The organism is Providencia sp. PROV269 (assembly GCF_028477785.1).
Lineage (GTDB): Bacteria > Pseudomonadota > Gammaproteobacteria > Enterobacterales > Enterobacteriaceae > Providencia > Providencia rettgeri.
The window spans coordinates 230,687-287,740 of sequence record NZ_JAMPLV010000002.1 but is presented as its reverse complement, the minus strand read 5'-3'; the positions used below and the strand labels follow the sequence as shown (position 1 = coordinate 287,740).

The window sequence follows — 57,054 nt, the reverse complement described above, 5'->3', positions numbered from 1 at the left end:
TCGCATCACCGCAACCGACAACGGCTGGAATACCTAACTCACGAGCGATAATCGCAGCATGGCAGGTGCGTCCACCACGATTGGTAACAATCGCAGCCGCTTTTTTCATGATTGGCTCCCAATCAGGGTCGGTCATATCGGTAACGAGTACATCCCCCGCCTGAATTCTATCCATTTCACTCAAGTTATGAATAACTTTAACCGCCCCTGAGCCAATACGATGACCAATTGCACGCCCTTCAACTAAAACTTGTCCTTGTTGTTTTAATTGGTAACGCTCCATCACTTGTTGATTAGAACGAACGGTTTCTGGCCTTGCTTGAACAATATACAAACGCCCATTATGACCATCTTTTGCCCACTCGATATCCATTGGGCGACCGTAGTGTTTTTCAATCTGTAAAGCTTGACGTGCAAGTTCTTCAACTTCGTGATCAGCCAAAGAGAAACGATTGCGTAGAGCCTCTGGCACATCTTCGATTTGTACTTGTTTACCGTGCTCTTTACTATTGGCATACACCATTTGTAATTTTTTTGAGCCCAGTGTACGACGTACAATCGCAGGGCGGTTGCTGGTTAACGTTGGTTTATGGACATAATACTCGTCAGGGTTCACGGCGCCTTGTACCACCATTTCACCTAAACCATACGCAGAAGTGATAAATACAACTTGGTCGAAACCTGATTCAGTATCAATCGTAAACATGACACCCGACGAGGCTAAATCTGAACGTACCATGCGTTGAACACCCGCAGAAAGTGCTACACCGCGGTGGTCATAACCTTGGTGAACGCGATATGAAATCGCACGGTCATTAAATAATGAAGCAAAAACGTGTTTAATCGCAACTAAGACTGCGTCTATCCCTTGAACGTTAAGGAATGTTTCCTGTTGCCCTGCAAACGAAGCGTCAGGCATATCCTCAGCCGTTGCCGATGAACGGACAGCAAATGAGGCTTCCGCTTCACCTTCTGACAGTTGCGCGAATGCATCACGAATATCTTGTTCCAACTCCTTCGTCAGCGGTGTATCAATCACCCATTGACGGATCTGAGCACCTGCTACAGCCAGTTGGTTCACATCATCAATATCCGTTTCATCTAGCAGGTTATAAATGCGCTGATTTACACCGCTCTGCTCCAGAAAATCATTAAACGCCTGTGCGGTTGTCGCGAAACCGTTAGGTACGGATACTCCCAGATCAGATAAGTTAGTGATCATTTCACCGAGAGAAGCATTTTTGCCCCCAACACGGTCAACATCATTCATCCCTAATTGGTTATACCAAAGTACATTACACGGAGTGAGGCCATTTGTGGACATTGAAAGCGATCCTTTTATAGCAATTTAGTGACAGAGTACAAATCGTAAAAAATCTCGTTGGCGAAAATTCGCCTCGTGAAATAGACTAGCACAGACGCTAAGAGAAGATGGACTGGTGAATCGTTCCATCACTGAAGAAAACTTTTTTGTTCTAAAAATCGTTCAAAAAATGGCTATAGTTCCCCCTATAAACTAATTTTTAAACTTTAAACAAAGATAATATCTCCCAATATCCAGTGATAAATACAATAAGAGACAAATAATGATGACCGAATTAGGAGCAATGAATAATATGGCAAGCCAAGTTCAACGCACTGTTTTTTTTATTTCAGATGGAACAGCGATCACCGCTGAAACTTTGGGGCATGCCGTACTTTCTCAATTTCCGCTGTCATTTATTTCTTATACTCTGCCGTTTGTCACAAGCGAAGCTCGCGCGCAGGAAATTAAACAAAAAATTGATATTATCTTCCAAGAAACGCAATTGCGCCCTTTGGTGTTCTATTCGATTATCTCCCCCGAAGTAAAGCAAATCATCACTCAAAGTGCCGGGTTCTGCCAAGATATCGTTCAGAGCTTAGTCGCCCCGATTCAAAAAGAAGTCGGCCTAGAACCTGAACCCAAACTTAACCGAACCCATGGTTTATCTATGCAGAATATGAATCAATATGATGCACGTATCGCTGCCATTGAATATACACTGGCTCACGACGATGGGATTTCGTTACGAAACCTGGATCAAGCCCAAGTGATACTGATAGGGGTTTCACGTTGTGGCAAAACACCAACAAGTCTCTATTTAGCGATGCAATTTGGTATCCAAGCTGCAAACTACCCATTTACGGCTGACGATATGGATAACTTACAGTTACCAGCCGCATTACGCCCATATACGCATAAATTGTTCGGTTTAACTATTAGCCCTGAACGGTTAGCTGCCATCCGTGAAGAGCGCCGTGAAAATAGCCGCTATGCTTCCATAAGGCAATGTCGTATTGAGATAGCTGAAGTTGAAGCTTTATTTAGACAAAATAAAATCAATTACTTAAATACAACTAACTACTCTGTTGAAGAAATTTCCGCAAAAGTGATTGATACCATGGGCTTACAAAGACGAATCTTTTAATGAATACAAATAAAAAAAATATTCATTCCAGCTAAGTTGGAGGTTGAAATTACGCCACATTCGTTTATTGTGATCTTAATCACTTATAGGGCATACGCCTATTAAAGTTCTTTGAGAAAGAAAATGCACAAAACTGATGAATTACGTACTGCGAGAGTGGATAGCTTAATTACCCCACAAACTCTCGCTGATGAGTTTCCTATTTCCCAAAAAGTCGCTGAAAACGTGACAGCGTCACGCAAACGCATAGAACAAATATTATCCGGTCAAGACCCGCGTTTACTGGTTATTGTTGGCCCTTGTTCGATTCATGACATCGATGCGGCTATTGAATACGCTAAAAAATTAAACGCATTAAGAGAGCATCATCAAGACCGTTTAGAAATCGTCATGCGAACTTACTTTGAGAAACCACGTACTGTCGTGGGTTGGAAAGGGTTAATTTCTGACCCAAACCTTGATAATTCTTGCCAAGTTAATACCGGTATCCGGTTAGCTCGTAAATTATTAATTGAAGTTAACCAATTAGGGTTAGCCACGGCAACCGAATTCCTTGATATGGTCACCGGGCAATATATTGCAGATCTGATTAGTTGGGGAGCAATAGGTGCTCGCACAACAGAAAGCCAAATTCACCGTGAAATGGCATCCGCATTATCTTGTCCTGTTGGTTTCAAAAATGGCACAGACGGTAATATTAATATTGCCATTGATGCAATAAGAGCTGCAAAGGCACAGCATATGTTTTTATCACCAGATAAAAATGGGCAAATGACCATTTACCAAACTAGTGGTAATCCACATGGTCATATCATTATGCGTGGGGGTAAACAACCTAATTACACTGCCGGTGACTTAGCCGCAGCTTGTGACAAACTACGTAAATTTGAATTACCAGAGCATTTAGTGGTCGATTTCAGCCATGGTAATTGCCAAAAAATTCACCGTCGACAACTCGAAGTTGCTCGGGATATCGCTGAACAAATAAAAGATGGTTCTACCGCTATCAGTGGTGTAATGGCAGAAAGCTTCTTGGTTGAAGGCACGCAAAAAGTGGTTTCTGACCAACCTTTGGTTTATGGTCAATCAATTACCGACCCATGCCTTGGCTGGGAAGACACCGAGCAACTTATTGAAATTCTTGCTCAAGCTGTTGAATCACGCTTTAAATAAACCCAATAATTCCAAAATTCTTCTATTACAAGCCCTTTAGTTTCGTTCACTAAAGGGCTTCTTTATATTTAAATCAGAAATAATTATTATTTAAATATAACCAAAACGATATAATACTCCAATTAATCAAATAAAATAGAATTTTAATCCAAAAAAGTCTTGACCCACCCCACGCTAACGATAATAATTCTCACTACGAACTAATTTATGCGTTCGGTTTCCTGTAGCCCAGCCCGACTATCCGCTACAACATTACAGTGCTAAATAGTTCTAACAAATAAATACGCTACGCGAACACTTATTGCATGCCACCCAGAGATTTTATCCAGGCAGCCAGCAAATTTTGAAACCAAAGGAAAGGATTTCCTATGCTGTTTAAATCGATGCCTACATCAACTCATCAAGAACATAAAATACCACTCTCCGCTATTGCAGCTACCATTATAATGACAGGGTTTAACAACACAGCCTTAGCTGAAAATTTATTACCCGCAAAAGCAGTATCAACAACGGATACCCGCGACATTATTCACGTTTCTACCTCACCTTATGACTTAGAAAAAATTGCTGTTGCAGAGAATGTTGAGGTTATTGATGCCCAAGCCCCCGAACAGCAAGCCGCCACATCCGCCCTTGATTTATTAAAAGGCCAACCTGGGGTGTTTGTCTCTGGTTCCAATAGTACTTATGGGCAAAGTATTCAAATGCGGGGCTATGATCCCCGAGGCGTAAAAGTAACCGTTGATAATATCACTCAGGACTTTAATTCTGGCCTATATGATGCAACATTTATTGACCCAACTTTAGTAAAAAAGGTGTATATCCATAAAGGTTCCTCTTCGATACACCATGGCGGTGGCGCTTTGGCGGGGGTAGTCTCTTTCAAAACATTAAATGCTACTGATATTTTGAAACCCAATCAAAATCTAGGTGGCCGTATTTTCAGCGGTATAGATCACAATGAACATAGTTACTATGCAGGAGGAACACTATTCGGGCGTCTCAACACTCTTGATACATTAATCAGCTACAGTCAACGCAAGAAAAATTTGATTGGCTCACCTGATTTTGCACACATCGATAATCATGAAAATATTCATAATTGGATGCTAAAAACCACATGGGCAGCGACTCCCTCTTACCTTTTAGCAATTCAGTTAAAAGATTATCGCAATGAAAGCTTAGGGGTGAAACAACCCAGTAAACCAACAACCAAAGAGCGTTATCCGAATACACCACATGAAAGAAACAGTCGCCAATTTGATGTCGCGATAAGCCAATACTTTACCCCTAAAAATAGCGTTAACTGGCAGGCTGAGTGGGATATTTACTATAGTGATTTATCTCTAGACCAAACTGACACGGTCAAGATCACCACAAAACCCAAAGAGTACGTTACAGAAAGGCGAAATCAATACACCTATGGAACTAAATTCGCCAATAGCTTCACCATTCCAATGTATCGCTGGGCAAATCATCATATCCAAAGTGGAGTTGAGTATTACGCACAACAACAAAAATCAAACCAATATGCGATTAGCTACCCGACAGCGTCATTAACTAATACTTCAGGTTGGCTAGTCAATGACATGACATTACAACACTTACCTATCACGTTCTCTGCGGGCACTCGTTTTACACGATATCAAACAGATAGCACGCGCATAGCTAAAAATGCTCATACTAATTGGTCGTCACGTTTTGCTGTCAGTGCCACCCCACAACACTGGGTAAATATTTTTTCTTCTTATTCGGAAAGTTACCGCACCCCACGCATGAGCGAGCTGTATAACAATTCAAATCATTTCACGATCCCTTTCATCGGAATGAAATCAGACTTCCGCCCTTCCCCGGAATTACTACCGGAAGTCAATAAAACTATAGAAGCAGGGGTAAAACTCAGTTTCGATGATCTGCTAATAGCGAGGGACTCTCTACATTTTGGTTCAACTTATTTCTATACAAAAGCCAAAGACCACATTGCTCTTGAAGGAGAATACGAAGAAATATTTAACATAAGAAAGTTTAGAACCGAACATTTTCCGAAAGAACTTTATTTTGTAAATATACCTTCTGCCACTATTCGTGGATTTGATAGTTTTATCCATTACAAAACACAATGGTTTGAGCTTAATCTCAGTCACAACCTAACCCAAGGTAATGAAGATGGCTCACATTATTCCCTTTCATCAATACGTCCTGAAACCCTAGTTGCTCGCTTCAATGCTCCCGTACTTGAGACAGGAGTCAATATCGGCTGGATCGGCGAATTTACGGGAAAAACTGCATTTGAAGGTAATGTAAAATACCAGTTATCACACCATAAATCGGATAAAGGCTTAGACCGCTACCACAAAGAGGTTATTCAACAGGCAGGTTATAGCCTGCATGATTTTTATCTCAACTATCAAGCCGACCAATTTATTAAAGGCCTCAGCTCAACACTAACGATGAAGAACGCATTCGATAAACAATATGTTTCTTCAATGGGTGTTCCTCAGGAAGGTCGAAATTTCCACATTAACGTAAATTACTCATGGTAACGCATTAAAAATCGCATGTTATCAACTGGTTTGGCTAGTATTTAAAATAAAACAAATCAGTTGATGACTTTCTCCCGGCAATCTTAATTTTTCAAGGAAAAATTTGTGAACTCAAACCTCTACAATGATTACCAACAAATTCAAAAATCACATTCTAACTTATGCCCTCACAAAATCGCTGCCTTACTTCAGGTTTCAGAAGCACAACTAGTTCATTGCCGTGTAGGAAATGAGAAAGTTCTTCGATTATCAGGAAAACCGGCAGATATCTTGCAAAATTTAGTCTCTATCGGCCAAGCGAAGGGAATAACACGCAATAACTATGCCATCAGTATTCAAACCGGTGAGTATAGTAACCCGCGGTTTAGTCACCATGGCGGGCTATTTTTAAATCCTAAAGCACTCGATTTACGCATGTTTTTTGCACAATGGGATTCCACTTTTGCTCTTGTTGAAGAAACCTCAACAGGGCTACGCCATAGTATGCAATTTTTTGATAAGCATGGGGACGCATTACATCAGGTTTATGCTACAGATAAAACGGATATGGCTGAGTGGCAGGCTATTGTTGAACGCTATGCTTCGCTGGATAACTTACCTATTGTACCAAAAGAAATTCTCCCACCTTCAACACAAGAAATTAGTCAAGAACTAGCCACTGAGCTAGAACAACAATGGCGAGATATGACTAATGTGCACCAGTTTTTTGGAATTTTACAAAAACATAATTTAAGTCGTCAGCAAGTTTTCCGTGCGGTTAGCCAAGAATTAGCATGGCAAGTTCCTACCACCGCCTTATCTGATCTGCTTTCTCTTGCATACCAAGCACAAAATGAGGTGATGCTTTTTGTCGGAAATCGTGGCTGTGTTCAGATTTTTACTGGCAAAATAAAAGAGTTAACAAAAAATAATTCGCTCAATATTTCTGGTCATAACTTTCAATTGCATTTCATTGAAAATGGTATCTCCGAATGCTGGGTGACTCGAAAACCGACTAAAGATGGGTTTGTAACTAGTTTAGAGGTCTTTGATAAGCAAGGTAATCAACTTATTCAAATGTATGGGCAACGTATAGAAGGTACGCCAGAACAAATAGAATGGAGTAAACAAATTCTTTCTATATCTCGCTTATAATAAAAAGTATTAAAAAATTGTTGGGCTTCTAATGGTAAATTTCCGAATACTTTTTAAGCAAATATTGTGATTAAGTTAGAGATGAAATTTACCATAGAACCCTTTGCTTCATTAATTCACGACAGCGACATAAGCCACTTTTTGATATGGAAAGAGAATAACCCTCCATTATCCGCATAAAGCGTTTTACTTGTAGTTTATATTAGTTATTAACCCTGCAAATATTGTCATTACAGAGATTTCCCACCATGACAATTACCTCGGAATTTCCTGTTTATTGTTATATAAAAACGATTACAAATGGAACAATAATTTTTCAATTATTTACTTGGTTAATAATTTCGAATGGATTGAACAATTTTTTTGAATATAACAAAAAAAACGCCTTCAACTCACCTAGTAAAACAACAAAAATAACATAATCATTTGAATTAAAACAATTTTAAACATACAATAATGAATGTTTAAAATGTTAATTTTATCAACATCTATTGTACTAATAGCTATTCTCATTTAAAAACCGCACGTTTGGCCTATCGATATATCGGAAAAACAGGAAGAATAGACCCTAATTTCGTGAGTTATTATTAGTTATTAATGAACAATAGCCTACTTGAGTAGGAGGTAAATATGTCAGAAAGTGTAGTCAACGATATTGTTAAATGGCTTGAAAGTCAGTTGCAACGCAATGAAGGCATCAAAATCGACACAATTGCCGATAAAAGCGGTTATTCAAAATGGCATTTACAGCGTGTTTTCAAAGAAATGAAAGGTTGCACGCTTGGCGAATACGTCCGTAAACGTCGTTTATTAGAAGCAGCTAAATCATTACGTGAAGGTAACTTACCTATTCTTGACATCGCATTGCAATATGGCTTTAGCTCACAGGCGACATTTACCCGTATCTTTAAAAAGCACTTTGATACAACGCCTGCAAAATTTCGCCAATCAGGTGAATTGCCTGAATGCAAAAATTTTATGACCTGTAGTTGTCATAACTAATTATTTTAGAACATCCCTTCCTATTAGTTATTTGTAATTTTGAAGTCTATGTCTGAGCCGACTATGTCGGCTCTTTTTTTAACTTAATTCATGGGCTAACCAGTTTTCCAAATCAGCCAACTGTTCCTGCAATTGCGGCCATTTCACAACCATCTCTTTGCTCAATGCACGTACTGTTTCTGCCTGATACGCTTTACCTGTCAATTGCTCACTCAGCCACTCTAAAGGGGATGGGTCTAAACTATCCGTAAAAAAATGACAGCGGTTTATCACACCTTTTTCGATATCAAAATGAAACTCAATTCCCCCCCAAGGAAAACGGGTATCTGAATAGTGAGAGAAAGCCGGGGCTTGCCCAAAATTCCATTCCCAACTACTTTGTTTTGCAAAGGTGTCTGTGAAATTTGGCAAATCAGGTAGTTTTTCAGGGGAAATATACTCAGCAGCGACCGTTTCACCGAAGTAATTAAAAAAGCTTTTAATTATTCCTTCGCAAACAATTTCATGAGAAATATTGGGGACAAGCTCAGATAAATTAGCCACACGAGAACGCACTGACGTAATTCCTTTTGCCTGTAATTTTTTCGGATCTGGATTCAGATAGTTTGCTAAGCGACTTAAATCTGCATTAATCAGCAAGGTTCCGTGGTGAAAACCTCTATCCTTCGTTTCTCGGTATGCAGAACCCGATATTTTTCGCGGACCACTTTCAGTCTCTAAAACTAAATCATTACGGCCAGAGATTTGTGCGTTAATACCGACAAGTGCCAATCCATCGACAATAATTTGTGTAGAAACTGTTTTGTCATATTCCGGTTTTCCTGCCATAAACGTAAAACAAGTATTACCTAAATCATGAAAAACAGCCCCACCACCGCTACTACGCCGTGCTAAACGAACATTATCTTCTTCCATCCTCCGAGTGTTACATTCTTTCCACGGGTTTTGTGCACGCCCTATAACCACCGTATCAGCATTTCGCCAAAGAAACATAACACGTTGGTCGGTTGGCATTTGTCGGAAAATGGTTTCTTCAACCGCAAGGTTAAACCAAGGATCGTAGGATTCAGAGATGAGTAAACGTACTGTTGACATTAGGCTATCCTTAAAACAAAACTTGCCCTTAAGATAGCATAATCACTAAAGAAAATAGCGAATTTAGATACGCCTTGCCTGCCAAAACACTTTTCGCCAATAAACGTTGTCCATTGATGAACGGATCACCCCTTTACTCGTTGATGCATGAATGAATGTATTATCGGTATCGTAAATACCCACATGCAATCCATTCTCTCCTGAACCTGTTTTAAAGAACACCAAATCCCCTGGCATCAAATCTGATTTATCAATCCGTGTGCCTAATTGAGTTTGATCTACCGTTGTACGAGGTAATTGAATGGCAAAGCGATCATTAAATGTGCGATAGACAAAACCGGAACAATCAACACCATTTTGATTCATGCCGCCATAATGATAAGGCGTACCATACCACTGCTCGAGTTGGTCTTTTAATTGCGCTATCGTCATAATTGGATCAGATAACTGTGTTTTTAGCGGCGGTGGTGGCGTTCTTTTAACGGATGTCGATGAACAACCAATTAAAACTAAACACAATAATAGTGGCAGGTGTTGTATTTTAATAACCATAAAGCACCTTATTTATCTATCTGATTACGATAACTTGCTTATATTATAGTGCGTGAAGACTATAATATAAGCAACTAAGAATTATTCTATTCTATCACTTGATGATTTATTAGGTCGGCTAATTAGCCATACCCCTAATAAAATAAAACAGATACCAATGGCCTTTAACCCTGTAGCAGGTTCATTAAACCAAGGTAAGAAAACTGCTAATAAATAAACGAAAACATAGCTTAAGCTAATAAGCGGATAAGCTTTATTCAATGCTATGTATTTTAATGCTAATAGCCAACATAACATCGATAACGCATAACAAACTAACCCTAAAAAAATAATTCCTAAACTAGTAATATTAGCGAGTAACCAATCCAATTGCAGCCAATGCCAGCCAAGTGCGAATGAGGGTAATTCAACTACCCCTGCTTTTAAGCTCAGTTGAGCGACTGTAACTAATAACGCACTGCCAATCACCCATAAATAACCCTTGTTCATGCGCTGATACTCATTAGCAAAATACCAAACATAATGGCAGCAACCCCTAACCAGTGGTTGAGCCCAGTTTGTTCTTTATAAACAAACTGGCCAATTAGCGTAATTAACACAAAATTAATACTTAGCATTGGATACGCGATACTTAGCGGCATGGTTTCCAATAATTTCAACCAAAACAACATGCCAAGCCCTAGCATGAAAACCGCCAGCACCAACCACCGAAGGGCTGATGCTGTTTTATTGGTTTTATTACTCTGCCAATTGACGACGGCTTGCTTTTGAGCCACTTGTCCAATACAGGTCAAAACGCTAACCAGCAATAACAGTAATAGTTGTGCAATCATTGTTGATGATAAACCACAATCGCCATACGAGAATTTTTAATAACTTCATCTGGCTTAGGAATATCTGGCAGACCTTCTTTACGGCCTAATAAAAAGACAACAGTTACCTGCCCTTCTTTACGTGCTTTTGTCAGCCATTGTGCAAACTGGTCCGGTTTTATTAAGCGATGTTGGCTATCTGGATATTCCAACCCATAACTTAACTCTCCACTACTATTGTATAAATAGATATTGGAATTTTGAGTTTCCCAAGCAAGACCGGCTGCGACCCCAACATTACTTGCCATCAGATATTTGCTATTCATCAGTAAATCATGATTTTGATGAATAAAGTTTTGAGGCAATTTAGAATCGATGGTGTTGTTCGGCAAAGCACTGCCAATACACAAACTCACGGCCAAAGAGCACGATGCGGCCCATAACCAATATTTCGCATTTAATACCGTACATAGGTAACCGATAATCGCCCAAATAGAAAAGGCAACGACACCTAACACCATTTTTGACCATTCATCAGGTTCGTATAACGGCTTTTTGATCACTGTGCTCACGACAATTACCGCTATAACCGCAGCGATCCCTAATACAACATTAATAATCCCATTGGCTTTCAATGCTTTCATTTTACCACTACGAACGCAGTCAACCCCATACTTTGCCATAAGCAATGCCAATGGCGCCATAAACGGCAACATATACGTTGGTAACTTACCGCGGGAAATACTGAAAAAGATGACGGGAACAACAAACCAGCACAGTAAGAAAAACATATCGGGGCTAGATTTACGTTCTTTCCAACCTTTCATGATAGCACCGGGTAACAGCCCTGCCCATGGAATAGCGCCAAGAATAATAATCGGAATATAATACCAAAACGGTGCGATATGCTGAGCATCATCTGCCGTGAACCGCTTAATGTGCTCAATCCAAAAGAAATAATGCCAATAATCAGGCTCTTGTTTTGCAACCGCCAAAGCCCATGGCAAGCTGATAATAACCGCAGAAATTATTGCAAGCGGCCCATATTTGAGTAGCTCAAGAAACCGCTTTTGATAGATTGTGACAGGCAGCATGACAATCACTGGAATAGCAAGGGCTAAAAAGCCTTTGGTCATAAATGCCATGCCACAAGCTAGCCCAAGACAAAGCCACGCCGCTAATTTGGACTTTACTTCCCTCGATTTCATTGCCCACAAGCAACAAAACATACTTGCCGCTATCCATAAAGACAACATTGGGTCGAGTACACTGTAGGTCCCGATGGAAAACACTAAGAACATCGAGATATAAATGAGGCTTGCAACATAGGCAACGTGGTTATTACGCCACATCATCTTTGCCATACGATAGACAAGTAATGCACTGAGAAGAATACAAAAAACCGAACCAAAGCGAACAGCAAAATTAGTTTCACCAAAGATCATTTGGCTAATATTGTTTATCCAGTAACCTGCCACTGGTTTTTCAAAATAGCGTACATCCAGCATGTAAGGAACAATCCAATCGCCACGCTGTAACATTTCACGGCTAATTTCTGCGTATCGCGTTTCATCTGGTTGCCAAAGTAAACGACTATTCAACGGCAACAAATAGGTTAGGATAAAAAAAAGAGCCAGCAGAGAGGCTCCTACTTTGCTCGCTCGGTTATTCAACATAGGTTGCTTATTCCTCTTCTTGGCAGCCTAGCCAGCCTTCACGTCCGGGGAATGGTGCCCTCACCACACGCCCTTTGGGCAATGAATTCAAATTGTCTGGCAGTAATTCACTCAATGTACAGAATTGGATTTCTTCTTGTGTAATTCGTTCCAATAATTGTGAAAATTGTTCCGATTTGGACATTCCTTCCACTTCTGTATGGATAGTATAAACTGGAACGCCTTGATCTTCTTTAATTGCTTGAAGAATAAAATCATTAAATGCATCATCACTCACGACTGTCCCTACGACTTCATCGTAAGTCGGCAGTGTGACAGGGATTTGAACCGTCCCGAGTGAGCCATCGGCTAAAATTGGCCTAAATGGGTATTTACCACGACAATCACTGTTGTAGTCAAAGTTAAACGCTTGTTTAACTTCCAACACACGCTCATCACCTCGCCAACCAGCAACGGCAGAACAAGTCACTCGGTGTCCAATGGCTTGCTCCAGCGCATCCACCCCTAACTTAACTTGCTCAGTTAGTTGCGGTTTGCTCCATTTGGCAACTTTAGCCTGCCAACCTTGATGGTCCCATGCATGTAAGCCAACTTCATGACCAGCATCCAAAGTTTGTTTCATCAAATAACCTAAATCTTTAGCAATTTTTTTACCCGGCCATGCTGTGCCCGCTAATAAGATATCTAACCCATAAAGGGATGCAGCGTTCGACCTAAGCATTTTCCACAGAAATTTAGGACGCAAAAGGCGCCATAAATGGCGCCCCATGTTATCGGGTCCTACACTGAAGAAAAAGCTGGCCTGGATATTATGCTCTTTGAGCACTTTGAGTAGCTGTGGAACCCCTTTCAAGGTACCTTGGTAGGTATCCACATCAATTCTCAAGCCAACTTTTTTCATTAGTCTTTATTACCTAACTCTTCAACTGCACCTTGTAAGAAGAAATCTAATGTTTCTTCGATGGTATCTTTCATATCGATAGTTGGGACCCAATCCAGTAAACGACGTGCATTTTCAACACTTGGTTTACGGTGTTCAACATCTTGATACCCTTGGCCATAATAGCTGCTGCTTTCGATTTCACGGAAGCCTGCAAATGGAGGAAATTTCCCACGTTGAGGGTGTTTTTCGAAGCTTTCCAACAACATTTCTGCTAATTCACGAATACTCGCTTCGTTAGTTGGGTTACCGATATTGATGATCTGACCATCACATTTGCCATCTTTGTTTTCGATAATACGGAATAACGCTTCGATACCGTCTTTAATGTCTGTAAAGCAACGTTTTTGTGCACCACCGTCAACCAGTTTAATTGGCGAACCTTCAACTAAGTTTAGAATTAACTGAGTAATCGCACGCGAACTACCAATACGTGCAGAATTCAAGCTATCTAAGCGAGGCCCCATCCAGTTGAATGGACGGAATAAGGTGAATTTTAAACCTTCTTTCGCACCGTATGCCCAAATCACTCGGTCAAGTAATTGTTTAGAAACTGAGTAAATCCAACGTTGTTTATTGATTGGGCCGACGATTAAGCGTGACTCGTCTTCATCAAACTCTTTATCATCACACATACCATAAACTTCAGACGTCGATGGGAAGATAATACGTTTGTTATATTTCACGCAGTAACGTACAACTTTCAAGTTTTCTTCAAAGTCTAATTCGAAAACGCGTAATGGATTACGGGTATATTCGATTGGCGTTGCAATCGCAACCAGAGGCAGAATAACGTCACATTTTTTGATGTGGTATTCAATCCATTCTGTATGGATGCTAACGTCACCTTCAATGAAGTGGAAGCGTGGGTTACCAATAAAACGCTCAATCGCAGAAGAACCGATATCCATACCATAAATATCGTAGTTACCGTCTTTTAATAGGCGCTCCGTTAAATGGTTACCAATAAACCCATTCACACCTAAAATAAGAACACGTGTGCGGCGTTTAACTTGTGCTGTTGGTTTTGCTCCAACACGGACATCAGTTACGATACCCATTTCGTTAGCAAGGCGGCTACCTTGCATATATAAACCAGTCTCGCTTTGGCCGCTAATCACTTCGATAGCGCCTTGCCCGCAAGCAATACGCAGTGGGTCACTCGAAAGTACCGTACCAGCTGCTTTACCTTGATTATCATCTAAAACGCGTGCGCGCCAGATAACCATTTTACGTGCGCCTAAATAAGTGAACGCACCTGGGTAAGGTTCAGTTACTGCACGAATTAAGCAGTTAACTTCTTTTGCGCTATTATTCCAATTAATCAAACCATCTTCAGCGGTACGACGACCAAAATATGTTGCTTGACTTTCATCTTGTGCAACTGATTTGTAGCTACCAGCTTCAATTAATGGCAGTGTTTTATTCAATAAAACTTCCGCCGCTTCACGTACTTTCGCATGTAAAGTCAGGCTAGTGTCTGTATCGGTAATCGCCACTTTTTCTTGAGCAATAATATCGCCAGCGTCAGCTTTAGCTACCATTTTATGTAAGGTCACACCAGTTTCGCTTTCACCTTTTAATAATGCCCAATTAATAGGTGCACGACCGCGGTATTTAGGTAGCAATGAGCCGTGTAAATTAAACGCACCTTTAGGCGCGATAGCTAACAGCTCTTCACTTAACATATCACGATAGTAGAAAGAGAAAATCACATCAGGTTTCATTTCACGAATACGTTCAATCCATAATGGATGATTAACGTTTTCAGGCGCAAAAACAGGAAGCTCCATGTCAGCACTTAAACGCGCAACTGAGGAGTAAAAGTGGTTTTCATTTGGGTCATCAGTGTGTGTAAACACTGCTTGGATATCAAAACCTGCTTTTTCAAGCGCTTTTAGCCCTACGCAGCCAATATCATGATAGGCAAAAACAATAGCTTTCATTAGTCTTCTTCCTGATTTTTGTCGGATTTCGCATCTGCTCCAACGACTTTTTGAATAAAATAACGAGGTCTTGCGCGCACATCATTGTAGATCCTACCGATGTATTCGCCCAGTAGCCCCATGGCAACAAATTGTGCACCAATAAACATAAAGAGTACTGCAAACAGAGTAAATACGCCATCTGCTGCCCACTCTGCGCCAAAAATTAAACGCAATGCAATTAACAATACCGCTAATAAAAAACCGCCAGCAGCGATAATACTTCCTACAACACTCAATAAACGTAGTGGCGCTGTAGTCAGGCATGTTAATAAGTCATACATTAAATTAATCAGCTTCATAAAGCTGTATTTAGAATCACCAAACTCGCGTTCTGCATGCGCTACATCAATTTCAATGGTTCTACGTGCAAATGTATTTGCCAAAATAGGAATAAATGTACTTCTTTCATGACATTGCAACATAGCTTGAATGATATGACGGCGGTATGCACGTAACATACAGCCGTAATCTCCCATTGAACGCCCTGTCGCTTTGGTGATCATCGCATTGATCATTTTAGAGGCTGTTTTGCGAAACCAAGAGTCTTGGCGATTCGCACGGCGCGTACCAACTACATCATAACCTTGCATAGCTGTTTGCACTAAACGTGGGATTTCCTCTGGTGGATTTTGTAAATCCGCATCCAAAGTAATCACTAAGTCGCCATCAGCTTGGTTAAAACCCGCCATAATAGCAGAATGCTGCCCATAGTTACGGTTTAAAATAATTGCAATAACGTGGTTATCTGGATTTTCTGCGGCTTCTGTAAGCATTTGTGCTGAACGATCGCTACTACCATCATCAACTAGAATTAATTCATAGGATTGAGTTAATTGTTTACATGACTTGATAGTACGTTCTAACAATTGCGGTAAACTCTGCTCTTCATTATAGACAGGGATAACCACTGAGACTTTTTTAATCTCATCAAATTCATCTGCGTGTGACACTATTTTGACTCCAAAAGAACTGCTTCTACAGCTTTAACGACCCGTTCAACATCTGCATCAGTCATATCGGGAAATAAAGGTAACGAACACAATGTGGCGCTATTCCATGTTGATTCAGGTAAAACTAACTTAGGGTATTTTTCGCGATAATATTTTTGTGTATGCGCGGCACGAAAGTGCAACCCTGTTCCAATATCATGCTCTTTCAATTTTTCCATGAATGTATCGCGATCAATACCGCATGCTGCTTTATCGACACGTACCATAAATAAATGATTTGCATGTAAATGTGAGTAACTAGGGACACTCAACATTTGTAAAGGAGAATTTTTCAGCAACTCACGATAACGAGCTGTAAGTTCCGCACGACGCTGATTTAATTGCTCAACTCGTGATAACTGCACCACTGCAATCGCGGCGTGAATGTCCGATAAATTATATTTAAAACCGGGCTCAACAACCTCGGCTTGCGGCTTACGGCCTTGCATTTGTCTATCAAACGCATCACCCCCTAGACCGTGAAACTTGAGTGTACGTACACGCTGAGCAAGTTCATCGTCATCTGTTGCGACTAATCCCCCTTCCGCACAGGTGACATTTTTGATGGCATGAAAAGAAAAAATAGACGTTCCCTTTTCGCCAATCCACTCATCTTTATAACGAGTACCCACGGCATGTGCCGCATCTTCGATTAATGCTACACCGGCTTTTTGAGCAATCAAACGCAATGCGTCAAGATCACAAGGAGCTCCCGCATAGTGTACTGGGATAATAGCCTTTGTTTTTTCTGTTAACGCTTTTTCTACGGCATCAGGTTGGATCATTAATGTATCACGATCAACATCAATCATGACCGGTGTTGCCCCAAGCAACTCAATCATATTGATTGTAGATACCCATGTTTGAGAAGGCGTGATGACTTCATCACCAGGACCAATACCCAATGCCATTAATACAACATGCATGCCTGCAGTAGCTGATGACAATGCAATTGCATGTTTACAGCCATAACGCTTACAAAAATCGTCTTCTAGCTGATGATTCTGTGGGCCTGTTGTTATCCAGCCTGAACGCAGAACGTTTTCTACTGCCTTGACCTCTTCATCACCAATTGCTGGTTTTGAAAATGGTAAGAAATTGCTCATATTGTTAATAGCCTAGTTTTCATTGTGAATAGAATATTCTAGTTAATTATACTTTAACCGAACCTCAACACCTGCAAACATTGCGGGATTATCATGTAAAAATGTGTGATAAAAACAACTTATTGCTTATCCGCTAAATTTATAACCTGCCACACTTGATGAGATGTACTGTGACTTAACTTAATTTCAGACATAAATATGTCAGATAAATTATTTTCTGTCATTATGCACTCTGGTTTCCCTATTGCGACTAACTGTCCTTGTTTCATCATCCAAATACAAGATGCATTTTTATATGAATGACTAAGGTCATGACCACTCATTATAACGGTTCCTAAGCAATCACAAAAATATTTAATCCATTTATCAAGCATCGATTGCTGAATAATATCTAAATTATTGGTCGGCTCATCCAATAATATGAATTTTCCCTTGCATTGCTGTTTATCCCAAACCTGCAAAAATGCGGCTGTAATTCGAACCCTCTGCCATTCTCCACCCGAGAGTTGGCTAATAGGTTTACTTAATAATGATGTCAGTTGAAAATCTGAACATAAGCGCTCAAAAATATCATTGGAAAACAAGGTGTCAGGTGAAAAAAGGCCAAAGTATTGAAAAACTTTGAGTATAGGAACGTAACTAACTAATTGTGAAAGATAAGCACGCTGTTGGCTTAATTGTGCAATACGATATTGCCGTATACTTCGGCCATCAATTAAAATATCGCCGCCTACAGGTAAATAACCGCTTATCGCAGCTAATAATGTACTTTTCCCCGCCCCATTCGCACCCAATAGATGAATTTGTTCTCCAGCCCGCACTTGAGCTGAAACATTAATCAATCGAGTATCGACGGTAATATTTTTAATATCAATAATTAATTTGTTATCCATCACTTCTACCGCCATTGTTGGTGACGAATTAACAAGAAAATAAATATCGGTGCCCCTAAGGTGGCCGTAATAACACCAATAGGAACTTCGGCATTGGCGATTAATAACCGAGACAGTATATCTGCAATTAATAACCCTAATGCCCCTGCTACAGCAGAACCAACTAATAATACTCGGTTATCTGTTAAACCACTTAATCGCAATATATGAGGAATAACCAAACCAATAAAACTAATCGCACCCGCAATAGCGACGCTGAGGCCAATTAATACACCACTAATAATAATTAATATCACGCGCCATTTATGGACTGAGATTCCTAATTGATAAGCTTGTACTGTACCTAATGAAAGATAATTCAGTATATTACCTTGGAAGAGCACCCAAATTAAAAACGGTAAACAGCCAATAACAAGGCCAATTTGACGCCAATCAACCCCACTAAAACTCCCCATCATCCAATACAGTAACTGCCGCAAATCAAGGTTACTGCTCATATACACCATCCATGTCATACAAGCCCCACTAATCACACCAAGTGCAACCCCAACAAGCAATAAACTCGAATTATTCAAGTTCTTACGACGAGCAAAGTAAAGCAATATGGAGGTAAATAATAAAGCCCCTATAATCGCGCTAACACTTAATAGCCAATAATGCGTCACACCTGATGATAATAATACAGTCAGCACCACTGCAACACCCGCACCATTGCTAACCCCTAATAAGCCTGGTTCTGCTAAAGGGTTTTCAAATAAAGCTTGCATTATAGCCCCTGTGACTGCAAGAGCTGCGCCAATGACAATGACCGCTAATGTGCGGGGAAAGCGAATTTGCCAGACAAAAAGTTGTGCAGTGTCATTCATCCATTGATTTGGCCATAGATGAATTTCACCCACGCTTAATGCAATCACTGCGGTGACTACTAATAAAATTATTAGCACAATAACTAATCGCATATCAGAGCGAAGCTGATTTTTTTGAAGATTTATTAAGTGATTATTCATTATGTTAATAATATTTAAAATAGCGTTGTGAATTCTCGATTATATCTATTTATGAAAGAAATACGATAACAACTACCTATGATAATTAGAGCTTCATCAACCACAAAACCAAAGGAACACTATGAGCATTTCAACTAAGTTGCCCATTAAAACTCCCTCACAAATGACTAATCCATTTGTCCAAGAGCCTAAGCCGCCTTCATTTTGGCAACAAATAAAATTCATGTGTAATAAAATATTCTGTTATCCGCTATTTAGCAACAAAACCAAATTTAAAGTATATGAGAACCCAATATATCGTTCAGATAACATTAAAGCTCATAGCACTCACATGCCTAAAACTAGTAACGATGCCGATAACCTTTCAATTAGCATGGATATTATTTCAAAAACTGAAAATATACAAAAAGATCGATTACAATCCGCAACCAATAATATAGATATTATATTGAAATATATAGAAAATAGAAATGCGATTAAAGCTCAAAAAAAAACAACTTATGAAGAACAAAAAAAGCATCATCAGTTCAATAAATTAGATAAGGCAATTCGGCTACATCCTGAGTTTGCGTCAACTGAAGGAATCTTCAGACTTTCAGGTAAGAAAACAGATATGAATAATATCTTTGAACGTTTAAATTCAGGTAAGCAACTTACTCAAAAATTTATTGATGAACATAATATCAGCCTACCATCCATGACTTTGGCTTATAAAGAATTATTTGGACAGATCATGGACAAGCAAGATTATTCCACCGATTTCTTGAACAAATCGCCTGACCGAGCTTTAAGCGATGCTCTTCAAAATCAGCGAGATGTTATCGAATTTATGAAAAATAATGGGATTACTGGCGAAAAAGAAAAAATTATATTAGCCAATACAAAAACCAGAATTAATTGGGAAACACCGACATTACCATTCAACATGCTTATCTCACTTTTGGCTGATATTGCTAAAAACCCAGCAACAAAAATGGATGCAAAAAACCTTGCTATATGCGTAGCGCCGAGGCTATTAGCAGAACAATTTAAAACACCTTCGAAAGAAAATATCCTATTAAATAATAGAATGATTACCTTTATTGAGATATTGATTCACACTAAATTACACGCTTAAAATTCTTAAAAACAAAAGACCGCCTAGGCGGTCATTGCCAGCCCCAGAACATCGGGGCTAGCAATATTTTTCAATAACTTACGAATATCGTGATAAGTTAATTCGCATCATTACACCCCATATCGGTGGATGGAATGTGGATGCCTCCCCTTAAAGGGTTGCATGAAATGGCCTCATTTAAATAGTCAGGGGCAAAGTGTGCGTATGTCATTGTTTGCTGAATACTCGCATGACCCATGATTTTTTGAAGAGTGAGAATATTGCCACCGTTCATCATAAAGTGAGCTGCAAAAGAATGCCGTAAAACATGCACGGCCTGACCATGCGGCAAATCTGGTTTAACTTCTTTCAGAATTGATCTGTAGGTCACATAATCAACATCGAAAAGTAATCCAGAATCTTTTACTTTTACAGTTCTCATTACATCATCAGAAATGGGAACAGTTCTATGCCTACCATTTTTTGTTTTCATAAATGTAACTCGCCCATGCAATAAGTTTTCAGCCTTTAAACTAATGGCTTCTCCCCATCTTGCCCCCGTACTTAGACATAAAATAGTTATGCGTAAGTAATCACCGGTCATGACATTAAGTAATTTTTCAATATCACTTTTTGTCAGATAAGCCATTTCTGGTTTTTCTTCTTTCAACTTACCAAGAGATTTAATCGGATTATTTTTAGAGCACTCGCCAATTTCTGCCAGTGAAGTAAAAATGCTCATTAGCAAATTAAACTCTCTATTGATAGTTGATGCTTTCACGCCACTTTGTAATCTATCAGAGCAATACCTAGCTAATAACTTTGGTGTAATCTGGTATACAGCCGGGTTACTCATGTCCTTAGTTATTCTTGTTAAAATAGCCTTGTATTTTTTTGAATACTTTAGGTTGCGACCAATAAAGTTCCACCAAATATCACATATATCTTTTAATGATCTGTAGTCTCTTGATTCACTGTTCCATTCTTCACTATTGGCCGTTAGCATAACGCTTCTTTCATAAGCTATTGCATCGGCTTTCTTTTTAAATATCCGCTGAACTCTCTTTCCTGATCTGCCCTGCGGTCTGATATCCACTTTGTAACGTCCACCTTCAAGCGCCTTAATAGTCATTGTTGCGCCCTCCGGTTAAACGAGGTAATTCTAGATTTTCATTACAAATATAATGTTGGTATATTTCCAACCAATTTTTGTACGTATAAACAACTAAATTATTAGAGTATGCCCACTGTGCGCGATAGCCGGTGAAATTTGACCAGCTTCAGGAAGTATCTTTCCGGTCGTAATCCACAAGCTATACTTTTCTAATTTTCGGTGTTTCAAAATACGTTCGACAGAAAGCCAGTTGATATTTTGCGGTACAGCCATTTTAATCTTTTCTACATGTAGCATTTCGTTAAGCTTATCATTTAAGGTCATGCTTGCTTTTCCTCGTCTGTTTCATAATTTTTAGGGTCATAAAGTGCAGGTGCTATTTGTCCTACTTCTGGAGCAATTTTTCCTGTGACAAACCAAAGTGCATATTTTTCAAATTTTGGATTGCTAATAATTGAAGTAATTACATCAGCATTAGGCACTGTTTTCCCGTTTTCATAACGCCATAAAGCATCCCTACTTAAACCGAGCATTTGCGCGGTTTCGGGCAAACTTGTAAGCCGTTCACTTTCTCTCATGAGTTTTAATTTCTCAGATACACTTAGACGCATGTTGCAATTCTCCGACGTATGTATTAATGTTGTCTTATTAAATGCCATAAGGGGTATTTTGTTAATGAAATACCCCAATAGGAGAGATTATCACATGAATGAGAAATTGTTAGAACTGTTGTTCAAAATCCCAGACCCGATCACCGCTGATGAATTTTGTCGCCGAACTGGCAAGTCAGAAAGCAGTGTTAGAAAGTTAATGGATCGCCGTCGTTTACCTATCCGTACAGAGCGCCAAATTCACGGAGAGGGTTTCAGTGATATGCGTTTAATGATTATGTATAACGAGTATTTAGAAATGTGTTGGGAAGTCGCTCGTAAGCTTCCTGCAGCAGAGCGAATGGGCTGGAAAGATAGCTGGTTTAAGCGAGCTAAAAAGCTTATGGAAGATTTAGATGTCGTTCCAGACAATTTAAAATCTGTAGAGAACGCTTTAAAGGGCTAGGTGAAAACATGAGAGCTTGCATAGAGCAAATATCCACCCATAGCTTTAAATATCGTGGCTTTCTAATTGTTAAGCTACCGGCTAAAACGATGAATCCCGTAACCCGCTTTCATGTTCAACGAAATGATGATTCTTACGGGTTATTTGATTCTATGGATGAGGTAACCCTGTATATAAATAAGCTCTACCTAAGAATAAGGAATAGAAATTGAAATACCTAATGTTTAAAGCTAACGGAAAAAACTATTTAATTAATCCTCAGATGATTGCAGCAAATTATCCTGTTGCATCATTATCATGTGAGTGTTTAATTTTATCGAATGGGAAAAAATATAACGCCACCGATATAAAAGAAATTTTTATACAAATATTCGATGACGTAAATTTTAACGAAGCTCAAACCTATTCAACAGGCGCTGTATTCTTATAATTTTCAGCTAATTCAATGCTTTGATTAATAGTCGTAATGACATCATAGTGTTGATCAGAGTTTACTGGAAAATGCTTTATATAATCCCTTATAGCCATATCAAAAGGGGTAAAGCCTTTCAATGCTCCATCTGGTAACTCACTCATTAATGCAATTATAAGTCGGTGCTGTAGGTTAACTTGAAATTCTAAATCGTTAATTGTCTCTAACAAAGGCTCTAACTCTTTACGGATGGTGAGCTGAATGGGGGTTTCGTACATAACTTAATCCTTTATTTTTATAACTAAAGCCAAAGATACCATAGTGTAATTTAGAATACACAAAAATAGGAACATAAAATGAGAACATATGATAAGCAACAATATAAACATAAGCTAACCGGTTCATCTATTAATAATTTCAAACGCAATAAAAAACGCAAAGTATCTAAGGCGGATAAAATATTTATGTGTGTTGGTATTTTGTTCTTTTTATATCTGTTCGCTGTTGCTATTAAATAAAAACCATGAGTAGCTCAGCGGCTGTATTAGTGAAAACTAAACAGTTAATCCAGTTGCTCGATAACGTAAAGCAAGATGCAAGGCCGGCCGATATCATCGCGCACCAAGCAAATATCAAGCTTTATCAGAACCAAGGGGTAACCTTTGAAAGCCGAGTCAATGGACTAAATCAAGCCGCAAAGTTAAGAACATCAGTATTCCATTCTGATAAGGAAAATCCAGATAATAGAGAGCTAGCCGGATTTATTGAGTATTTGAGGTTAAGCGATGAACGGATGCTAAATATGATTTTTTATTTAGCAGAAATAAAAAGCAATCAACATCATTTAGGTTTCGATGAATTTAATAAAGAGGAACAACAATCAATTATTTTAGCAGTAAATCAAATTAAAGCACTCGCGGCGCTATTACCTAAACATATCGCCATGCCTATTTAAGGTAAAAAAACAAATTAATGACGTTAGCGCGTCAGGGATTTCTACATTCTAAATTTGAGGGTTTGATAATGAAAAATAAAGAGATAAAGCCAATTTTGATAGGTGTTGATACTGCAACCGGTAAGCGCGATTACTCCGCTGTCGCTATCAGTATTACAGCAATTCGCGAAGATGAACGCAAAACCATGTATGACAAATTTTCATCTCGTCTTGATGCTATCGCGTGCAAGTTAATTAACGAAAAATTAAGCGATGAACAAATTCACCAGTTATTAGTTGGTGAGTCTGAGCATTACTCAAATCTGGCTGCGGAGTTAGATCATGTCTAAAGAAATTGACCGCGCTAGCGAGCACGAAATGCTCATGCGTGAGCAACAAATAAAAACCATTACTAACCGTTTAGTCAGTGTTTCCGCTTTTGAATGTGAAGATTGTGACAAGCCTATTTCAGAAGCACGCCGCATTGCATCACAGGGTTGCACTCGCTGCATTGATTGCCAAACGATTTTTGAACTTAAAAGTAAACATTATCGGAGCGTGTGACGTGGCGAATAAAACTATTCTCAAATGGGCTGGCTCTAAAGTTCGCATTATGGAGCAACTACGCCCGCACTTACCTAAGACTAAAAGCCTAGTTGAGCCGTTTGCTGGCTCATGTGCCGTGATGATGAATACTAACTATGAGCGGTATTTAATTGCGGATGTTAACGACAATTTAATTAACTTGTATTTAATGATACAAGACGATATCGAGTATTTTTTTAAAAAAGAACTTGAATGGCCTAGTTTAAATACTGAGTTGAACTATAAAGCTCAACGTACTTTATTTAATACCTTGAATAAAGATGGTTTCAATCATCCATTTCGGTTTTTATATTTAAATCGTCATTGTTTCAATGGGTTGTGTCGTTATAACTCAAGAGGGGAATTCAATGTACCCTACGGGCACTATAAAAAATCATATTATCCAATAAATGAAATTCTTGCTTTTTACGATAAGGCGATGGATGCAAGTATCGTTTGTCTTGAATGGCAAGACACACTTTCTTTAGTCGATTATGGCGACGGTGTTTATTGTGATCCTCCTTATATGGGCGACAACTTTACCCGATATCACGCGACAGATTTCACTGATGCAGACCATGAGGCATTAGCGTTTGCGTTAAAAGATCTCAATGATATTCAAGGGAACGCGATAACTGTTTCAAATTCTATCGAAGCGAAAGAGCTTTACGCTGACCTTGGTTTTACTGTTTATGAAATAGAAGCCCCACGAACAATTGCAGCGAACGGTAATCGTAAATCAGCCACTGAAATTATCGCCGTTTTAGCGGGGGTCAATTAATGACTCTCGACCCTAAAGACGGTGTGTATATTAGCGGGACAGCTTTTGCTATTCAGCGCCATGTTGACGAAGATTCAAATGCGGTTCAATGGCGACTATTGCAAATCAATAAAATGGCTCGTTGCTATGAGTTGGTTTGTTGCCATTCTGATCCGTGGATGCTGGCGATTGAATTAACTTCTTATCATGTTAACCGTGTTAAAGGTAAAGGTATCAAATCATTAGATGTTTACCGTAAAACAGTTGATATCATCTCTCGCCGTTGTGAAACGGCCATCAACGCATTACGACCAGAAACCTTGGGTGGTGCGCTAAATGTCTAAGGTATTAGATTTTACGCAGCAACCGTTAACTTATACCGCGGATATGACTTTTCCGTATCCGTGGAATAAGCCAGAAAAAAATAATTACTACAAAGCTGATATTGACGCACTTGAGAAATCCCTTACCCATGAACAACAAATTCATGCGCAAGCGATTTTAGATGAAATTGAAACTTTACCGCGTATTTTACGTTATCGTATTCAAAAGCATTATGAATACATCATTAAAGAGTCAGGCCACTATAAAGCTTATGAATTTTTACGCTCTGATTTTTATAAGCGGATATTTCCTCGTATCACCGCGGTTAATTCTCGATATGAGTTAAAAACGAAAGCACTATTGACGCTTTCAACTCGCTTTACACCTGAAATCAGTCAATTTAACCGGTTGTTTGACCTTTATGACAAACCAATCAAAAAACTGGCAGAGCACATTTCTAATGGTTTTTTCACTCTATATGAAGCCTATTGCGACCAGCTAACCGAGCAAAACGGCGGTGATCGTGAAATTATCTATGATGATTCAGCACAAACTCAAATTTACGGGGCATTGGCTGAATTATCTCTAAATTTACATGTCACACCGCTTTATCACCAAAGTTATCTCAAAGTTTTAAAAAATCGAAAGCGCCGCAAAGGGAAGCAAAACCTAACAATGCACCAAGTGATCGCAGCTATTTCTCGTCTTGTTAATGCAGATTACTGGCACCGTAAGCTAAAAGCCCATAGAACACAATGGATTGAGGCAATCATGATTGCCAATATGGATGTGTGCATTAATCGCCACCCATACGCCAGTAAGCAAGCGATCCGTGCCGTTCAAGCACAGCGTTTATCCAACATGCAATATTTACAGGGTATGGATATTCAAGATGTTGAAACAGGTGAGCGTTTTGATCTGTTCGATAAAGTGATGGCCAGTGTGTCAAACCCTGAAATTCGCCGCATGGAATTAATGGCGCAAATGGCAGGGATTGAGCGCGTGGCAAAAGAACGCGGTGATATCGGGATGTTTATCACGCTGACGTGCCCGTCAAAGTACCACCCGACAAAGCAGCGCAAAGATAAAAATAAAGGTGATTTGCACGCTGTGCTCAATCGTAAATGGAAAGATGAGGCTTACACGCCAAAAGACGGGCAGCGTTATTTAGTCAAAGTGTGGTCGCGTATTCGTTCCGCTTTCAATGATAACAATATCAATATTTATGGTGTTCGTGTAGTTGAGCCTCATCATGACGGTACTCCCCACTGGCATATGCTGCTTTTTGTTGATAAGGCCAGCCGAGCAAAAGCTATTGATATTATGCGTAAGCGTGCCCTGAAAGAAGATGGTAACGAAGCGGGCGCACAAAAATACCGATTTAAATGTAAGCATATGAACCGCGGCGGTGCCGTGGGTTACATCGCTAAATATATCGCTAAAAATATCGATGGGTATGCCCTTGATGGTGAGATAGACCATGAAACAGGCAAAGACCTAAAAAGCATGGCGGCAGCGGTTACCGCGTGGGCGTCAACATGGCGTATTCCGCAATTTCAATTTTATAAGCTCCCATCTAAAGGCGCATACCGTGAATGCCGCCGCTTACCTCGTGGTGTTTCCATTGCTGACAAACTTGGGGATGTTGCCGAACGTGTTAGAGCTGCTGCCGACCAAGGCAAATTTGATGAATACATCATGTCACAAGGTGGTCCATGTATTCGCCGAAGAGAAGAAACAATACGAGTTGCCCGAGAAGTTAGTGACGTGAATGTTTACGGCGAAGAGGTTCAAAAAGTTGTTGGTATTTATCATCAACTCAAAGCCGATGCACCAGTACTTAAAACCCGTGAAAGAAAGTACCAAATCGTCAAAAAAAGTGCCGTTGACGTTGATTTTAATCTTTTAAAGAGCGACAGCGGAGCGACTCGGAGTCCTGTCAATAACTGTAGATCGCGGATCACATCCAATCTATCAGATGTGCAATTTTACGAGCCTGAGCATGGCTCTGGTGAAGTATGCAACATTAAGGAATACGGTTTCGCGTTTATAGAAACGGACGATGAGAACGCGGTAGGAAGCGAAATATCACAAGGTAAGCATCAGAGACAGGTTTCAAACATTGAAGTAAGTGAGGTCGATAAGGAAATTCAGTCAGAAATTATCAATTTTGCCAACGAAGTCGGCATTAATTTCGATATTCCTCAGATTGAAACCATGTTCATTAACGGTTTAGGCGTAAGTGATGGACTGCATTTTATAAAAGTTGATGGAGATAGGTTGAGATTGGGGTTAAATGAGGATGGGAAAGAGCTGCAAAGACGGGAGTTAGAAAAACAAAAAGAGGCAATTTTTGAGAAACATAGACGTCGGTGTATTAATGTATTAGCGCGAATTAATTGATGACTTGGTGTATTGTTTTTTAGTTGTGTTGTTAATTATATTACTTATATAAATGGCAATAAATATTTTATGGATAAGGGTTTTTAATAACTAAAGCCAAATAATTATACTATTATCTCATCTTTCAGACTTGCGAGATAATGATTGTGTATGGATGATATCAACCTGCAATGCACTTTATTACTAGTGGAGCGCATTGCAGAAAGTATAGAAAATATAAAATTTACTTAAGAATCAGGTTAAAGGCTAAATTTTTCAAATAAGATATTTCTTCTATTTAACGGTAAAACAAAATTCACACTAAAAAAATCATCCTTAGAATAGCATTTTTTTAACTGCATAAATACATCATGATATATATCATCTATGTGTTTATTATAAAGGAAATCAGAAGCATATCTTGAAGTAAACCCTGCCAGAATATCTGCTAACTGAATTCCAGATGATTTTTTTGAATCAGGAAATTCAAGTAGTATGTCTCCTGTAACATTATAATCCGTACTAGGATCAAATGGGTTAATTGCATTATTTTTTTTTATTACATCTATACAGTACAGTAAGATATCATCAAAATGATCTTGTTTATCATGAAAAAATTTCACATCAGATAAGTCTTTTTTATGATATTTATTAACTTTTCCTATTATATTAAACCAAGAGTTTACATGTGGTAGTATGTGTATCTCAGCACCTCGCTTGTTTATATCAGGAATTGGAGTTAATTTATTTAAAATATCTTTGTCTGTTTTTTTTTCATTATGAAAAAAACGAATTGTATTTTTCAAGGATTTTAATGCTTCATTTTTGTATTTAAAATCGAATGTATTACTGCTAAAGTAATTGCGAAAGCATTTCATTGATTTTAATAAATTTTCATCGGATTTGTTTAAACATGATTCAAAGAATGCATCATAACAACGATTGGGTAAATTTTCAGATAAATAATCGGATAACTCAATTTTAAAAACTTGTTTTTGCCTTTCCATTTCAAAAACGTTAAAGTATGGGGGAGTTATTTGACTTTCTATCATAGATGCGATGATAGTATATTTTTTATCAACGACCTCTATGTAAAAAGGTAGTTTTTCTATTTCTATATATTTAAATAACTCTAGCATGAATTTAGGGTTTGATTTGTAGATATTTGTTGATTTTAATTCCTCACCTTGTATTTTATGTTTTTTCTTTAGCTCATTAATATATGAATTCAAATTTTCACAATCTGGTACTCCAACACAAGCTAATGAAAAAAAAGGTTGATTCGCAAAATTTAAATCAGATGGCATCTTAACTAAGTCACCTGTATTTCCACTCTCGTCCAAAAAATAATCCATTTTTTCCTCTTTATAAAGTGTATCTTTATCACATTTTTATTTGAATCATGGCTTTTTCCGAGGCGCCAGTCTAGCCTAATTAATTTAGGAACCAAATAAAAATATTTAAATTATGCTATGCATAAACCAGTACCTCAATAATCTAACTATTATAATGTACGAAATATTGCGGAGTACAATATCAGATTCTTAAAGAACTAATGAATGTCAAAAAAATTTTAAATCCAAACGCCGGAAAGGTGGTTTTTATTTTAACTTTGCCTACTAGATAATTTCTGCAATTTTCTGCCGCAATCTGCAAGATAAAAAAGGATCGTTATCTATGTGCGGTGCTACTACTGGCACGATTCGGACTATCTCATGCACCTGCATGAAAACCGACCTATTTAGTGGGCAGGCGTGGCGGGGCTACGATTGCGCGGCGAGGTGTTTATTGTTAAATATCCGTCCGCAAAATTTCCGAGCCGTCACGGCGTTAAATTCAATTTTCTATAAGTAGATAGTAATTATTTTTGCGTGCGTTGAGGTGGCGCGTGGTGCTGTTTAAATCGGTATTTGATGAGGATAATTTATTGCGGATTCGTCTTGGCGAACTAATACAAGTTAGGGCAGTCGAGTAAAACGAAGCCAATTTTTGGCATCGGATTAGTATTTTGCGACATTACTCACCTCTTTTATTGTTTTAAACAATGGGCGAAATTTCACCTGAAGAATTGCGGGAGTTGTATAAATTTTTGTCGATAAAAATGATTTTAATTAAACGATTTATGTCTTTCGATTTTTGCAGATATCAAGCCAAAACCCTGAGCACCTTTAGTCTTTATAGACAAAAAATTTAACTTATGTTAACGTTTAAAAGCACTGAAAAGAATTAATTACAACAACTTACCATTTAGAAAATGAAAAAAAACAAAAACAAAAACAAAAACAAACCTAGAAATAGAAACCACTATAACTACGATAAGACTATTTTTAGTACTGATAGCCTAAATGACAATAGTATTAGCAACAATAGCCGTCCTTATATCCATTTCGAAACAATTACTTATCCATTACCTGATGAATTAAAACTTCCTATAGAATCAATCATTGGACATGGTAATCAAACACCTACCTATTTTATATGGTTATTTTGTACTTTGATATGTGCATTTACTTCTCTTGCTCTATGGAATGTTATCTCTGGAAAGTTTCTTTTTGTCACTATTGAGATCATACTATTAGTTTCATTTTTTACTCTACTAAAACGATTTAATAAAACTGTTGGTTATTTATCTGTCGATAATGACGGATTTCGCTTTTCTTGTGCCACATGTCCAAAAATGAACATTGAAATATGCTGGGAAAATATTTGTTCTGGGTATGTTGTTCATATCGAAACAGGCGGTAGATATAGGCCAGACTATCTTGTTCTTCAATATAAAAACGCCTTAAATGAAAGTGAAGAGTATAAATTACCCATCGAGAACTGGCTTAACTATTCTCCATTCTCTCCTGTAGAAAAAAGAAAATTAATGCTCAAAGCAATTCTTAAAGGACTTGCGAGAATTCCTGATATAAAAATCAATCAATGTGTATTTACTAAACTCGATATAGATCCAAAAACATTTGAATTTGCACCATCAAAGAGAAGGTCAGAAAATACATATAACACTATTTTAACAATCATCGTTTTAGGAATTTTATTTATGCTATGGCCATTTTGGGCCACAATTTTACCTCCTTCATGGGCTTTAGTTTTGTTAATAATTTCAACTATTGTTATCGCCATTGGGTTAGTTCTATTCTTTACTTGGCTTTATCCAGAATTTGGAGGCAACATCAGCTATACCGATGATATTAATAAATAACCATCTTAACTGTAGCAATTTCATCATTTGGGCATCCAAATCACCTACCTACAGGCAAAAAATACCGCCTCAGTGGGCGGTATCATTGAATTAACGAGTGATATTATTCATCGTCTAAATCCAGCGAGTATTTATTAAACTTAATAATTTCCCCACCAAACCAATCATTCAATTGCATCATCTTACTTTGTAACGGCATCAACTCATTACGCACAAACACCTTTGCCGCTTTCTCAACATCACCAAAGCCGCCGACATTCTCAGGAATGATCCCCATGATTTGTGGTGGCACACGGTGCGCCGCTAACATGTCGTCACGGCTCACATTTTTGATATTAAGGAATTCATCTTTTGCGGCAGCTTCGGAAAGCGGAATAGTTTGGATGCCGTCTTTCTTTCCCCCTGGTGCGTACAAAAATAAATTGCGAAAGTTCCCTGGTCCTTTACTGCTTTTGAGTGCTTCACGAATTTTATCAACATCATCGGTTTTTTGTGCTGCATCACTGATATACAAGATATAACCGGCATGCGAGCCATTGAGATAATATTTACGGCGAAATAGTGTTGCCGATTCATTGAGCAGTACGGAGGGGATCGCCGCAAGATATTCCGGCAAGCCGTATAACTCTTGGTTAATATCCGGCTCAATCAAGTGAAACACTTTACCAGTTTGAAATTCATACGGTTTAATATCGTAGCCATATTGCACAAACCAGTAAGTTTCTAAGTCAACACCGCGGCGGGTAAACTTTGCCGGCGAATGTTTAAAATTCAGCGACTGCCCCAGACGGTTATTTCGTTCTTCAAGATACCCATTACCAAACAGTAAAAAATCTAATGCCCAGCTATCAAACGTCTGACGACTTAAATATTTATTGGGTATAAATGTGCTGGTGAGAATATTACGTTTTACATAAATTGCGCTGCTATGGTGTGGGGCTGCACGGAACGTGCGCGCAAGGCCGTTAAAACTAATTGGCGGCTCATAGTAATTATCAATTTGCACACATTCCAAATAATCAAAAATTTCACGCTTATCAAGCACAGGGATTGGGTCACCGAAAGTGAATGCTTCCATTGATGCGCTGTCGGTTTTTTGCGCCAGTGTTTGTGATTGGCGTTTTTTATTTTTACGGCTCATTAAAAGACCTCGACAATGTTATGTTGGTTGTGATTTTCACCGGTGATCGGTTCGTTATAAAGGGCGTGCATGGTTGCCCACGCTAAGTCAGCATGGCTGGCCTCTTCGCTGCGGTCTGCTTCATAGGTTGGGCGGTTGCCGCTGGCAGTGGTCGCACGGCGAATGGCCATAAAAGATTGGGTGATATCATTGCTACCGGCGTCATATTCCAGCCTGTCATGGCTAATCACGTCATAGGCCTTAAGGACTAGGGCATTTTTTAACGCGGGGTTATAGACAAATTCTTTTGCGGCAGGGAAAAACTCCCGCACGTTTTGCAGGACTCCGTGACCAATACCTGTGGAATCAATCCCGATGTATTGCACGTTGTAGCGTTCGGTGAGTTCTTTTATCGCGTCCGATTGCGCACGAAAATCCATACCGCGCCATTGATGATGTTCAAGTATGCGAAACTTACCGCCTTTGTATAGCGGTGGCGCAATTACCACGCAGCCTGCGCTGTCGCCATTTTGTGTGCCTTTCGCGGGGTCGTAACCAATCCAAACAGGGTGATAGGCGTATGGGCGTATCATTAACGGCTGAACGTCGTCCCATATTTCCCAACTGTCCACCATGCATTTTTGCATTAACTGCAAATTAAAGATGGATGCAATATCATCGACAAACTCACACATCAGCAAGTTTTCGAATTCATCAGGGCTATATTCTAAATAGAGTTGATCAATATCGAATAAATTACACCCGCCACGCATGGCATCTTCAATGGTGACAATTTGCCGCCACTGACCATCCCCACACATCATGCCATTCACTAACGCTTGATGGCTGATATCGACCTCAACGTGATCGGCCTTACGACGACCACGATTAAATAATTTGCCTGACCAAAACGGATACGCGCTGTGTGTTAATGCGGATGGGGTCGAAAAGTAGGTTTGACGCCATTTTTTGTGCATGGCCATACCGGAGGCGACTTTGCGTAATTCTTGGAATTTGGGTATCCAGAAATACTCATCAAGATACAAATTACCGTGGTAACTCTGCGCGGTACGGGCATTGGTGCCAAGAAAATACAGTGTTGCGCCATTAGGCAAAACTATCGGATCACCTTTTAAGTCAATATCAACCTCTCGCGCCATATCAATAATGTAGCCTTTGAATACGTGCGCTTGGGCTTTACTCGCCGATAAAAATATTTGGTTTCGACCGGTAATGAGTGCATCCATAAAGGCTTCACGAGCGAAAAAGTAAGTTGCCCCGATTTGGCGTGATTTTAAGATGTTGCGAATTCGGTGCTTATGGCCGGCGCCGTACCATGCTTTCTGATACTCAAACATATTTTCACGAAAGATTTCTTCCAGCTTTTCAATCTGCTCTTCGCTAAATAAATTCTTCTCAGGGCGCGGCGTTCACCTTTATTGCGATTGGCCAGTTTCGGATTTAAATCAACCTCATTGCCACCGTTTTGATACTTGTGAATTTTGGCGTGTCGTTCGACTTGCCGGTAAAGCAAGTCAATTTCTTTAAAGTCTTTACCCTCTTTATTTTCTTTGCTAATTAGCGTACAAAGTCGCATTTCTAGCGTCATTTCCACGCGCTCAACTGGGGTAATCTCATCCCATTTGTCGCGCCGTTTCCAGCTGTGGATAGTGGCAGCTTTTTCTTTGAGGATTTCAGCAATACGCGCAATTCGGTGCCCGTTAAAATACAGGTGCATCGCGCGTTTTCTTGGGTCAAAATCGTGTAATGTTTTCATGTCGCCAGATTACTGGCTCACACGCCCAATCGCCCCGAGCTGCCGTTGTGCCATTTCCCACACAATGGCAAAGCATTGTTTCTTAGCCCCCATCCCTGAAAACATAGGCTCATCAATTTTTTAACTACGCATTAAATTTAATTGCCGGAGCCTGAGCAATGACAAAAAAATCTAAACCGGTGCGCCTTTGTGTTGAGGGAGCCACAACCGACGGGCGCAAAGTGCAACGCCAATGGTTGACGGAAATCGCCAAAAATTACGATAAAAATGTTTATGGTGCCCGCATCAATATGGAGCATTGGAATTATTCTTTTATGCCGCGCTTCGGTGATGTTGAGTCGGTCTATACCGAGGAAATCAGCGAGGGAGCATTAGCAGGAAAGCTAGCACTATATGGCGTGTTAACACCAACACCTGAGTTGGTCGAAATGAATAAAAAACGCCAGAAAGTTTATACGTCTGTTGAAATCAATCCAAATTTCTCTGATATGAACGGTGCTTACTTGGTGGGCTTAGCTGTCACGGATAACCCTGCCAGCCTTGGCACGAGCATGTTGGAATTTAGCGCGGGTGCAGATAAAACCGCGACTTTCTCAGAACGCAAGCAAGATAAAGATAACGTCTTTACGGCGGCGGAAGAAACGGTAATTGAATTTACCGAAGAAGAAAACAAACCAGAAAAACCCAGCTTGAAAGATCGCATCATGGCGAAATTCAGTCGCGAACGTCAGCGCAATGATGTTGAACTCAATGACATTCACCAAGCGGTAGAGCTTTGCGCGGAAGAACAAACTGAAACTACACAAAAGCTGACTCAGCTTGAAACACAAGTCAAAGCGTTATCGGGTATCAAAAAAGAAAATGAAACCCTGCGCAGTGAGCTGGACCAACTCAAAAAAGATTTGAGCCAGCAAGATAATCAGCAACACCGCCCCACGTCTTTTGGTGGCAATACAACCAACACTGAAAACCTGACTGATTGCTAAACGGGAAAAACAATGAGAAAAGAAACAAAAGTTAAATTTAACGGTTACATGACCCGTCTAGGTGAGATTTACGGTGTTCAGCCACACGAATTCACAGATTCAAAAGTGGAAATTGAGCCTTCGGCAGCCCAAAAACTGGAAAGCAAAATTCAGTTAAGCGCCGTCTTTCTGACCAAAATTAATATTGTGCCTGTCAAAGACCAAGTGGGCGAAAAAATCGGCCTCGGCATTGGTTCAACGGTTGCCGGCACGACGGACACTACCAAACAAGACCGTGAACCCACTGACCCGACTCAATTAGCCAAACAAGGCTATCACTGCCGTCAAACGAATTTCGATACCGCTATTCGTTATGAAAAACTGGACATGTGGGCGATGTTTGAAGATTTCCAACGCCGTATCCGCGATGCCATTATTCAGCGTCAAGCCCTTGACCGTATCATGATTGGCTTTAACGGTACGAGCCGCGCGGCAACTTCAAACCGTACAGTCAACAAAATGCTACAGGACGTCAACATCGGTTGGTTACATAAAATTCGCCTTGAAGCCCCTGAACATGTTTTAGGTTCTTCAACCGATAAAGACACCAACCAAATCACCCCTGAGCCTATCAAAGTGGGTAAAGGTGAAGAGTATGAAAACCTTGATGCACTGGTTATGCAAGCCGTTGACCACGCGATTTCAGAAGTGTACGCCGACGATACCGATTTAGTCGTTATCTGTGGCCGCTCACTTTTAGCCGATAAATATTTCCCTATCGTCAATCGTGATCAAGCCAATACCGAGGCGTTAGCTGCGGATGTGATTATCAGCCAAAAACGCCTCGGTGGATTGCCGGCGGTACGTGTTCCTTATTTCCCGAAAAATGGAATGCTTATCACACGATTAGATAATTTATCTATCTACTGGCAAATCGAATCACGCCGCCGTCAAGTGGTGGATAACGCAAAACGTGACCGTATCGAAAACTACGAATCAGTGAATGAAGATTACATTGTTGAAGATTACGACTGTGTGGCGTTGATTGAAAACATTGAGCTGACGTCTGGAAAACCGGCGGAGCCTACTGAGCCGGACGAAGTAAAAGACGCGCCAACCGGAGAATAAGCTGTGAATCCGTGGGAACGAAAACGCATGCAGGTTGAAGCCAAGAACGTCAGCGCCTATGGCGTTCTTGCTGACCCCTCGGCAGCAACACAAGTCAAATTGATGTTGCGCCAACACATGCGTGATTTAGGTAAAACCCAATCATTTGAACGTAAAGCCGCGTACAAACGTAAAGCCTTACCGCTATACGAAACGTGGATCACTGAAACATTAAAAGGCAATTCAGGCGTTCAAGATGATGTTTTGATGTACCTCATGTTGTGGAGTTTTGACGCGGGTTTGTACGCGCAAGGGCTAGATATTGCGGAGTATGCATTAAAACATAGGCTCGCCATGCCGTCAGGCCAATCCCGCACAACCGGTTGTGCTATTGCCGAAGAAATGGGAGATAGAGCCAAAGAAGCCTATACCGCAAAAAATCCCATTCCATTGGATATCTTGCAGCGCACCATGGCATTAATTGAGCATGAAGATATGCCCGATAAAGTCCGCGCCGAACTACATAAATGGCTCGGTTACAGCTTGCGCGATAATGATTTTCCGCAACCGGCTTTATGTGAATTAATGCGTGCTCTTGAGCTTAATGAACGCTGCGGTGTTAAGCAGGATATTAAGAATATTGAAAAGTTTTTGTCAGCAAAAAACAGGGCTGATGAATAAAGAACGTGCCAACGCGCAAGGCGGCGCGAGATAAGAAATTTATTTTTCGGACTCTCGCCCACCGCCTACCTATTTTTAAGGTGACCTTATGGATTTTGTTTCACCCGAACCCGCTAACGAAAAAGACGAAACGATCACCAGTGGTGATTTTTGGCCTGCGATTAATACCCGCGCATTTCGGGAATCAATGCGAGTTGACGGTACGGTCACCCAAAGTCGATTAATTGAAGCTTTAAAAAACGCCATCATCGAAACCAACCGTGAATTATCTCGCTTTCAACAGCAAGAAATCCACTTGGGCTATACAACGTTAGACGCGGTTCCGGCCAGCAAAATTACGCATGGGGAAATTGGCGTATCGGAATTAGTGATCCTTTATCGCCGTGCCGTATTCAGCGCGGCAAAAGCAAACTTAATCGAACGTTACCGCGATATTGATACAACACCCAACGGTAATAAAAAAGCTGATGCCTTAGAGACGAATATTGATGATTTACAGCGTGATGCTATCTGGGCAATTCAGCGCATCAAGGGCACGACACACAATATTGTTGAGTTGATATGAAAACCAGAACGATAAAAGGTGACACCGTAGACGGAATATGTTGGCGATTTTACGGCAGAACGACAGGCATGACCGAGGCTGTTTTGTTAGCGAATCCCAATCTTGCCGAACATGGTGCCGTGCTACCTGCGGGGCTATTGATTGAGTTACCTGAAATTACCGAAGAGCCGGTACAGCCACTTATACAGCTATGGGATTGATACATGTTTGATAAAGATCCGAACAGTTTCGGTATCGCACAGTGGTTATTAATGCTCTTCATTTCAATGTGGGGAGGTGTTGTGAGATACATCATTGACGTTAAAACGAATAATGCCCCATGGAGCTGGTTTGCGGCTTTTATGCAAATGGTCGTTTCCGGCTTTGTCGGGTTGTTAGGCGGATTGCTTTGTATTGAGGGCAATCAAAGTATTTACATCACCCTATTCACCACCGGTGTATTTGGTGCGATGGGAAGTATCGGACTTTCCTATTTATGGTCACGCTTTACTGGAGGAAAACATGTCTAACGTACCACGCGGCATACGCAACAATAATCCGGGCAATATTGATTATAACCCGAGAAACCCATGGCGAGGGGAGCTGGCCTTTGACCCTAGCATTGAGCCCCGTCATAGCCGCTTTGAGAAACCTGAATACGGTATTCGCGCATTATTCAAGCTTTTGCGAACCTATTCAACCTATGCAGGAAAACAAGGGGTTGGTTGCGGCAAAATTGATACGGTGGAAGAAATTATTGAACGTTGGGCACCCGCAAAAGACCGCAATAATACAGAGGGTTATATTAATCGTGTCTGTCAAGAAACGGGCTTTGGTCGTCATGATTGCCTTGATGTTTATGACAAAGAAACGGCATTCAAAATCGCTAAAGCGATTGTGCATGTTGAAAATGGTCAGCAGCCATACAGTGATGAGCTGTTTGAAAAAGCGTGGGCGATGTTGTGATGTTTGAAGCCAATAATGCGAGACGAAAAGCTTATGTTTAATATGAAAAAGTGGGTAATCGCTTTCGCATTATTCCTTGTCGCCGGTGTCATATTCGCCGGCTGGCAAGGTCTCAAAAAAATAGATCGACTCAATGAACGAGTCGGCATACTCACGGCAGAAAACCAACAACTTTCGTTAGACGTTGATAAAAAATCCGCGCTGATCTCTGAGCAATCATTAAGTTTTCACCGTGCAAATCAAATCGCGGGTGATGCCTATCGCCGCGGTATTATTCAACGCGCCGCCGCCGAGGAAAGAAAAATTGAATATAAAACCATTCTTAAAAACGAGCCAACGTGTGATTTACCTGTGCCTAAGTATCTTGCTGATCGGGTGCTCGACAACGCCTACCGTATCCGTGCAAACGCAATGCGTTCCCATTCCGAAAACACTAACCCAGCAAGTACCACCGCCTCTACCGGACGGGTTCTAAATTATTGCGATTTGGCTTTGATGGTTGACCCTTTACTCGCAGCCTTAGAAACCGCCAATATTCAGCTAGGTGCAATTGAGCAATTTGATGAGGAACGGAACCGTGAAAAAACTCACTAACTTACGGGAATATTTAGACCGCAAAATTCCATTTCTCAAAGATAACCCCGAAAACCTGTATTTATTTGTTGAAAATGGGCGGATTATTTCCACGTTAGAAGAAACGCCCAGTTTTGAATATGAATACACCGCTAATATCATTATTGAGCGCTATAGTGGTGACCAAAATGTCTTAATTGCGGTAGTCAATGATTGGATAAGAAAAAATCAATCTGATATTTCAGCGAACCCCGCAAAGCGGCAACAAGATTTTAGATTTGAGGCGGTGATTTTAGATAACAAAACCGCCCACATCAGTATTGATTTAAATCTCACCGAGCGTGTATTAGCGATTGATAAAGACGGTAAATATGTGATTGAGGCTACCCCTGAGCCGGATAACCCGTTTAATGAATGGCCAACGACACGATGAATGATGATACTTTGCGTCAACTTGACAGTGAATTAACGCATTTATTAAATCGCATGTCGCAAGGCCAGCGCCGGCAGCTCGCCAAAGAAATCACTCGCGATTTACGCCGTTCTCAAATTAAGCGCATTCAACAGCAGAAAAATCCGGATGGCAGCCCATACACCAAACGCAAAGCGAATTTCATCACGGTCCAACGTGAAATCCAATTTATGTGGCATGGTCAAAAACGTACCTTACGGAACTGGCGAGGTAATAGCAAAACAATCACTGGCCAAGATGCGAATAAAAAAGCCCAGCGCTCATTTCGTAAATCAGATATTCAGCGCTATATCAGTATCAAGAAAGAAAAAATCAGTACAGAGCGCAAAACCAAGCAAACACGTATGTTTAAAAAACTGGCTACCGCCCGTTTTTTACGAACATATAGCAGCGATAAAGAAGCCGCGATTTATTTTTTACCTTCCGCAGCAAATATTGCCGGTGTACACCAGTTCGGTTTAACAGAACGCATTGGTAATGCAAAAATCACCTATCCATCACGCCAGTTGTTAGGGCTCACTCCGCAAGAAATCAGGCACATTGAGAGCCAGATTATTGATTTTTTGGCTCAATGAAAAATTAATTAACGTGAGTTTTTACCGTTAGCTCAACACCTAACGCTTTCATTACCGCCAACGTTGATTTTAATGTCGGGTTACCATCTTCACTAAATGAGCGGTATAGCTGTTCACGAGAAAGCCCAGTTTCTGCCGCGATTTGGCTCATTCCTTTCGCTCTGGCCACAATCCCTAACGCCTTTGCAATATAAGCAGAATCACCCGTTTCGATGGCATCCGCCATAAAAAATGCAATCTCTTCATCATCGACTAGCGCGAGCGCTGGATCATAAGTTGTTAAATTACTCATCATTGTTTTCCTCTAAAATCCACTTTTTAGCCAGTGTCTTAGCTAATGTAATATCGCGTGATTGAGAGCCTTTATCACCACCGCACAACAAAAGGATTATCGTATTGCCTCGTTGCTGATAATAGACACGATAACCAGGGCCATAATGAATTCTTAATTCACTGATCCCTTCACCCACTGGCATTGCATCCCCCGCTAAACCATTTGCTAAACGAAATAGCCGCGTGGCAATCATGGTGCGCGCTCTTTTATCTTTTAGTTTTGATTCCCATAAACGGAATGCATCGGTCTGTTTAAGTTCTTTCATGCTTAAAGTGTAGTTTATAAACTACACCTTGTAAAGCTCATTAACTTCACATTATTTGGTTTGTGCCAACGATGGTACAAGGTCATACGCATGCGCCTCGTTCTTCATCCGTGGCAATCTATATTTTATGAATAATGCCGATATTTTACGTTTGATTCGAAATCTAATCCGAATTGGTACCGTCACCGATGTGAATGCCAAAAAAGGCTGTCGCGTACAAATTGGAAACCTAGAAACCGACTGGCTAAATTGGGTCACCTTACGTGCTGGTAGTACTCGCACGATGAATGCACCTAGCGTAGGTGAGCAAGTCCTTCTCCTTGCTTTAGGCGGCGAACTTACCACGGCATTTGTGCTAACCGGTATCTTTTCCAATGAACATGCCGAGCCGACCAGTTCACTCACAGCAGACCACCGAACCTATTCAGATGGGGCAATCATTGAATATGAACCCGCCACTGGTGCATTAATCGCAACAGGAATTAAAACGGCCACGATTGACGCTAGCGAACAAATTAATGCTACAACAAATGTAGTTATCGTCAATGCAAGTAAACAAATTAACCTTACCACTCCAACGGTGATTTGCTCACAAAACCTCACCTGTGCCACGCTCAATGTCACCGAGGGCGGTGAAATGACGGGTAATTTTACACACACCGGCGGCGCGATTAAATCCAATGGTATTACGTTGCATGATCATACTCATGGCGGTGTACGTAGCGGCGGAGAATCCACAGGAAAACCCCAATGAGATATTGCGGTATGAGTCGAGAAAATGGAAAGTGCCTTTCCGATATTGAGCATATACGCCAATCCGTGCGCGATATCTTGATCACGCCTATTGGCTCACGCATCGCACGGCGAAATTATGGTTCGCTATTATCAGAACTTATCGACCAGCCACAAAATCCCGCGCTGAAATTGCAGTTAATGTCAGCGTGCTACACCGCATTGTTGAAATGGGAGCCACGTATTTTATTAACTCGCATTAGCCTAAATAGCACCGAGGCTGCGCAGATGATTGTGGATATTGAAGCCACAAACCAAGATACCAATCAGTCACTTAATTTTTCGGTTAATGTGAGGTAACGATGGCAGCCAGTATTGATTTAAGTTTATTGCCGGCACCGGATGTGGTCGAACTATTAGACTATGAAGTGCTATTTGCCGAGCGCAAAGCCGCGTTAATTGGTGCAATGCCAGAAGAACAGCGGGAAGCCATCGCCCGTACATTGGAATTAGAATCCGAGCCGTTAACCAAATTATTGCAAGAAAACTGTTACCGTGAACTGATTTTACGTCAGCGCATCAATGAAGCGGCTCGCGCAAGTATGGTGGCCTTTGCCACTGGTGCCGACCTTGACCAACTCGCGGCCAATAACAACGTGAAACGCTTGATACTTTCGGAGGGGGATGAAAACGCCATTCCACCGATTGCGCCGGTATATGAGTCGGATTCCAATTTGCGTATGCGTATACCGGCCGCTTTTGAAGCGTTAAGCGTAGCAGGCCCTATTGGCAGTTATGAATATCACGCACGCTCTGCCGATGGTCGGGTTTCTGACGCTTCTGTGATTAGCCCATTACCGGCTCACGTCACTGTCACCGTTTTATCTCGTGAGGGGAACGGCAGCGCACCGGCTGATTTAATTGAGAAAGTCGATATTGCGTTAAACGATGAGGACGTTAGGCCGGTTGCTGATCGTGTGACAGTGCAATCGGCAACCATCGTTAACTATGAAATTGACGCGGTGATTTACTGTTATCCCTCGCCTGAATACGAACCGATTATGGCAGCGGCAGAGGAACAAGTGAAACGCTATGCGACACAGCAACACCGGTTAGGCCGTGACATTGTCCTCAGTGCCATTTATGCCGCTTTGCATGTTCAAGGCGTGCAACGCGTTGAACTGAAAAAGCCGGTTGCAGATATCAAACTGGATAAAACACAGGCCAGCTTCTGCACACAAATTAACGTGGCACTAGGGGGCTCAGATGAATAATCGTTTATTACCTGTCGGCTCATCACCGTTAGAACTTGCCGCGGCTGAGTCATTAGCCCTGATTGAGCGCGTGCCTATTCCTATTCGTGAACTTTGGAACCCTGATAAATGCCCCGTGCATTTGCTGCCGTATTTGGCTTGGGCGTTCAGTGTTGACCGATGGGATAAAAACTGGACGGAAAAAGCCAAACGGGATGCCGTGAAAGCCGCGATGTTTATTCATAAGCACAAGGGCACGATAGGTGCCTTGCGCCGCGTGGTTGAGCCATTAGGCTATTTAATTCGCGTGATTGAGTGGTGGAAAACTAATGAAACCGCCGGCACGTTTCGCCTTGATATCGGTGTTCTTGAAACCGGTATAACCGAGGAAATGTATCAAGAGTTAGAAGCATTGATTTTTGATGCCAAGCCGGCGAGCCGTCATTTAGTTGGGCTCACTATTCAGCTTGAAACTAAAGGCCAAATCTATTGTGCCGCAACCAGTTATAGCGGTGATGAATTAACCGTTTACCCCTACACGCCAGATGTGATCAGCTCAGGCGGCACGATTTCCACAGGGGCAGCGGTACACGTTATTGATGAAATGAGGGTGACTCTCCAATGAAATATTTTGCATTGCTTACCACTTATGGTGAAAAAGTGCTCGCAGAGGCCACTGCCCTCGGCACGAAAATTGAATTAACACACATGGCGGTCGGTGACGGTGGCGGCACATTGCCCGCACCCGATACCAAACAAACCAAACTTATCAATGAAAAGCGCCGAGCCGCTATTAATACGCTATTTATTGACTCAGTGAATACCAATCAAGTTATTGCGGAACAAGTGATCCCCGAAAATGAGGGGGGGTGGTGGATACGTGAAATCGGTTTGTTTGATAAATCGGGTTTATTGGTGGCCGTGGCGAATTGCCCTGAAACCTATAAACCCATGTTAGCCGAGGGCTCAGGTCGCACACAAACCATTAGAATGATTTTGATTGTTAGCCATACCGAAGCGGTTACTTTGAAAGTTGACCCCGCAATTGTGCTTGCAACGCGCGGCTATGTGGATGACTCAGTAAAAACAGCGATTGAGGCTCACGTTAAAAGCCGTAATCACCCCGACGCGACGACTAGCGCCAAAGGTTTTGTGTTACTGGCTGATACACTCAGCGAAGATAATACCAAAGCGGTTACACCTAAGTTGGCCACGGAAATAAACCAACGGGCGGTTAATGCACAAACTTCAGCGAATACGGCCAATACAGCAGCAACTAATGCGAATAACAACGCCAATGGCCGAGTGCCGAACTCGCGTAAAGTGAACAACAAGCCATTGAGCGCTGATATCACGCTAAGTGCGGGTGATGTGGGGGCGTATACCAAAGCAGAAACCGACACTAAAGTCGCCGATGCGAAAAAGGCGGGTACGGATGCAAATACGAATGCCAATGGGCGTGTGCCCAACACTCGAAAAGTAAATAATAAGCCGTTGAGCGCTGATATCACGTTAAGTGCAGGCGATGTGGGCGCTTATACTAAAGCAGAAACCGACACTAAAGCCGCGGATGCGAAAAAAGCCGGTACCGATGCAAATACGAATGCCAATGGGCGTGTGCCCAACACTCGAAAAGTAAATAATAAGCCGTTGAGCGCTGATATCACTTTAAGTGCTGGTGATGTTGGCGCTTATACTAAAGCAGAAGCCGATACTAAAGTCGCCGATGCAAAAAAAGCGGGTACAGATGCACAAGCTACCGCTAACGCAGCTAATACTGCAGCAACTAATGCCAATAATAATGCGAATGGACGGGTTCCGAATGGGCGTAAAGTCAACGGTAAACCTCTAAGCGCGGATATATCTCTCACTGCAGGGGATGTGGGGGCATATACCAAGGCTGAAGTTGATAGCAAGCTTGCGGCAGGGAGTGGCTTAGGTTATGGCCAGACTTGGAAAGATGTTAAAGCATCAAGAACGGTGAGCACTATATACACAAATTCAACGGGTAAACCGATACTGGTTTCAATTTCTCCGAACGGAGCACGAGATCATTATATGGGTTTCGATTGCTTTATTAATAATGTCAAAGTCGCTGTATCTGTCGGGTACGGTGGTGAATCTAAGCCCCAACTGTGTTTTATCGTGCCTAATGGAGCAACGTATAAAATCGAATATAGTGCAAATGTGACGAAAAATGGCATTAACATGTGGACTGAGCTGAGGTCATAATGAAATATTACAAAGATAAAAATAATGAAGTTTATGCCTATGAATCAGATGGATCACAGGATGCATTTATTACTGATGATTTAACTCTTATTTCTGAGCAAGAGGCATTAGCGATCACCAATCCACCGCCATCAAAAGAGCAATTAATCGCAGAAGCGGAATATCAGAAACAGGCGCTATTAAATGAAGCTACTGCCGCAATAGCACCTTTGCAAGATGCCGTTGACCTTGGTATTGCTACGGATGAAGAACGGGAGCAGTTAAGAGAGTGGAAGGAGTCCCGAGTTTTGTTAAGTCGTGTTGATATTTCATCGGCATCAGATATTATTTGGCCTGAAAAGCCAGAATGAGATATGAAATAGCTTAATTGTTATTTAACTATAGTAGTATTAGGCTGTTATATTTTAATTTTAGGAAGCCCTATGTTTCAACCACATGTTTTAGTATTAAAAGGCCCGAGTAACTCAGGTAAAACTACAACTATAAAATTGGTTTACCATAAAATAGTAACAAGTGTTTATCATAGATTATTAGCCGATTTTAAAGGCGAAATTAAAGTCACCAATTATTTAAGCAAAAAAGCGACTTCCGATATAAAACTTTTGGTTGAAATAGGTGATTTTAAAATAGCTTTTGAAAGTCAAGGTGACCCTGTTGCACCTACCAAAAAGCATCACCGTCTTCGAGACAGCCTTCCATTTTTTGTTGACGAAAAATGTCATATCATTATTTGTACATCAAGAACCAGTGGGCAAACGACTAAATACGTTGAAGCATGTAAACCGCAATATGTTATAACTCCTTTTATAAAATATGTAGAGCCTGAAGAAAAAATGGAATCTAAGTGGGAAGAGTCCGCTGAAGATATTTTTAAAAAAACGCTTGAACTCTACAATTCATTTTTAAAAATAAACGCTAAAAAATAATTTATTACATTCATTACGACGTTACCCAATGCAAGCCCCTATATCACGGGGCTTTGTTTCATCCCCCACACAATCGCCATTCCGTGCATTTACGTTAACCCCAACCCAAAATTGAGCTATTGCAAAATAGAGGACGCTAGTAATGGCTCAAGATTATCACCACGGCGTGCGAGTGATTGAACTCAACGAAGGCACGCGACCCATTCGCACCATCAACACCGCCATTGTCGGAATGGTGTGTACTGCCGATGATGCAGACACAAAAGCCTTTCCACTCAATACCCCTGTTTTAATTACAGATGTGAAAAATGCGGCAGGTAAAGCCGGCGAAACTGGCACGCTTGCACGCTCACTAGATGCTATCGGTAACCAATCAAAACCAGTTACCGTGGTTGTTCGTGTTGAGCAAGGCGAAAGCGAAGCAGAAACCACCTCAAATATCATTGGTGGCACCACGCCTGATGGCCGCAAAACCGGCTTGCAGGCATTAACCGTGGCGCAAGGCCGTTTAGGTGTTAAGCCTCGCATTCTAGCAGTGCCCGCTCACGATACACAGGCCGTTTCCTCAACACTTGCGGGTATCGCGCAAAAAATGCGAGCCATGGCCTATGTCAGCGCCTATGGTAGCAAAACTATTTCCGATGCGATTGATTACCGCAAAAACTTTAATCAACGTGAATTAATGTTGATTTGGCCTGAATTCCAAAGTTGGGATACCGTCACGAATGCAGAGAGTGATATCTACGCCACCGCGTGTGCCTTGGGTTTACGTGCCAAGATTGATAATGAAATTGGCTGGCATAAAACCTTGTCTAACGTGGGTGTTAATGGTGTAACTGGTATTTCTGCCGATGTGTCATGGGATTTACAAGACCCTGCCACCGATGCTGGCTTACTTAACGAAAACGATATCACCACACTAATTCGCAATAACGGCTTCAAGTTTTGGGGCTCCCGTACTTGCTCAGATGATCCGTTGTTTGCCTTTGAGTCCTACACCCGCACCGCGCAGGTATTATCCGACACCATCGCCGAGGGGCTAGACTGGTCCATTGACGGCACGCTCAATCCCTCACTGGCTCGTGACATTATCGAAAGTATCAATGCAAAACTGCGCAGCATGACAACGCAAGGCTATTTGTTAGGCGGTGAATGTTGGTTCGATCCAGACGTTAACACCAAAGAAGAGCTGAAAAGCGGCAAGTTATACATTGATTATGACTATACAGCAGTACCCCCACTGGAAAACTTACTGTTACGTCAGCGTATCACTGACCGCTATTTATTAGATTTTGGCTCAAAAATTAAGGGGTAATCATGGCCTTACCACGCAAACTTAAAGATTTAAATTTATTCAATGAGGGTGAAAGTTATATGGGGCGTATTGAAGAAATCACGCTACCGAAAATCACCCGTAAATTTGAAACCTATCGCGGCGGCGGCATGAATGGCGGCGTCAAAATTGATATGGGCTTAGAAGATGATGCTCTATCAGCCGAATTAACATTCGGGGGCTTAGAAGCCCAGCTTTATAAGCAATGGGGGATCACTCAAATTGATGGCGTGATGTTGCGCCTCAATTGTGCCTATCAACGCCAAGATACCAAAGAATACACCGCCGTTGAGGTCGTGTTACGGGGTCGATTCAGTGAAATTGACTCCGGTAATGGCAAGGCCGGTGAAAACACACAAGTCAAAGCGCCTTTTAATGCCACGTATTACAAACTCATTTGGGATGGTGAAACACTCATTGAGATTGATTTACTCAATATGATTGAAAAAGTTGATGGTGTTGACCGCCTAGAAGAACAACGCGCCGCATTAGGTTTATAGGAAAAGTAAATGACTGAACCCGTAGAAAAAAATCAAATCACCGTCACGCTAGATGAACCCATCACGCGTGGAACAACCACAGTAACAGAGATTGTGGTACGTAAACCCAATTCTGGCGCATTGCGTGGTGTTCGTTTAGCCGCACTGATGGAAATGGATGTGGATTCGGCGATGTTGGTATTACCCCGCGTCACCGCACCGGCATTGACGAAACCCGAATTAATCATGATGAACCCAGCCGATATGCTGAATTTAACCAAAGAGCTTGTGCTTTTTTTGTTACCGAAGTCGGTGACTATGGATTTCCAGAACGATTAACCGTCAATGACTTAGTGGCAGATATTGCCACTATTTTTCACTGGTCACCCGCTGTCAACGATGAATTTTCCCTAACCGAATTATTAGAATGGCGTTATCACGCCCTTAAACGTAGCGGTGTAGAAGATGAGTAAAGATTTACGTTTACAGGTGATTTTAAGCGCCGTCGATAAATTTACGAAACCGTTTAAGAGCGCCCAAGCGTCAAATAAAAAAATGGCGGAAACCCTCCGCAAATCTAAACAACAACTCAAAGAGCTCAACAACCAAGCCAAGCAAATTGACGGGTTTAAGAAAACCAAGCAATCCCTTGATAGTGCTAGTCAAGCGTATCAACAGGCTACCGCCAAAGTTAGCCGGCTAGCACGTGAATTATCCACCGTTCAAAATCCCACGAGGGCCCAATCACGGGAGCTTGACCGCGCAAAAGCGGCGGCCGCAAAACTCAAAACTGAAACCGGCACACTGAGTGCCTCACTGCAGCGCCAACGGGAAGCACTAAAAGGCAGTGGGATTTCAACACGCCAACTAAGCCAAGCCCAAATCAAATTAAATAGCGACATTGGCAGCACAAGCCGGCGATTACAGCAACAAGAGCAGCAACTAAAACGGGTAGCTAATCAAGAAAAACGCATGTCAGCGGCAAAAAATAGCTATCAAAATGCCATGGGAGTGCGTAATAAAATGGCCGGTAGCGGCGCGGGTATGCTTGCATCCGGTGTAGGGTTAGGTTATGCGGCTAAAAAAGTCTTAGTACCCGGCTATGATTTTGAAATCGGCATGTCGAAAGTGCAAGCCTTAACCCGCCTTGATAAAAATTCCGACGACTACAAGATGTTAAGGGAGCAAGCGCGAGACCTTGGGGCAACAACCGCATTTACCGCTAATGAAGTTGCACAAGGCCAAGCGTTCTATGCCATGGCTGGTTTTAAGCCAGAGCAAATTAAAAATGCCATGTCCGGTACTTTATCCATGTCATTGGCCGGTGATATCGACTTGGCCACCACGGCTGATATTGGTTCCAACATCTTGACCGGCTTTAAGCTGAATTCTAATGAAATGAACCGTGTCAGTGATGCCCTTGTTGCCACGTTTACGCGGTCTAACACCAACCTCACTATGCTTGGCGACACGATGAAATATGTAGCGCCGGTTGCTTCGGGGCTCGGTGTCGATTTAGAAACTGCTGCCGTTGCCGCCAGTAAACTCGGTGATGCGGGTATTCAAGGCAGTATGGCCGGTACAGGCTTACGCTCTATTTTAGGGCGCTTGGCAGAGCCGCCGAAAATGGCTGGTGAAGCCCTTGATAAATTGAAAATTAAAACCCGTGATGCCAAAGGTAATTTGCGCCAATTTACCGACATACTCGCCGAACTAGACAAAAAAACTAAAAAAATGGGTACGGCAGAGCGTGCTGGACTGTTTAAACATATTGCCGGTGAAGAGGCATTTTCTGCCCTCTCTGTATTGGTTGACCAAGCTGGCTCCGGTCAGTTGCAGGCCATGATTGCTGAAATCAAAGCCGCTAAAGGGGAAGCAGAAAAAGTCGCCAAAACCATGACAGATAACCTTGATGGCGACTTAAAAAACTTAACCTCGGCTTATGAAGATGTGGGGATACAAGTTTTTGGTGGTGCGGATAGCCCTTTGCGGGATATCACTAAACGAGTCACTGATCTCATTTCGAAGTTTGGCCAATGGGCAAAGAAAAACCCTGAACTGGTCAAACAAATCACCATGATCACGTTGGGATTAGGTGCGGTGCTGGCCGTTGGTGGCGGTATCACATTGATGATTGCGGCATTAATTGGCCCACTCGCCATGGCGAAATTAAGTCTGTCCGTATTAGGTATCAAAGGCAGCGGCTTTCTATCATTACTGATTAAGCCTATTAAGTTAATTGGAACGGCATTTATGATGCTAGGCCGTGCGCTATTAGCTAACCCGATTATCTTAATTATCACGGCTATCGCTGGCGCAGCTTACCTGATTTATAAATATTGGGATGATATCGTTCCGTACGCTAAAAAATTATGGAACAGAGTCACAGAGATATTTTCCCAATTCTGGGAGGGGGTTAAATCCTATGTGCTGAATTGGGGGCTTGTCGGGCTGGTTTATCAGCACTGGGATGAGATTGTCGCTATCACTTCTCGTATGTGGGCATTGGTGAAGAAAACCATTTCTGATAAGTGGGAGCAGATTGTCGCGGATGTTAAAGGTTTACCGGAACGCTTTAAACAAATTGGCGGTGAGATCATTGATAGCCTGAAAAACGGCATTCTGGAAAAGTGGGAATCACTGAAAGCCCAATTTGCCGAACTTAAGCAAATGGCTACAAACATATTGCCCGATTGGATGCTTTCGGATAAAACCAAAGCTGTGCGCGCCATGTCACAAGTGACCGTTATTCAAGCTGGCATGAAGAGTGCGGGCATGTTCGACAATGGCGGATTTATCCCCCGTGGACAATTTGGCATTGTGGGGGAATATGGACCCGAGCTTGTTGATGGGCCAGCTCATATCACTAGCCGGAGAAAAACTGCTGCACTGGCTGCGGCGGCATTAACCATCGGCTCTATGACCGCGACAGCAAAACCCATCCATCCTTATGCTTTACCCGCAAATAGCTATCAGTCCGCGCCAACAACCATAAACCAAAGCAATCATGCGGCAAATACTGCACCGGTCACTATCAATGTTTACCCATTACCGAATCAGTCAGCAAACGATATTGCAAGAGAAGTTGCTAGACAATTAGAGCAAAACCAACGGCGTGAACAGGCAAGACGACTGAGTCGGTATCAAGACAGCGAGGACGATTAATTATGGCAATGGCAGCACTAGGCTTGTTTGTCTTTCAATTAAATACAACGCCTTACCAGATGATGCAAATTAACCAAAAATACCGTTATGGGGTGAATAATCGTGTCGGCAAGCGCCCCTCAGTTCAATTTATCGGCCTTGATAATGACGATATCACATTAAGTGGCTCATTATTCCCGTCACTGACTGGCGGCAGACTGTCATTGCTGGTATTGGAGCAAATGGCAGAAACGGGAAAAGCATGGTCGTTGATTGATGGCTCAGGCACCATTTACGGTATGTTTGTGATTGAAGAAATCACCCAATCGAAAAGTATTTTTTTTGATGATGGCTCGGCCAGAAAAATTGATTTTACGCTGAAATTAAAACGCACTGATGAATCACTGTCTCAAATGTTTGGCGATCTAGGTCAGCAGCTCAATGATATTCGCGGAGCCTTACCGCTATGAGTTTTTTAACCAAAGATGAACTAACCCCTGCATTTGTACTTGCGGCCGGCGGTGAAAATATTAATAGCCTGATTCAGGAGCGTTTAATGTCATTAACCATGACAGATAATCGCGGCTTTGAAGCTGACCAGTTAGATATTGAGCTGGATGATAGCGACGGACAACTCGCCTTACCCAAGCGAGGTGAAACCCTGTCATTGCATCTTGGTTGGAAAAACGAACCACTGATCTACAAGGGGACGTTTACGGTTGATGAGGTTGAACATAGCGGCGTGCCAGATAAGCTCACGATCCGTGGTCGTAGTGCGGACTTTCGCGACACATTAAACGTCAAGCGTGAGCAGTCTTACCACCAAAAAACACTCGGTGATATCGTGCGAACCTTAGCAGAACGCAATAAGTTAAAGGCGGTTATTGATGAAAAATTAGATAAAATCAAGCTTGTCCATATCGACCAAACCAACGAATCGGACGGCTCATTTCTCACACGAGTGGCTAAATCCGAGGGGGCAATTGTTGCGGTTAAAAACGGAAACTTACTGTTTATGAAACAAGGTCAAGGGCTCACCGCAACTGGCCAACCGATTCAAACGATGCACATTAATCGCTCAGTCGGTGATGGTCACCGTTTTACACTGGCTGACCGCGGAGCATACACCGGCGTTATCGCTAACTGGCTTGATACACGTGAGCCGAAAAAGAAAAAAGCAGTGACGGTAAAGCGTAAGCGAAAAAGCAAACAACCTACAAAACCCGCTGAACTGAAAGAAAAACAAGGGGAATATCTAGCCGGCGAACAAGGGAACGTCCTGACACTTTCTCATACTTACGCGACTAAAGAAAACGCCGCTCGAGCCGCAAAAGCCAACTGGGAAAAAATCCAGCGTGGTGTTGCATCATTTTCGATTCAACTCGCGGTTGGTCGTGCAGATCTCTACCCTGAAATGCCTGTCACCGTCAGCGGATTTAAACCCGAAATTGATAACGCGGACTGGACATTAACGCGAGTCGTTCATTCACTGAATGGCAGTGGTTTTACAACCGTATTAGAGTTAGAGGTGAAAATTTCGGATTTAGATATAGCTGACGAATAATTTTTTAGACTGTATGGATATACATGATATAATTTACATAACATCAACATCATGACAAAGGATACATAATCATGATGAATTGTCCTGAATGCGGTCACTCTGCACATACACGTAGTTCCTATCAAGTCTCATCCGAAACCAAAGAACGCTATAACCAGTGCCAAAATATTAATTGTGGTTGCACATTTGTCAGTCACGAATCAGTGACCAAAATTGTTGTTAAACCCGCACATGTTAATGTTGTTGAACCGCATCCTAATAAGTTTCAGCAGCCATCATTAGCGTTATAAATATTAAAGAGTCGTTATACGACTCTTTATATTATTCTTCGACGTTCTGAGCCATCTCTTTATCAGACCAAAGCGATACTAGATCAACATCTTCACTATCTGGCTGCTGGGTTTTATCTAAAAGGTCAACTTGAAGAACCATAGGGATATCAAATGATGTTCCTGTGACGATACAACAACCTTTAGATAAATTTGGAATCATATTCTTTGAAATATTATCGAGCGTACTGATAGTATTATCAATCAAAAATAAATCACGATCATTAACTAATTTATGTATAAAAAAATTATGAATTTGAGACATTATAGTTGGAGAAATATCAGCGGGTCGTTGACTAGATAATGTTAAAAAAAATCCAAATTTCCTACCTTCTTTTATTATCTCCTCAAATTGCTCTAATCGATAATCCTTCCAGCTCTCACTTTCTCTTGTAGATTGATGCGATAATATATTATGAGCTTCATCAATAATTAAATGAACTGTCTTTTGGGGTGGATTAGAGACGCTATCTTTATGCGGCTGATAATAGTGTTTAGATATCAGAAGCGGGAGTATTTTTTTTATATCTTGGTTGCATTTTCTTAAAGAAATAATTGTAATAGTTTTTGAATTAAGGGGTTCTCTTGTTACTGCAATAACTTTTTCTAGCGAATTTAATGATGCATCTATTCTTTTAAGTAAAGGTTGAATAAATTCATATTGAACAAAGCCCAAAATTAAATCATTGATTAATTGCAAATGGCAACGTAATTTAAATTCATTAAAAACTCCAAGTTCAGGCATGGATACCCCATCCACTAGACTTTTGAAGTGCTGTTCATAGGAATTAGAATCAGAGTTAAAATAAACATTCCCATTCATATAAAAATTAAGCCTAGTACCATTCCAGTTGACATATTTAAGTTTGTCATATAAGTTTTCATTTTCAATAATAGATACAACCTCTCTTATTAAATCTAAACTATCAGCCTTTGGCAAAGCTACAGTAAATATTCGCTCAAATGTTTTTTTAAAGTAAATTTCTAAACTATTAGGGGATTCCTTGTATTTATCCCTACTTGAAATCACTCTATTTATAAAAGGTTTTTGTGTGTTTGGAGTCGCTTGAAATAAAATGCTTAATGATTCGACATTCCAAAACTCACTTTCTATAAGAGGGAATTTATCTTCTTCGTTATTTGTATTTAATTTATATACACTCTTATACTCAGCAGTTGTCAGTTGTTCTGACGTATACTCTCCATTGAAATCAATAACAACAAATTTACTTTTCCCTTTGATATATCTTATTTTATTTTCAAACAATGTTGTATAAAGCTTAGTAAGTGTGTTTGACTTTCCGCTTCCTGTATTTCCAAATATACCAATATGTGTATTAAATAACCGCTTCCAGTCTAATGAAATAGGATAATCTTCTTTCAATAACTTACCTATAACAAAACCATCTTCATTATTTCGGCCAAATATATCTGGTAATTTATCTTCTTCTAAAAGATATACTTTATCTTTTATCAATGGTAAATATTTAACACCCTCATTAAATTTTTTACGCTCAAAATAGCCAATAGGTCTTAATTCCACAGTTCTAATATAATAACGAGCATCATCATTAACTTGATACCTTTTTTCATCAAGATATTCCCCCTCAACAATACAAATAATATCTTTAAACCCTCGTTTTATCTGAACAAACTCTCTGATGGACACCCCTTTGAAAATTTTTCCATCATAAAATAATGTGTCTTTATTAGATTCCTCATAAAGATTAATTGTAACCTTGATACCATTAATCCCAATGACTTCACCTACTAAAATAGACATAATTAATTCCTTTTATTATAACACATCATCAAGTGTGAATATTTCTCTATTAAATTCTGAAAAATCTAATGGATTATCCGAAACAACATACTTTACATTATTACAATCACCAAAATATTTATTTAAATTATCTATATTTTCTTTTTTAAAACAGCATATATACATCGTGAAATATTTATTATTTAGTGCCCTTTTTAGTAAGTTTCTTATATGTTCATCAGCAAAAGAGAAACCAAAAGTAATAAGTGTTGAATTTCTTCTTTCTAGCACATAACTCATATAACGCAGCATTTGGTAATAATGTTCTTCAAAAACCGTCTCATGAAATTTCCATTTTGTAGGGTTGACTATTGGTAATTTTTTGTATTTACCCCAAAAAGAAATAGAACTTTCTTTAAAAGAAGATGAAAAAATCACATCTAAATCAAAATCTATATCATCTCGCTTTGCATCATCTTTTTCAATCATTTCTTGGAATTGTTTAAACTCAGAATCTGGAAAATCATCAATAATCCTATCATCATTACTATATTGTACCTGTATTGAGTCATTTTTCTTTCTCCAATAAGCAGAGCCATGCAAATGGATTATATTAAATTGAGGAATCACAGATTGGTAGTTATCAAAAGGACTTTTTCTAATTTTTAATGAATCAAAATTTCTTACTTCAAGCGTTTTAACTTTAAACCCCTGAGAACCATCATTTAACGTTAACTTAACTTTAGTGCTTTCATCTAAATCTTCGAAAGCCTCAACAAAACAAGAGTCATAATTTGTTGTAAATAGATTGATTTTTTTATCATATTCACTCTTGGTTTCTAAAATAGATAATAATGTACACAGAAATTTTTTATAATTATTAATAACATCTATTCTATTCGTTTTATTTTTAATCAAGTCGTTTATTTTTTCTTGGGTATTCCATTCAAATTGCATTACAGGTTCTATGCATTGTTTATAATAATACATGAATAGTAGTGATTTATAATCATCTTGTATCGAATCCTCAAAATATTGAGCCAATGTTTCTATAGACTCCCAATTGCCTTCGTTATCTTTCATTTTTGTCGCTAGCGTAGGGAAAAGTCCCGCTGAAGCACCTGCTCCAAACAAAAAATTCAATTCTTGATCACGGATTTTACTAATATCAATATTCTCTATAATTTCAGCCATTTGATTGAATACCTTTAGTGTTCTTCAAAAATAGTATGATTATACATAAGTTTTAATTATTAAAATGGGGGCTAGCTATAAAACTAGAAAGTAATGTTAACCTCATAATTCACATGATTAAATACTAGCCTTCAACCTATAATTATATTAAGTAACTAATGTTGAATTGAGAATAAGTTAAATGCAGGTCTATTTTATAAGTAAAGCCCCTCATTATGAGGGACAGATCTAAAATGTGCTCAATACGTAGATGCTTGAGGGAGCAAACCCTTTTATTTAATGTGATTACCCCCTAACGCACATACTTCAAAATAAAGTCTTCAATACTATTTAGATACACTAATTAATTCATCAAAGAACTTATCAAAGCCTTTTTTGCCACTATCATCAAATCGCAGCTCATTGAACTGCGCAGTGAAAGAGCAGCTATCGTCGGTTAGCTCACTCAAATTATTAATCGGAACATATTTTTTAGTGATCTCTAATGCCTGCGACTTAGTGATTGTTGCTGTGTATTCAGGCGAGCCTTTCAGTTTTTTTCCATTCGTGTCAACTAAATAAGAAGTGACAGTAACTTTATCATTGGGCGTATTAATTAATGAGCGATAAACACCATAGACAATGGCTCGTTTTGCTAGTAGCTCCTTTACGTCTTGCCCGTCTTGCTCAAAAGCTACCGCTGAAAGCCTAACATTTAGTGGTGATTCACTAATAATTTCGAGTGAATTATTTTCAGGATAATAATCACTGAAATATTCCATTGCATCATTCATTGTTGCGTAAACTTCATTTTGCTTTGTGCAATCTTCACTTGATTTAAGGTACGGTACAGCAGAAGCCGAACTGATACCAACAACCAAGGCAAATACAGAAAACGCAGAGCAAATAAAAAGTTTTTTTACTTGGGTCAAAAAATTGGTGCTCGTAATGTGTTTTACATCACTAAAAAATGTTCTAAGCATTATATTTCCCCTTATTGAATTGAGAATAAATTAAAGTCGGCTTTAACCGATAAGTAAAGCCCCTTATTGCAAGGGGCTAATGCTAAAGGTGGGTTACATGTGGATGTAATGTGGATGATGTTTTATAAATCCTTTTATAAAACATGCAATTATAGATAAACAAAAGACCGCCTAGGCGGTCTTTTTCTATATCAAACGATATAATTACTCTTTCGGTGTTGCTTTTTCTACACGGCTTTTTAATTTTTGGCCTGGGCGGAAAGTAACAACACGGCGTGCAGTAATTGGAATATCTTCCCCAGTTTTTGGGTTACGTCCGGGACGTTGATTTTTATCACGTAAATCAAAGTTACCGAATCCAGATAATTTTACTTGCTCACCATTTTCTAAGGAAAGGCGAACCTCTTCAAAGAAAGTTTCGACAAGGTCTTTAGCATCACGTTTGCTAACACCCAGTTTTTCAAACAAATTTTCTGACATTTCAGCTTTAGTAAGCGCCATAGGTTTAGTCCCTCAAGGAGGCTTGGAATCGCTGTT

General features: G+C 40.5%; 65 protein-coding genes and 1 pseudogene (2 of these 66 only partly in view). 40 read left to right on the top strand and 26 right to left on the bottom strand.

Annotated features, from left to right (window positions below; translation table 11 throughout):
* Positions 1–1,324, bottom strand: the 5' portion of a protein-coding gene (gene ppsA / locus PR683_RS02705) for a phosphoenolpyruvate synthase (RefSeq protein WP_109911260.1). It extends 1,055 nt beyond the left edge of the window; the window shows 1,324 of its 2,379 coding nt (coding positions 1–1,324); the start codon lies at positions 1,322–1,324; its stop codon lies off the left edge, out of view.
* A 262-nt stretch (positions 1,325–1,586) separates the two neighbouring features.
* Between ppsA and ppsR the strand changes: the two genes are divergently transcribed.
* The 5 genes from ppsR (at position 1,587) to PR683_RS02680 (ending at position 8,302) form a co-directional block, all read left to right on the top strand.
* Complete coding sequence (ppsR, locus tag PR683_RS02700; RefSeq protein ID WP_110731880.1) at positions 1,587–2,450, top strand: posphoenolpyruvate synthetase regulatory kinase/phosphorylase PpsR; 864 nt, start codon at positions 1,587–1,589, stop codon at positions 2,448–2,450.
* Positions 2,451–2,573: 123 nt separating this feature from the next.
* Entirely contained in the window at positions 2,574–3,623 is a 1,050-nt protein-coding gene (locus PR683_RS02695; protein ID WP_110731879.1) for a 3-deoxy-7-phosphoheptulonate synthase, read from the top strand.
* A 368-nt stretch (positions 3,624–3,991) separates the two neighbouring features.
* Positions 3,992–6,166: a TonB-dependent receptor domain-containing protein gene (locus PR683_RS02690; RefSeq protein WP_272581664.1), complete on the top strand. Its 2,175-nt coding sequence runs from the start codon at positions 3,992–3,994 to the stop codon at positions 6,164–6,166.
* 105 nt (positions 6,167–6,271) lie between these two features.
* A complete protein-coding gene (locus PR683_RS02685; protein ID WP_123382030.1) occupies positions 6,272–7,300 on the top strand; it encodes a hemin-degrading factor in 1,029 nt (342 codons plus the stop codon).
* Between the two features lie 630 nt (positions 7,301–7,930).
* A complete protein-coding gene (locus PR683_RS02680; RefSeq protein ID WP_004910390.1) occupies positions 7,931–8,302 on the top strand; it encodes a helix-turn-helix domain-containing protein in 372 nt (123 codons plus the stop codon).
* A gap of 78 nt (positions 8,303–8,380) precedes the next feature.
* Here PR683_RS02680 and PR683_RS02675 read toward each other — a convergent pair whose 3' ends face one another.
* From PR683_RS02675 to btuC, 11 genes are all read right to left on the bottom strand, one after another.
* A complete protein-coding gene (locus tag PR683_RS02675) occupies positions 8,381–9,397 on the bottom strand; it encodes a lipoate--protein ligase (protein ID WP_272571259.1) in 1,017 nt (338 codons plus the stop codon).
* Positions 9,398–9,460: 63 nt separating this feature from the next.
* Complete coding sequence (locus PR683_RS02670) at positions 9,461–9,949, bottom strand: C40 family peptidase (RefSeq protein WP_004910384.1); 489 nt, start codon at positions 9,947–9,949, stop codon at positions 9,461–9,463.
* 81 nt (positions 9,950–10,030) lie between these two features.
* Positions 10,031–10,438, bottom strand: a complete 408-nt coding sequence (gene arnF, locus PR683_RS02665) for a 4-amino-4-deoxy-L-arabinose-phosphoundecaprenol flippase subunit ArnF (protein ID WP_004910382.1) — start codon at positions 10,436–10,438, stop codon at positions 10,031–10,033.
* A complete protein-coding gene (gene arnE, locus PR683_RS02660) occupies positions 10,435–10,782 on the bottom strand; it encodes a 4-amino-4-deoxy-L-arabinose-phosphoundecaprenol flippase subunit ArnE (protein ID WP_209101390.1) in 348 nt (115 codons plus the stop codon). The genes arnF and arnE overlap by 4 nt, the downstream gene beginning before the upstream one ends.
* Entirely contained in the window at positions 10,779–12,437 is a 1,659-nt protein-coding gene (gene arnT, locus PR683_RS02655; RefSeq protein ID WP_109911254.1) for a lipid IV(A) 4-amino-4-deoxy-L-arabinosyltransferase, read from the bottom strand. The genes arnE and arnT overlap by 4 nt, the downstream gene beginning before the upstream one ends.
* Positions 12,438–12,444: 7 nt before the next feature.
* The gene (arnD, locus tag PR683_RS02650) at positions 12,445–13,338 is read right to left on the bottom strand and encodes a 4-deoxy-4-formamido-L-arabinose-phosphoundecaprenol deformylase (protein WP_115167380.1); all 894 of its coding nucleotides are present in this window, start codon (positions 13,336–13,338) and stop codon (positions 12,445–12,447) included.
* The gene (arnA, locus tag PR683_RS02645; protein WP_115167381.1) at positions 13,338–15,323 is read right to left on the bottom strand and encodes a bifunctional UDP-4-amino-4-deoxy-L-arabinose formyltransferase/UDP-glucuronic acid oxidase ArnA; all 1,986 of its coding nucleotides are present in this window, start codon (positions 15,321–15,323) and stop codon (positions 13,338–13,340) included. Before arnA ends, arnD begins: the two co-directional genes overlap by 1 nt.
* Positions 15,323–16,315 carry an undecaprenyl-phosphate 4-deoxy-4-formamido-L-arabinose transferase gene (gene arnC, locus PR683_RS02640; protein ID WP_004910377.1) on the bottom strand — a complete coding sequence of 331 codons (993 nt, stop codon included), beginning with the start codon at positions 16,313–16,315 and terminating at the stop codon, positions 15,323–15,325. Before arnC ends, arnA begins: the two co-directional genes overlap by 1 nt.
* A complete protein-coding gene (gene arnB / locus PR683_RS02635) occupies positions 16,315–17,460 on the bottom strand; it encodes a UDP-4-amino-4-deoxy-L-arabinose aminotransferase (RefSeq protein WP_272571260.1) in 1,146 nt (381 codons plus the stop codon). Before arnB ends, arnC begins: the two co-directional genes overlap by 1 nt.
* Positions 17,461–17,579: 119 nt before the next feature.
* A complete protein-coding gene (btuD, locus tag PR683_RS02630; protein ID WP_227024177.1) occupies positions 17,580–18,353 on the bottom strand; it encodes a vitamin B12 ABC transporter ATP-binding protein BtuD in 774 nt (257 codons plus the stop codon).
* Between the two features lie 5 nt (positions 18,354–18,358).
* Entirely contained in the window at positions 18,359–19,360 is a 1,002-nt protein-coding gene (btuC, locus tag PR683_RS02625) for a vitamin B12 ABC transporter permease BtuC (RefSeq protein ID WP_164528919.1), read from the bottom strand.
* 121 nt (positions 19,361–19,481) lie between these two features.
* On the opposite strand from btuC, the gene PR683_RS02620 reads away from it, so the two are divergent.
* Positions 19,482–20,477 (top strand): RhoGAP domain-containing protein, encoded by a 996-nt coding sequence (locus PR683_RS02620; protein ID WP_109911248.1) that lies wholly within the window; start codon positions 19,482–19,484, stop codon positions 20,475–20,477.
* Between the two features lie 97 nt (positions 20,478–20,574).
* Here PR683_RS02620 and PR683_RS02615 read toward each other — a convergent pair whose 3' ends face one another.
* The 3 genes from PR683_RS02615 to PR683_RS02605 form a co-directional block, all read right to left on the bottom strand.
* A complete protein-coding gene (locus tag PR683_RS02615) occupies positions 20,575–21,588 on the bottom strand; it encodes a phage integrase (RefSeq protein WP_272571295.1) in 1,014 nt (337 codons plus the stop codon).
* A 93-nt stretch (positions 21,589–21,681) separates the two neighbouring features.
* A complete protein-coding gene (locus PR683_RS02610) occupies positions 21,682–21,894 on the bottom strand; it encodes a hypothetical protein (protein WP_036962134.1) in 213 nt (70 codons plus the stop codon).
* Positions 21,891–22,181 carry a helix-turn-helix domain-containing protein gene (locus tag PR683_RS02605; protein WP_036962131.1) on the bottom strand — a complete coding sequence of 97 codons (291 nt, stop codon included), beginning with the start codon at positions 22,179–22,181 and terminating at the stop codon, positions 21,891–21,893. The genes PR683_RS02610 and PR683_RS02605 overlap by 4 nt, the downstream gene beginning before the upstream one ends.
* Before the next feature lie 94 nt (positions 22,182–22,275).
* On the opposite strand from PR683_RS02605, the gene PR683_RS02600 reads away from it, so the two are divergent.
* Positions 22,276–22,626: a hypothetical protein gene (locus PR683_RS02600; protein WP_036962129.1), complete on the top strand. Its 351-nt coding sequence runs from the start codon at positions 22,276–22,278 to the stop codon at positions 22,624–22,626.
* A gap of 402 nt (positions 22,627–23,028) precedes the next feature.
* Here the strand turns inward: PR683_RS02600 and PR683_RS02595 are convergent, their stop codons facing one another.
* A complete protein-coding gene (locus tag PR683_RS02595; RefSeq protein WP_272571293.1) occupies positions 23,029–23,316 on the bottom strand; it encodes a hypothetical protein in 288 nt (95 codons plus the stop codon).
* A gap of 78 nt (positions 23,317–23,394) precedes the next feature.
* Between PR683_RS02595 and PR683_RS02590 the strand changes: the two genes are divergently transcribed.
* The 7 genes from PR683_RS02590 to PR683_RS02560 all read left to right on the top strand — a co-directional run bounded on the left by PR683_RS02590 (position 23,395) and on the right by PR683_RS02560 (position 28,044).
* The gene (locus tag PR683_RS02590) at positions 23,395–23,556 is read left to right on the top strand and encodes a TetR family transcriptional regulator (RefSeq protein WP_272571292.1); all 162 of its coding nucleotides are present in this window, start codon (positions 23,395–23,397) and stop codon (positions 23,554–23,556) included.
* A 5-nt stretch (positions 23,557–23,561) separates the two neighbouring features.
* Positions 23,562–23,993: a DUF5347 family protein gene (locus tag PR683_RS02585; protein WP_272581663.1), complete on the top strand. Its 432-nt coding sequence runs from the start codon at positions 23,562–23,564 to the stop codon at positions 23,991–23,993.
* A 68-nt stretch (positions 23,994–24,061) separates the two neighbouring features.
* Positions 24,062–24,322: a DUF2732 family protein gene (locus tag PR683_RS02580; RefSeq protein ID WP_230085561.1), complete on the top strand. Its 261-nt coding sequence runs from the start codon at positions 24,062–24,064 to the stop codon at positions 24,320–24,322.
* Positions 24,315–24,536 carry a TraR/DksA family transcriptional regulator gene (locus tag PR683_RS02575; protein WP_048606886.1) on the top strand — a complete coding sequence of 74 codons (222 nt, stop codon included), beginning with the start codon at positions 24,315–24,317 and terminating at the stop codon, positions 24,534–24,536. Before PR683_RS02580 ends, PR683_RS02575 begins: the two co-directional genes overlap by 8 nt.
* A 1-nt stretch (position 24,537) precedes the next feature.
* Entirely contained in the window at positions 24,538–25,338 is an 801-nt protein-coding gene (locus PR683_RS02570) for a DNA adenine methylase (RefSeq protein WP_272581662.1), read from the top strand.
* On the top strand, positions 25,338–25,661 hold the full coding sequence (locus PR683_RS02565; RefSeq protein ID WP_272581661.1) for a DUF5405 family protein: 324 nt from the start codon (positions 25,338–25,340) through the stop codon (positions 25,659–25,661). The genes PR683_RS02570 and PR683_RS02565 overlap by 1 nt, the downstream gene beginning before the upstream one ends.
* Entirely contained in the window at positions 25,654–28,044 is a 2,391-nt protein-coding gene (locus PR683_RS02560; protein ID WP_272581660.1) for a replication endonuclease, read from the top strand. Before PR683_RS02565 ends, PR683_RS02560 begins: the two co-directional genes overlap by 8 nt.
* 239 nt (positions 28,045–28,283) lie before the next feature.
* Here the strand turns inward: PR683_RS02560 and PR683_RS02555 are convergent, their stop codons facing one another.
* The gene (locus PR683_RS02555; RefSeq protein WP_272581659.1) at positions 28,284–29,378 is read right to left on the bottom strand and encodes a DUF3800 domain-containing protein; all 1,095 of its coding nucleotides are present in this window, start codon (positions 29,376–29,378) and stop codon (positions 28,284–28,286) included.
* 899 nt (positions 29,379–30,277) lie between these two features.
* On the opposite strand from PR683_RS02555, the gene PR683_RS02550 reads away from it, so the two are divergent.
* Positions 30,278–31,228: a hypothetical protein gene (locus PR683_RS02550; protein WP_272581658.1), complete on the top strand. Its 951-nt coding sequence runs from the start codon at positions 30,278–30,280 to the stop codon at positions 31,226–31,228.
* Between the two features lie 103 nt (positions 31,229–31,331).
* Here PR683_RS02550 and PR683_RS02545 read toward each other — a convergent pair whose 3' ends face one another.
* Positions 31,332–32,369, bottom strand: a complete 1,038-nt coding sequence (locus tag PR683_RS02545; protein WP_048606869.1) for a phage portal protein — start codon at positions 32,367–32,369, stop codon at positions 31,332–31,334.
* Positions 32,369–34,125, bottom strand: a pseudogene (locus PR683_RS02540) (terminase ATPase subunit family protein). The gene PR683_RS02545 and the pseudogene PR683_RS02540 overlap by 1 nt, the downstream one beginning before the upstream one ends.
* A 158-nt stretch (positions 34,126–34,283) precedes the next feature.
* Between PR683_RS02540 and PR683_RS02535 the strand changes: the two are divergent.
* The 10 genes from PR683_RS02535 to PR683_RS02490 all read left to right on the top strand — a co-directional run bounded on the left by PR683_RS02535 (position 34,284) and on the right by PR683_RS02490 (position 40,008).
* Complete coding sequence (locus PR683_RS02535) at positions 34,284–35,111, top strand: GPO family capsid scaffolding protein (RefSeq protein ID WP_196723469.1); 828 nt, start codon at positions 34,284–34,286, stop codon at positions 35,109–35,111.
* Positions 35,112–35,123: 12 nt separating this feature from the next.
* The gene (locus PR683_RS02530; protein WP_196723470.1) at positions 35,124–36,218 is read left to right on the top strand and encodes a phage major capsid protein, P2 family; all 1,095 of its coding nucleotides are present in this window, start codon (positions 35,124–35,126) and stop codon (positions 36,216–36,218) included.
* A gap of 3 nt (positions 36,219–36,221) precedes the next feature.
* Positions 36,222–36,878 (top strand): phage terminase small subunit, encoded by a 657-nt coding sequence (gene gpM, locus PR683_RS02525; RefSeq protein ID WP_272581657.1) that lies wholly within the window; start codon positions 36,222–36,224, stop codon positions 36,876–36,878.
* Between the two features lie 88 nt (positions 36,879–36,966).
* The gene (locus PR683_RS02520) at positions 36,967–37,443 is read left to right on the top strand and encodes a head completion/stabilization protein (RefSeq protein ID WP_272581656.1); all 477 of its coding nucleotides are present in this window, start codon (positions 36,967–36,969) and stop codon (positions 37,441–37,443) included.
* On the top strand, positions 37,440–37,643 hold the full coding sequence (locus PR683_RS02515; RefSeq protein ID WP_110591553.1) for a tail protein X: 204 nt from the start codon (positions 37,440–37,442) through the stop codon (positions 37,641–37,643). The genes PR683_RS02520 and PR683_RS02515 overlap by 4 nt, the downstream gene beginning before the upstream one ends.
* A gap of 3 nt (positions 37,644–37,646) precedes the next feature.
* Complete coding sequence (locus tag PR683_RS02510) at positions 37,647–37,952, top strand: phage holin family protein (protein ID WP_036962068.1); 306 nt, start codon at positions 37,647–37,649, stop codon at positions 37,950–37,952.
* Complete coding sequence (locus tag PR683_RS02505) at positions 37,945–38,388, top strand: structural protein (RefSeq protein WP_272571278.1); 444 nt, start codon at positions 37,945–37,947, stop codon at positions 38,386–38,388. The genes PR683_RS02510 and PR683_RS02505 overlap by 8 nt, the downstream gene beginning before the upstream one ends.
* Positions 38,389–38,403: 15 nt before the next feature.
* Positions 38,404–38,982, top strand: a complete 579-nt coding sequence (locus PR683_RS02500) for a DUF2570 domain-containing protein (protein ID WP_272581655.1) — start codon at positions 38,404–38,406, stop codon at positions 38,980–38,982.
* Positions 38,966–39,394 (top strand): phage tail protein, encoded by a 429-nt coding sequence (locus PR683_RS02495; protein ID WP_272571276.1) that lies wholly within the window; start codon positions 38,966–38,968, stop codon positions 39,392–39,394. Before PR683_RS02500 ends, PR683_RS02495 begins: the two co-directional genes overlap by 17 nt.
* On the top strand, positions 39,391–40,008 hold the full coding sequence (locus PR683_RS02490) for a phage virion morphogenesis protein (protein WP_272571275.1): 618 nt from the start codon (positions 39,391–39,393) through the stop codon (positions 40,006–40,008). The genes PR683_RS02495 and PR683_RS02490 overlap by 4 nt, the downstream gene beginning before the upstream one ends.
* A 4-nt stretch (positions 40,009–40,012) precedes the next feature.
* On the opposite strand, the gene PR683_RS02485 is transcribed toward PR683_RS02490, so the two are convergent.
* Together PR683_RS02485 and PR683_RS02480 are read right to left on the bottom strand one after the other, a co-directional pair.
* Entirely contained in the window at positions 40,013–40,300 is a 288-nt protein-coding gene (locus tag PR683_RS02485; RefSeq protein WP_117162001.1) for an addiction module antidote protein, read from the bottom strand.
* The gene (locus tag PR683_RS02480) at positions 40,293–40,607 is read right to left on the bottom strand and encodes a type II toxin-antitoxin system RelE/ParE family toxin (protein ID WP_248468298.1); all 315 of its coding nucleotides are present in this window, start codon (positions 40,605–40,607) and stop codon (positions 40,293–40,295) included. Before PR683_RS02480 ends, PR683_RS02485 begins: the two co-directional genes overlap by 8 nt.
* Positions 40,608–40,734: 127 nt before the next feature.
* Between PR683_RS02480 and PR683_RS02475 the strand changes: the two genes are divergently transcribed.
* The 15 genes from PR683_RS02475 (at position 40,735) to PR683_RS02405 (ending at position 52,560) form a co-directional block, all read left to right on the top strand.
* Positions 40,735–41,361, top strand: coding sequence for a phage baseplate assembly protein V (locus tag PR683_RS02475; RefSeq protein ID WP_272571274.1), 627 nt, complete (start codon positions 40,735–40,737; stop codon positions 41,359–41,361).
* Complete coding sequence (locus PR683_RS02470) at positions 41,358–41,699, top strand: GPW/gp25 family protein (protein WP_036962053.1); 342 nt, start codon at positions 41,358–41,360, stop codon at positions 41,697–41,699. The genes PR683_RS02475 and PR683_RS02470 overlap by 4 nt, the downstream gene beginning before the upstream one ends.
* A gap of 2 nt (positions 41,700–41,701) precedes the next feature.
* The gene (locus PR683_RS02465) at positions 41,702–42,613 is read left to right on the top strand and encodes a baseplate assembly protein (protein WP_272571273.1); all 912 of its coding nucleotides are present in this window, start codon (positions 41,702–41,704) and stop codon (positions 42,611–42,613) included.
* A complete protein-coding gene (locus PR683_RS02460; RefSeq protein WP_272571272.1) occupies positions 42,606–43,217 on the top strand; it encodes a phage tail protein I in 612 nt (203 codons plus the stop codon). Before PR683_RS02465 ends, PR683_RS02460 begins: the two co-directional genes overlap by 8 nt.
* Entirely contained in the window at positions 43,214–44,824 is a 1,611-nt protein-coding gene (locus tag PR683_RS02455) for a phage tail protein (protein WP_272571271.1), read from the top strand. Before PR683_RS02460 ends, PR683_RS02455 begins: the two co-directional genes overlap by 4 nt.
* On the top strand, positions 44,824–45,174 hold the full coding sequence (locus tag PR683_RS02450) for a tail fiber assembly protein (protein ID WP_272571270.1): 351 nt from the start codon (positions 44,824–44,826) through the stop codon (positions 45,172–45,174). Before PR683_RS02455 ends, PR683_RS02450 begins: the two co-directional genes overlap by 1 nt.
* Before the next feature lie 72 nt (positions 45,175–45,246).
* Positions 45,247–45,750, top strand: coding sequence for a hypothetical protein (locus PR683_RS02445; RefSeq protein WP_272571269.1), 504 nt, complete (start codon positions 45,247–45,249; stop codon positions 45,748–45,750).
* Between the two features lie 142 nt (positions 45,751–45,892).
* Positions 45,893–47,065, top strand: a complete 1,173-nt coding sequence (locus PR683_RS02440; protein WP_272581654.1) for a phage tail sheath protein — start codon at positions 45,893–45,895, stop codon at positions 47,063–47,065.
* 2 nt (positions 47,066–47,067) lie between these two features.
* Positions 47,068–47,583, top strand: coding sequence for a phage major tail tube protein (locus tag PR683_RS02435; protein ID WP_036962042.1), 516 nt, complete (start codon positions 47,068–47,070; stop codon positions 47,581–47,583).
* Between the two features lie 9 nt (positions 47,584–47,592).
* A complete protein-coding gene (locus tag PR683_RS02430; protein WP_036962040.1) occupies positions 47,593–47,901 on the top strand; it encodes a phage tail assembly protein in 309 nt (102 codons plus the stop codon).
* 14 nt (positions 47,902–47,915) lie between these two features.
* Positions 47,916–48,035, top strand: coding sequence for a GpE family phage tail protein (locus tag PR683_RS02425; protein WP_272581653.1), 120 nt, complete (start codon positions 47,916–47,918; stop codon positions 48,033–48,035).
* Positions 48,028–50,727, top strand: coding sequence for a phage tail tape measure protein (locus PR683_RS02420; protein ID WP_272581652.1), 2,700 nt, complete (start codon positions 48,028–48,030; stop codon positions 50,725–50,727). Before PR683_RS02425 ends, PR683_RS02420 begins: the two co-directional genes overlap by 8 nt.
* A 2-nt stretch (positions 50,728–50,729) precedes the next feature.
* Positions 50,730–51,176: a phage tail protein gene (locus PR683_RS02415; protein ID WP_048606826.1), complete on the top strand. Its 447-nt coding sequence runs from the start codon at positions 50,730–50,732 to the stop codon at positions 51,174–51,176.
* Positions 51,173–52,270, top strand: a complete 1,098-nt coding sequence (locus PR683_RS02410) for a phage late control D family protein (RefSeq protein WP_272571266.1) — start codon at positions 51,173–51,175, stop codon at positions 52,268–52,270. Before PR683_RS02415 ends, PR683_RS02410 begins: the two co-directional genes overlap by 4 nt.
* A gap of 71 nt (positions 52,271–52,341) precedes the next feature.
* Positions 52,342–52,560: an ogr/Delta-like zinc finger family protein gene (locus PR683_RS02405; RefSeq protein ID WP_272571265.1), complete on the top strand. Its 219-nt coding sequence runs from the start codon at positions 52,342–52,344 to the stop codon at positions 52,558–52,560.
* Positions 52,561–52,591: 31 nt separating this feature from the next.
* Here PR683_RS02405 and PR683_RS02400 read toward each other — a convergent pair whose 3' ends face one another.
* The 5 genes from PR683_RS02400 to pheT form a co-directional block, all read right to left on the bottom strand.
* Positions 52,592–54,382, bottom strand: a complete 1,791-nt coding sequence (locus PR683_RS02400; protein WP_272571264.1) for an ATP-binding protein — start codon at positions 54,380–54,382, stop codon at positions 52,592–52,594.
* Between the two features lie 15 nt (positions 54,383–54,397).
* On the bottom strand, positions 54,398–55,555 hold the full coding sequence (locus PR683_RS02395) for an SIR2 family protein (protein WP_272571263.1): 1,158 nt from the start codon (positions 55,553–55,555) through the stop codon (positions 54,398–54,400).
* A gap of 326 nt (positions 55,556–55,881) precedes the next feature.
* Entirely contained in the window at positions 55,882–56,517 is a 636-nt protein-coding gene (locus PR683_RS02390) for a hypothetical protein (RefSeq protein ID WP_272571262.1), read from the bottom strand.
* A gap of 204 nt (positions 56,518–56,721) precedes the next feature.
* On the bottom strand, positions 56,722–57,018 hold the full coding sequence (ihfA, locus tag PR683_RS02385) for an integration host factor subunit alpha (protein WP_004263721.1): 297 nt from the start codon (positions 57,016–57,018) through the stop codon (positions 56,722–56,724).
* 4 nt (positions 57,019–57,022) lie between these two features.
* On the bottom strand, positions 57,023–57,054 hold the end of the coding sequence (pheT, locus tag PR683_RS02380; RefSeq protein WP_272571296.1) for a phenylalanine--tRNA ligase subunit beta. It continues 2,356 nt past the right edge of the window; 32 of the gene's 2,388 nt are visible here — the last part of the coding sequence; its start codon lies off the right edge, out of view; it ends in the stop codon at positions 57,023–57,025.

Excerpts from the sequence above, each read along its gene's own strand:
- ppsR (WP_110731880.1), top strand. The coding sequence starts at position 1,587 with ATGATGACCGAATTAGGAGCAATGAATAATATGGCAAGCCAAGTTCAA.
- PR683_RS02695 (WP_110731879.1), top strand. The coding sequence starts at position 2,574 with ATGCACAAAACTGATGAATTACGTACTGCGAGAGTGGATAGCTTAATT.
- PR683_RS02690 (WP_272581664.1), top strand. The coding sequence starts at position 3,992 with ATGCTGTTTAAATCGATGCCTACATCAACTCATCAAGAACATAAAATA.
- PR683_RS02680 (WP_004910390.1), top strand. The coding sequence starts at position 7,931 with ATGTCAGAAAGTGTAGTCAACGATATTGTTAAATGGCTTGAAAGTCAG.
- PR683_RS02675 (WP_272571259.1), bottom strand. The coding sequence starts at position 9,397 with ATGTCAACAGTACGTTTACTCATCTCTGAATCCTACGATCCTTGGTTT.
- PR683_RS02670 (WP_004910384.1), bottom strand. The coding sequence starts at position 9,949 with ATGGTTATTAAAATACAACACCTGCCACTATTATTGTGTTTAGTTTTA.
- arnF (WP_004910382.1), bottom strand. The coding sequence starts at position 10,438 with ATGAACAAGGGTTATTTATGGGTGATTGGCAGTGCGTTATTAGTTACA.
- arnE (WP_209101390.1), bottom strand. The coding sequence starts at position 10,782 with ATGATTGCACAACTATTACTGTTATTGCTGGTTAGCGTTTTGACCTGT.
- arnT (WP_109911254.1), bottom strand. The coding sequence starts at position 12,437 with ATGTTGAATAACCGAGCGAGCAAAGTAGGAGCCTCTCTGCTGGCTCTT.
- arnD (WP_115167380.1), bottom strand. The coding sequence starts at position 13,338 with ATGAAAAAAGTTGGCTTGAGAATTGATGTGGATACCTACCAAGGTACC.
- arnA (WP_115167381.1), bottom strand. The coding sequence starts at position 15,323 with ATGAAAGCTATTGTTTTTGCCTATCATGATATTGGCTGCGTAGGGCTA.
- arnB (WP_272571260.1), bottom strand. The coding sequence starts at position 17,460 with ATGAGCAATTTCTTACCATTTTCAAAACCAGCAATTGGTGATGAAGAG.
- btuD (WP_227024177.1), bottom strand. The coding sequence starts at position 18,353 with ATGGATAACAAATTAATTATTGATATTAAAAATATTACCGTCGATACT.
- btuC (WP_164528919.1), bottom strand. The coding sequence starts at position 19,360 with ATGAATAATCACTTAATAAATCTTCAAAAAAATCAGCTTCGCTCTGAT.
- PR683_RS02620 (WP_109911248.1), top strand. The coding sequence starts at position 19,482 with ATGAGCATTTCAACTAAGTTGCCCATTAAAACTCCCTCACAAATGACT.
- PR683_RS02615 (WP_272571295.1), bottom strand. The coding sequence starts at position 21,588 with ATGACTATTAAGGCGCTTGAAGGTGGACGTTACAAAGTGGATATCAGA.
- PR683_RS02610 (WP_036962134.1), bottom strand. The coding sequence starts at position 21,894 with ATGACCTTAAATGATAAGCTTAACGAAATGCTACATGTAGAAAAGATT.
- PR683_RS02605 (WP_036962131.1), bottom strand. The coding sequence starts at position 22,181 with ATGCGTCTAAGTGTATCTGAGAAATTAAAACTCATGAGAGAAAGTGAA.
- PR683_RS02600 (WP_036962129.1), top strand. The coding sequence starts at position 22,276 with ATGAATGAGAAATTGTTAGAACTGTTGTTCAAAATCCCAGACCCGATC.
- PR683_RS02595 (WP_272571293.1), bottom strand. The coding sequence starts at position 23,316 with ATGTACGAAACCCCCATTCAGCTCACCATCCGTAAAGAGTTAGAGCCT.
- PR683_RS02590 (WP_272571292.1), top strand. The coding sequence starts at position 23,395 with ATGAGAACATATGATAAGCAACAATATAAACATAAGCTAACCGGTTCA.
- PR683_RS02585 (WP_272581663.1), top strand. The coding sequence starts at position 23,562 with ATGAGTAGCTCAGCGGCTGTATTAGTGAAAACTAAACAGTTAATCCAG.
- PR683_RS02580 (WP_230085561.1), top strand. The coding sequence starts at position 24,062 with ATGAAAAATAAAGAGATAAAGCCAATTTTGATAGGTGTTGATACTGCA.
- PR683_RS02575 (WP_048606886.1), top strand. The coding sequence starts at position 24,315 with ATGTCTAAAGAAATTGACCGCGCTAGCGAGCACGAAATGCTCATGCGT.
- PR683_RS02565 (WP_272581661.1), top strand. The coding sequence starts at position 25,338 with ATGACTCTCGACCCTAAAGACGGTGTGTATATTAGCGGGACAGCTTTT.
- PR683_RS02560 (WP_272581660.1), top strand. The coding sequence starts at position 25,654 with ATGTCTAAGGTATTAGATTTTACGCAGCAACCGTTAACTTATACCGCG.
- PR683_RS02555 (WP_272581659.1), bottom strand. The coding sequence starts at position 29,378 with ATGGATTATTTTTTGGACGAGAGTGGAAATACAGGTGACTTAGTTAAG.
- PR683_RS02550 (WP_272581658.1), top strand. The coding sequence starts at position 30,278 with ATGAAAAAAAACAAAAACAAAAACAAAAACAAACCTAGAAATAGAAAC.
- PR683_RS02545 (WP_048606869.1), bottom strand. The coding sequence starts at position 32,369 with ATGAGCCGTAAAAATAAAAAACGCCAATCACAAACACTGGCGCAAAAA.
- PR683_RS02535 (WP_196723469.1), top strand. The coding sequence starts at position 34,284 with ATGACAAAAAAATCTAAACCGGTGCGCCTTTGTGTTGAGGGAGCCACA.
- PR683_RS02530 (WP_196723470.1), top strand. The coding sequence starts at position 35,124 with ATGAGAAAAGAAACAAAAGTTAAATTTAACGGTTACATGACCCGTCTA.
- PR683_RS02520 (WP_272581656.1), top strand. The coding sequence starts at position 36,967 with ATGGATTTTGTTTCACCCGAACCCGCTAACGAAAAAGACGAAACGATC.
- PR683_RS02515 (WP_110591553.1), top strand. The coding sequence starts at position 37,440 with ATGAAAACCAGAACGATAAAAGGTGACACCGTAGACGGAATATGTTGG.
- PR683_RS02510 (WP_036962068.1), top strand. The coding sequence starts at position 37,647 with ATGTTTGATAAAGATCCGAACAGTTTCGGTATCGCACAGTGGTTATTA.
- PR683_RS02505 (WP_272571278.1), top strand. The coding sequence starts at position 37,945 with ATGTCTAACGTACCACGCGGCATACGCAACAATAATCCGGGCAATATT.
- PR683_RS02500 (WP_272581655.1), top strand. The coding sequence starts at position 38,404 with ATGCGAGACGAAAAGCTTATGTTTAATATGAAAAAGTGGGTAATCGCT.
- PR683_RS02490 (WP_272571275.1), top strand. The coding sequence starts at position 39,391 with ATGAATGATGATACTTTGCGTCAACTTGACAGTGAATTAACGCATTTA.
- PR683_RS02485 (WP_117162001.1), bottom strand. The coding sequence starts at position 40,300 with ATGAGTAATTTAACAACTTATGATCCAGCGCTCGCGCTAGTCGATGAT.
- PR683_RS02480 (WP_248468298.1), bottom strand. The coding sequence starts at position 40,607 with ATGAAAGAACTTAAACAGACCGATGCATTCCGTTTATGGGAATCAAAA.
- PR683_RS02475 (WP_272571274.1), top strand. The coding sequence starts at position 40,735 with ATGAATAATGCCGATATTTTACGTTTGATTCGAAATCTAATCCGAATT.
- PR683_RS02470 (WP_036962053.1), top strand. The coding sequence starts at position 41,358 with ATGAGATATTGCGGTATGAGTCGAGAAAATGGAAAGTGCCTTTCCGAT.
- PR683_RS02465 (WP_272571273.1), top strand. The coding sequence starts at position 41,702 with ATGGCAGCCAGTATTGATTTAAGTTTATTGCCGGCACCGGATGTGGTC.
- PR683_RS02460 (WP_272571272.1), top strand. The coding sequence starts at position 42,606 with ATGAATAATCGTTTATTACCTGTCGGCTCATCACCGTTAGAACTTGCC.
- PR683_RS02455 (WP_272571271.1), top strand. The coding sequence starts at position 43,214 with ATGAAATATTTTGCATTGCTTACCACTTATGGTGAAAAAGTGCTCGCA.
- PR683_RS02450 (WP_272571270.1), top strand. The coding sequence starts at position 44,824 with ATGAAATATTACAAAGATAAAAATAATGAAGTTTATGCCTATGAATCA.
- PR683_RS02445 (WP_272571269.1), top strand. The coding sequence starts at position 45,247 with ATGTTTCAACCACATGTTTTAGTATTAAAAGGCCCGAGTAACTCAGGT.
- PR683_RS02440 (WP_272581654.1), top strand. The coding sequence starts at position 45,893 with ATGGCTCAAGATTATCACCACGGCGTGCGAGTGATTGAACTCAACGAA.
- PR683_RS02435 (WP_036962042.1), top strand. The coding sequence starts at position 47,068 with ATGGCCTTACCACGCAAACTTAAAGATTTAAATTTATTCAATGAGGGT.
- PR683_RS02430 (WP_036962040.1), top strand. The coding sequence starts at position 47,593 with ATGACTGAACCCGTAGAAAAAAATCAAATCACCGTCACGCTAGATGAA.
- PR683_RS02420 (WP_272581652.1), top strand. The coding sequence starts at position 48,028 with ATGAGTAAAGATTTACGTTTACAGGTGATTTTAAGCGCCGTCGATAAA.
- PR683_RS02415 (WP_048606826.1), top strand. The coding sequence starts at position 50,730 with ATGGCAATGGCAGCACTAGGCTTGTTTGTCTTTCAATTAAATACAACG.
- PR683_RS02410 (WP_272571266.1), top strand. The coding sequence starts at position 51,173 with ATGAGTTTTTTAACCAAAGATGAACTAACCCCTGCATTTGTACTTGCG.
- PR683_RS02405 (WP_272571265.1), top strand. The coding sequence starts at position 52,342 with ATGATGAATTGTCCTGAATGCGGTCACTCTGCACATACACGTAGTTCC.
- PR683_RS02400 (WP_272571264.1), bottom strand. The coding sequence starts at position 54,382 with ATGTCTATTTTAGTAGGTGAAGTCATTGGGATTAATGGTATCAAGGTT.
- PR683_RS02395 (WP_272571263.1), bottom strand. The coding sequence starts at position 55,555 with ATGGCTGAAATTATAGAGAATATTGATATTAGTAAAATCCGTGATCAA.
- PR683_RS02390 (WP_272571262.1), bottom strand. The coding sequence starts at position 56,517 with ATGCTTAGAACATTTTTTAGTGATGTAAAACACATTACGAGCACCAAT.
- ihfA (WP_004263721.1), bottom strand. The coding sequence starts at position 57,018 with ATGGCGCTTACTAAAGCTGAAATGTCAGAAAATTTGTTTGAAAAACTG.